The sequence below is a fragment of the Bradyrhizobium sp. CCBAU 45321 genome, from assembly GCF_028128975.1.
In the GTDB taxonomy this organism is placed as follows: domain Bacteria; phylum Pseudomonadota; class Alphaproteobacteria; order Rhizobiales; family Xanthobacteraceae; genus Bradyrhizobium; species Bradyrhizobium yuanmingense.
This window is the reverse complement of record NZ_LFKZ01000110.1, coordinates 1-45,591: the sequence shown is the minus strand read 5'-3', so window position 1 is coordinate 45,591 and position 45,591 is coordinate 1. Positions and strand designations below refer to the sequence as shown.

39 protein-coding genes are annotated in these 45,591 nt (G+C 65.7%); 19 read left to right on the top strand and 20 right to left on the bottom strand.

Translation table 11 applies throughout. From position 1 onward, the window contains the following. The coding region (locus ACM43_RS13210; RefSeq protein WP_271540493.1) for a hypothetical protein at window positions 1-629 on the bottom strand (629 nt) is incomplete at its 3' end. 285 nt (window positions 630-914) lie between these two features. Between ACM43_RS13210 and ACM43_RS13205 the strand changes: the two genes are divergently transcribed. The 4 genes from ACM43_RS13205 (at window position 915) to ACM43_RS13190 (ending at window position 4,603) form a co-directional block, all read left to right on the top strand. Beyond that, on the top strand, window positions 915-1,838 hold the full coding sequence (locus ACM43_RS13205; RefSeq protein WP_271540491.1) for an ABC transporter ATP-binding protein: 924 nt from the start codon (window positions 915-917) through the stop codon (window positions 1,836-1,838). Beyond that, a complete protein-coding gene (locus ACM43_RS13200; RefSeq protein WP_126255290.1) occupies window positions 1,835-2,596 on the top strand; it encodes an ABC transporter permease in 762 nt (253 codons plus the stop codon). Before ACM43_RS13205 ends, ACM43_RS13200 begins: the two co-directional genes overlap by 4 nt. Window positions 2,597-2,786: 190 nt before the next feature. Further along, window positions 2,787-3,569, top strand: coding sequence for a L,D-transpeptidase (locus ACM43_RS13195; protein ID WP_271540487.1), 783 nt, complete (start codon window positions 2,787-2,789; stop codon window positions 3,567-3,569). A 38-nt stretch (window positions 3,570-3,607) separates the two neighbouring features. Beyond that, window positions 3,608-4,603 carry a glycerophosphodiester phosphodiesterase gene (locus ACM43_RS13190; protein ID WP_271540485.1) on the top strand — a complete coding sequence of 332 codons (996 nt, stop codon included), beginning with the start codon at window positions 3,608-3,610 and terminating at the stop codon, window positions 4,601-4,603. 16 nt (window positions 4,604-4,619) lie between these two features. Here ACM43_RS13190 and ACM43_RS13185 read toward each other — a convergent pair whose 3' ends face one another. Further along, window positions 4,620-6,899: a fused MFS/spermidine synthase gene (locus tag ACM43_RS13185; protein ID WP_271540483.1), complete on the bottom strand. Its 2,280-nt coding sequence runs from the start codon at window positions 6,897-6,899 to the stop codon at window positions 4,620-4,622. Window positions 6,900-7,129: 230 nt separating this feature from the next. On the opposite strand from ACM43_RS13185, the gene ACM43_RS13180 reads away from it, so the two are divergent. Continuing rightward, on the top strand, window positions 7,130-8,740 hold the full coding sequence (locus tag ACM43_RS13180) for a phytoene desaturase family protein (protein WP_271540481.1): 1,611 nt from the start codon (window positions 7,130-7,132) through the stop codon (window positions 8,738-8,740). 271 nt (window positions 8,741-9,011) lie between these two features. On the opposite strand, the gene ACM43_RS13175 is transcribed toward ACM43_RS13180, so the two are convergent. Beyond that, window positions 9,012-9,167: a Flp family type IVb pilin gene (locus ACM43_RS13175; RefSeq protein ID WP_085968950.1), complete on the bottom strand. Its 156-nt coding sequence runs from the start codon at window positions 9,165-9,167 to the stop codon at window positions 9,012-9,014. A gap of 162 nt (window positions 9,168-9,329) precedes the next feature. Here ACM43_RS13175 and ACM43_RS13170 point away from each other — a divergent pair, with 162 nt between their 5' ends. Beyond that, a complete protein-coding gene (locus tag ACM43_RS13170) occupies window positions 9,330-10,217 on the top strand; it encodes a 50S ribosomal protein L11 methyltransferase (protein WP_157284762.1) in 888 nt (295 codons plus the stop codon). A 39-nt stretch (window positions 10,218-10,256) separates the two neighbouring features. Here ACM43_RS13170 and ACM43_RS13165 read toward each other — a convergent pair whose 3' ends face one another. Then, entirely contained in the window at window positions 10,257-10,436 is a 180-nt protein-coding gene (locus ACM43_RS13165; RefSeq protein WP_271540478.1) for a hypothetical protein, read from the bottom strand. Window positions 10,437-10,623: 187 nt separating this feature from the next. On the opposite strand from ACM43_RS13165, the gene ACM43_RS13160 reads away from it, so the two are divergent. Both ACM43_RS13160 and ACM43_RS13155 read left to right on the top strand, forming a co-directional pair. Then, window positions 10,624-12,453: an aminopeptidase P family protein gene (locus tag ACM43_RS13160; RefSeq protein WP_271540476.1), complete on the top strand. Its 1,830-nt coding sequence runs from the start codon at window positions 10,624-10,626 to the stop codon at window positions 12,451-12,453. Window positions 12,454-12,684: 231 nt separating this feature from the next. Next, window positions 12,685-13,959 carry a multidrug effflux MFS transporter gene (locus ACM43_RS13155; protein WP_271540474.1) on the top strand — a complete coding sequence of 425 codons (1,275 nt, stop codon included), beginning with the start codon at window positions 12,685-12,687 and terminating at the stop codon, window positions 13,957-13,959. Window positions 13,960-14,128: 169 nt separating this feature from the next. On the opposite strand, the gene ppdK is transcribed toward ACM43_RS13155, so the two are convergent. Both ppdK and ACM43_RS13145 read right to left on the bottom strand, forming a co-directional pair. After that, complete coding sequence (ppdK, locus tag ACM43_RS13150) at window positions 14,129-17,044, bottom strand: pyruvate, phosphate dikinase (RefSeq protein ID WP_271540472.1); 2,916 nt, start codon at window positions 17,042-17,044, stop codon at window positions 14,129-14,131. 96 nt (window positions 17,045-17,140) lie between these two features. Continuing rightward, window positions 17,141-17,296, bottom strand: coding sequence for a DUF3096 domain-containing protein (locus ACM43_RS13145; RefSeq protein ID WP_008562090.1), 156 nt, complete (start codon window positions 17,294-17,296; stop codon window positions 17,141-17,143). Window positions 17,297-17,521: 225 nt separating this feature from the next. Between ACM43_RS13145 and ACM43_RS13140 the strand changes: the two genes are divergently transcribed. Continuing rightward, window positions 17,522-17,875: a DUF1236 domain-containing protein gene (locus ACM43_RS13140; RefSeq protein ID WP_157284819.1), complete on the top strand. Its 354-nt coding sequence runs from the start codon at window positions 17,522-17,524 to the stop codon at window positions 17,873-17,875. 248 nt (window positions 17,876-18,123) lie between these two features. Here ACM43_RS13140 and glyS read toward each other — a convergent pair whose 3' ends face one another. The 6 genes from glyS to ACM43_RS13110 all read right to left on the bottom strand — a co-directional run bounded on the left by glyS (window position 18,124) and on the right by ACM43_RS13110 (window position 23,752). Then, window positions 18,124-20,223 (bottom strand): glycine--tRNA ligase subunit beta, encoded by a 2,100-nt coding sequence (gene glyS, locus ACM43_RS13135; RefSeq protein WP_271540470.1) that lies wholly within the window; start codon window positions 20,221-20,223, stop codon window positions 18,124-18,126. After that, window positions 20,223-21,161 carry a glycine--tRNA ligase subunit alpha gene (locus tag ACM43_RS13130; protein ID WP_157284768.1) on the bottom strand — a complete coding sequence of 313 codons (939 nt, stop codon included), beginning with the start codon at window positions 21,159-21,161 and terminating at the stop codon, window positions 20,223-20,225. Before ACM43_RS13130 ends, glyS begins: the two co-directional genes overlap by 1 nt. Before the next feature lie 185 nt (window positions 21,162-21,346). Next, entirely contained in the window at window positions 21,347-21,538 is a 192-nt protein-coding gene (locus ACM43_RS13125) for a hypothetical protein (RefSeq protein ID WP_036006375.1), read from the bottom strand. A gap of 104 nt (window positions 21,539-21,642) precedes the next feature. Then, entirely contained in the window at window positions 21,643-22,551 is a 909-nt protein-coding gene (locus ACM43_RS13120) for a S49 family peptidase (RefSeq protein ID WP_271540467.1), read from the bottom strand. 216 nt (window positions 22,552-22,767) lie between these two features. After that, window positions 22,768-23,532, bottom strand: a complete 765-nt coding sequence (locus tag ACM43_RS13115; protein WP_271540465.1) for a tRNA1(Val) (adenine(37)-N6)-methyltransferase — start codon at window positions 23,530-23,532, stop codon at window positions 22,768-22,770. Beyond that, window positions 23,525-23,752 (bottom strand): putative signal transducing protein, encoded by a 228-nt coding sequence (locus tag ACM43_RS13110; protein ID WP_008562067.1) that lies wholly within the window; start codon window positions 23,750-23,752, stop codon window positions 23,525-23,527. The genes ACM43_RS13115 and ACM43_RS13110 overlap by 8 nt, the downstream gene beginning before the upstream one ends. A gap of 133 nt (window positions 23,753-23,885) precedes the next feature. Here ACM43_RS13110 and ACM43_RS13105 point away from each other — a divergent pair, with 133 nt between their 5' ends. The 5 genes from ACM43_RS13105 to ACM43_RS13085 all read left to right on the top strand — a co-directional run bounded on the left by ACM43_RS13105 (window position 23,886) and on the right by ACM43_RS13085 (window position 28,599). After that, entirely contained in the window at window positions 23,886-24,893 is a 1,008-nt protein-coding gene (locus ACM43_RS13105) for a polyprenyl synthetase family protein (RefSeq protein ID WP_271540461.1), read from the top strand. Between the two features lie 378 nt (window positions 24,894-25,271). Continuing rightward, window positions 25,272-25,787: a winged helix-turn-helix transcriptional regulator gene (locus tag ACM43_RS13100; protein WP_271540459.1), complete on the top strand. Its 516-nt coding sequence runs from the start codon at window positions 25,272-25,274 to the stop codon at window positions 25,785-25,787. A 1-nt stretch (window position 25,788) separates the two neighbouring features. Further along, window positions 25,789-27,051, top strand: coding sequence for a beta-ketoacyl-ACP synthase II (fabF, locus tag ACM43_RS13095; protein WP_271540457.1), 1,263 nt, complete (start codon window positions 25,789-25,791; stop codon window positions 27,049-27,051). Window positions 27,052-27,095: 44 nt separating this feature from the next. After that, window positions 27,096-27,728 (top strand): LysE family translocator, encoded by a 633-nt coding sequence (locus ACM43_RS13090; RefSeq protein WP_271540455.1) that lies wholly within the window; start codon window positions 27,096-27,098, stop codon window positions 27,726-27,728. Beyond that, window positions 27,721-28,599 (top strand): alpha/beta fold hydrolase, encoded by an 879-nt coding sequence (locus tag ACM43_RS13085; protein WP_271540453.1) that lies wholly within the window; start codon window positions 27,721-27,723, stop codon window positions 28,597-28,599. The genes ACM43_RS13090 and ACM43_RS13085 overlap by 8 nt, the downstream gene beginning before the upstream one ends. Window positions 28,600-28,712: 113 nt before the next feature. On the opposite strand, the gene ACM43_RS13080 is transcribed toward ACM43_RS13085, so the two are convergent. The 3 genes from ACM43_RS13080 to ACM43_RS13070 form a co-directional block, all read right to left on the bottom strand. Further along, window positions 28,713-29,597, bottom strand: a complete 885-nt coding sequence (locus ACM43_RS13080) for a 4-(cytidine 5'-diphospho)-2-C-methyl-D-erythritol kinase (protein ID WP_271540451.1) — start codon at window positions 29,595-29,597, stop codon at window positions 28,713-28,715. A gap of 84 nt (window positions 29,598-29,681) precedes the next feature. Continuing rightward, window positions 29,682-31,478: a tetratricopeptide repeat protein gene (locus tag ACM43_RS13075; protein ID WP_157284776.1), complete on the bottom strand. Its 1,797-nt coding sequence runs from the start codon at window positions 31,476-31,478 to the stop codon at window positions 29,682-29,684. Between the two features lie 291 nt (window positions 31,479-31,769). After that, window positions 31,770-33,431, bottom strand: coding sequence for an electron transfer flavoprotein-ubiquinone oxidoreductase (locus ACM43_RS13070; protein WP_157284777.1), 1,662 nt, complete (start codon window positions 33,429-33,431; stop codon window positions 31,770-31,772). Window positions 33,432-33,566: 135 nt separating this feature from the next. Between ACM43_RS13070 and ACM43_RS13065 the strand changes: the two genes are divergently transcribed. After that, window positions 33,567-34,373 carry a uracil-DNA glycosylase gene (locus tag ACM43_RS13065; protein ID WP_271540449.1) on the top strand — a complete coding sequence of 269 codons (807 nt, stop codon included), beginning with the start codon at window positions 33,567-33,569 and terminating at the stop codon, window positions 34,371-34,373. 151 nt (window positions 34,374-34,524) lie between these two features. Here ACM43_RS13065 and ACM43_RS13060 read toward each other — a convergent pair whose 3' ends face one another. The 4 genes from ACM43_RS13060 to ACM43_RS13045 all read right to left on the bottom strand — a co-directional run bounded on the left by ACM43_RS13060 (window position 34,525) and on the right by ACM43_RS13045 (window position 38,878). Next, window positions 34,525-36,033 carry a glycosyltransferase family 39 protein gene (locus tag ACM43_RS13060; protein ID WP_271540446.1) on the bottom strand — a complete coding sequence of 503 codons (1,509 nt, stop codon included), beginning with the start codon at window positions 36,031-36,033 and terminating at the stop codon, window positions 34,525-34,527. Window positions 36,034-36,300: 267 nt separating this feature from the next. Beyond that, window positions 36,301-37,158 carry a ribonuclease HII gene (locus ACM43_RS13055; RefSeq protein ID WP_271540444.1) on the bottom strand — a complete coding sequence of 286 codons (858 nt, stop codon included), beginning with the start codon at window positions 37,156-37,158 and terminating at the stop codon, window positions 36,301-36,303. Window positions 37,159-37,234: 76 nt separating this feature from the next. Then, window positions 37,235-37,690: a VOC family protein gene (locus tag ACM43_RS13050; protein WP_271540442.1), complete on the bottom strand. Its 456-nt coding sequence runs from the start codon at window positions 37,688-37,690 to the stop codon at window positions 37,235-37,237. A gap of 24 nt (window positions 37,691-37,714) precedes the next feature. Beyond that, window positions 37,715-38,878, bottom strand: coding sequence for a PA0069 family radical SAM protein (locus tag ACM43_RS13045; protein WP_157284781.1), 1,164 nt, complete (start codon window positions 38,876-38,878; stop codon window positions 37,715-37,717). A 210-nt stretch (window positions 38,879-39,088) separates the two neighbouring features. Between ACM43_RS13045 and ACM43_RS13040 the strand changes: the two genes are divergently transcribed. Then, window positions 39,089-41,503 (top strand): phosphoketolase family protein, encoded by a 2,415-nt coding sequence (locus tag ACM43_RS13040; protein ID WP_271540439.1) that lies wholly within the window; start codon window positions 39,089-39,091, stop codon window positions 41,501-41,503. Window positions 41,504-41,505: 2 nt separating this feature from the next. Continuing rightward, a complete protein-coding gene (locus ACM43_RS13035; RefSeq protein WP_271540437.1) occupies window positions 41,506-42,678 on the top strand; it encodes an acetate/propionate family kinase in 1,173 nt (390 codons plus the stop codon). An 88-nt stretch (window positions 42,679-42,766) separates the two neighbouring features. On the opposite strand, the gene ACM43_RS13030 is transcribed toward ACM43_RS13035, so the two are convergent. Then, window positions 42,767-43,609 (bottom strand): RMD1 family protein, encoded by an 843-nt coding sequence (locus tag ACM43_RS13030; protein WP_157284784.1) that lies wholly within the window; start codon window positions 43,607-43,609, stop codon window positions 42,767-42,769. 257 nt (window positions 43,610-43,866) lie between these two features. Between ACM43_RS13030 and ACM43_RS13025 the strand changes: the two genes are divergently transcribed. Together ACM43_RS13025 and ACM43_RS13020 are read left to right on the top strand one after the other, a co-directional pair. After that, window positions 43,867-44,442, top strand: coding sequence for a glycosyl transferase (locus ACM43_RS13025; RefSeq protein ID WP_271540434.1), 576 nt, complete (start codon window positions 43,867-43,869; stop codon window positions 44,440-44,442). Between the two features lie 63 nt (window positions 44,443-44,505). Beyond that, window positions 44,506-45,465: a bifunctional helix-turn-helix transcriptional regulator/GNAT family N-acetyltransferase gene (locus tag ACM43_RS13020; protein WP_157284786.1), complete on the top strand. Its 960-nt coding sequence runs from the start codon at window positions 44,506-44,508 to the stop codon at window positions 45,463-45,465. The last annotated feature ends 126 nt before the right edge of the window (window positions 45,466-45,591 follow it).

The window sequence follows — 45,591 nt, the reverse complement described above, 5'->3', positions numbered from 1 at the left end:
ATGATCGCGGCATTGATCTCGGCGATGACACGGCGCTGGATCGCCTCGTTCTTGTCGATCGAGACGTGGCCGACTCCGGTGCCGCGGACATCGACATTGTCGAGCTTGCCGCGGAACCCGGCCGCGGCCCGCACCGGCTCGCCGGGGCCGTCACCGATATAGATGTTGATGTAGCGTTCCGCGCCGGTCGAGAGCTTGGTCTTGAACACGGAGTCGAGGCCGATCGCGAGCTTCACGGGCACGCCGAGTTGGTTGAGCTTGGCGATCATGTCGGGCAGCGCGGTCGCACCGGAGGAATGGCCGACCAGGATGATGGTCTTGAGCCGACCGGCCTTGTAGGCAGCCGCCGCTTCATCGGCGAGCGAGGACCAGGACACGAAATTGGCGACGGTCACCGGGATGCCCTGCGCCTGGAGGCGGGCGCCGATCGTGTCGAGGCCGAGCGAGAAGATGTTGAGCACGCCGCGGAGCAGATAGACATGCGTGGTCGCCGCCGCGGCCTGGCTCGGCGCGGCCTTGGCGGTGGTCGGGCTGATGGCAACAGCTGACAGCAGGAGCAGGCCCATCGCCCAAACACGGAGGGCGGACAATTGGCTGGCGCCGGCGGTGTGACGGCCGTTCGGTCTCATCGATCTTTTCCCTGGAGACAATACGCTTCGCGATTGGCCGGAATCGTAGCCACGGCGCGCTCGCAGACGCAACAAAGAGGCGCGTGAGCGCCAATCTTAGCAGCAAGCCGTGACCATCGCGCAACACTTGCCCGGAACATGCCGCTAAAGCGCCTGTTTTGAGACCATTTTTCTCCGGGGAATTGCGGAGGGACAATGGCGTTCCTATTTCAGGGCTCCGCCGACCTGTCCTCCTGGATGGTCCGGCCCCTCCCCCAGCCTTTGCTCCTCAGCCTTGCGGCCATCATGTCTTCCATCATTTCCGTCGCCAATCTGTCGAAGACCTATGGGTCCGGCTTCAAGGCACTCAAGAACGTCAATCTCGACATCAAGCGCGGCGAGATTTTTGCGCTGCTCGGCCCCAACGGCGCCGGCAAGACCACGCTGATCTCGATCATCTGCGGCATCGCCAATCCGAGCGAGGGCCGCGTCCTGGTCGGCGGCGAGGACATCCAGGCCTCCTACCGCAAGGCGCGCTCGCTGATCGGCCTCGTGCCGCAGGAATTGCACACCGACGCCTTCGAGAGCGTGTGGGCGACCGTGAGCTTCTCCCGCGGCCTGTTCGGCAAGCCGAAGAACCCCGATCACATCGAGAAGGTGCTGAAGGCCCTCTCGCTGTGGGACAAGAAGGACAACAAGATCATCACGCTCTCGGGCGGCATGAAGCGCCGCGTGATGATCGCCAAGGCATTATCGCACGAGCCGCAGATCCTGTTCCTGGACGAGCCGACCGCCGGCGTCGACGTCGAGCTGCGCAAGGGCATGTGGGAGGTGGTGCGCGGGCTTCAGCAGTCCGGCGTCACCATCATCCTCACCACGCATTACATCGAGGAAGCCGAGGAGATGGCCGACCGCATCGGCGTCATCAACAAGGGCGAGATCGTGCTGGTCGAGGACAAGACCACCTTGATGCAGAAGCTCGGCAAGAAGCGGCTGACGCTGCATTTGCAGAACAAGGTCTCGTCGTTGCCGGAAAGCCTCAGCCATTACGAGCTCGAGCTCTGCGACGGCGGCGCGACGCTGGTCTACGATTACGACACCCAGGGCGAGCGCACCGGCATCACCAGCCTGCTCGGCGACCTCCGCACCGCCGGCATCCGCTTCAACGACCTCGACACGACGCAATCGTCGCTCGAGGACATCTTCGTCGACCTCGTGAGGACGTCATGAACCACCGCGCCATCCGAGCCATCTACCTGTTCGAAATGGCGCGCACCTGGCGGACGCTGCTGCAAAGCATCGTCTCGCCCGTGGTCTCGACTTCGCTCTATTTCGTGGTATTCGGCGCCGCGATCGGCTCGCGCATCAGCGAGGTCGAGGGCGTCAGCTACGGCACCTTCATCGTGCCGGGCCTGATCATGCTCTCGGTGCTGACGCAGAGCATCGCCAACGCCTCGTTCGGCATCTACTTCCCGAAATTCACCGGCACGATCTACGAGATCCTGTCGGCGCCGATCTCCTATTTCGAGATCGTGCTCGGCTATGTCGGCGCCGCCGCCACCAAGTCGATCATCCTCGGCCTGATCATCCTGGCAACCGCCGGCTTGTTCGTGCCGCTGCACATCCAGCATCCGGTCTGGATGTTGACCTTCCTGGTGCTGACAGCGGTGACGTTCAGCCTGTTCGGCTTCATCATCGGCATCTGGGCCGACGGGTTCGAGAAGCTGCAGATGATTCCGATGCTGGTGGTGACGCCGCTCACCTTCCTCGGCGGCAGCTTCTATTCCATCGACATGCTGCCGCCGACCTGGCGCACGGTCGCGCTGCTCAACCCGGTCGTCTATCTGATCTCGGGCTTCCGCTGGAGCTTTTACGAGATCGCGGACGTCAGCGTGTCCGTCAGCATCGGCATGACGCTGGCCTTCCTGGTGATCTGCCTGGTCGTGATCTGGTGGATTTTCCGAACCGGCTACCGGCTCAAGAACTGACCACGCTGCGCTCGCGAAAATGTCAGCGCCGCCGGCCGGCGCGGCACAAAGCGGCCTTGCTTACGCCTGCCATCACGTTAACGATGGACAGGCTGGCCGCTGGAACCAACGCCGGGCTGCAGGCATAATGCACGCCGGGGGACGGAGAGCCGCGGCGCTAAGCGTGAACAGGCCGGAGGCCAGAAGTCAGATGCGTTCGTTTTTTATTGCTTTCACATCCCTGATGCTTTTGAGCGCGGGCACCGCGCAGGCCAAGGTCGAGATCACCGTCGACAAGGACAACCAGCAGATGACCGTCGCCGTCGACGGGGTCGCGCGCTACCGCTGGCCGGTGTCGACCGGCCTCCCCTCGCGCGAGACGCCGAACGGCGCCTTCCGGGCCTTCCGCATGGAAGAGGATCACTACTCCAAGGAATTCGACGACGCGCCGATGCCGCACGCGATCTTCTTCACCAAGGTCGGGCACGCCATCCACGGCACCGACTCGGTCGGCCGGCTCGGCTGGCCGGCATCCCATGGCTGCGTGCGCCTGTCGCGTCAGAATGCCTCGACGCTCTATGCGCTGGTACAGCAGCAGGGCGTGCTCAACACCACGGTGACGCTGACCGGCTCGGCACAGGTGGCGCTGGCGCGCAATCCGCGCGGCCGCAACAACACTGCGGTGGCCCGCGCCCCGCAGCCGGCCGAAGACCAATACGCGACCACCGGCGCCCCCGTGGACCTGACCCCGCCGGCGCAGCCCGCGCGGCGCTACATGCCGCAGGCCGACAATTACATCTACCCGGCCGACGGCAGCGACACCGGCGCGCGCTATCCGGCGCCGCGCTCGGCCACCCGCCCGCTCTACGACGCGCAGGTCTATCAGCAGCAGCCGCGGCCCTATTACGACCAGGGCTACGGCCAGCAGGGCTATTACTATCAGCCGCAGCCGCGGCAGGTTTATCAGCCGCGCGGCTACTACTATCAGAACTGACGCGACGACCATCAACCGCCTTGAACCGTCGAGGCACCATGCCATCACGTGCCACGACAATCCCGGTGCTGCTCTCGCTGCTCACTGCCGGACAAGCCATGGGATCTGATTTGGCCTTCGACCTCGAGGCGCATCGCGGCGGGCGGGCGCTGCTGCCGGAAAACACCCTGCCCGCCTTCGCCCATTCGCTGACGATGGGCGTGGACACGCTGGAGCTCGACGTCGGCGTCACCGCCGACGGCGAAGTGATCGTCGCGCATGAGCGCGGGCTCAATCCCGATCTCGCACGGCGGCCCGATGGCGCCTACATCGCTCCGCCCGGCACGCCGTTCGTGAAATTGCGGCTCGACGAGATCAGGACCTATGACGTCGGCCAGATTCGGCCGGACAGTGCCTATGCGAAACAATTTCCGGACCAGCGTGCCGTCCCTGGGACTCGCATTCCCACCTTGCGCGAGCTGTTCGCGCTGGTGCGCAAGTCCGGCAACAGGCAAGTGCGCTTCAACATCGAGACCAAGATCGATCCGAACCGTCCCGATGAAACGCTTGATCCGCAAGAATTCGTCGCGAAGCTGTTCGGGGTGATCGAGACCGAGGGAGTCTCCGATCGCGTCATGATCCAGTCGTTCGACTGGCGAACCTTGCGTCGCGTCCAGCAGCAGGCGCCGAACATCCCGACCGCGTACCTGACGATCCAGCGCGGCCTGGCTCCGACGGTAGCGCTCGACAAGGCGACAAACTGGACGGCGGGGTTCAACCCGGCCGATCACGCCGGCTCGCTGCCGCGCACGATCAAGGCTGCGGGCGGCGCGATCTGGTCGCCCTATTTCGGCGACGTGACCGCTCCTCTGGTTTCGGAGGCCCACGCGCTCGGACTGCGCGTCGTGGTGTGGACGGTGAACAAGCGCGAGGACATGACGCGCATGATCGAGCTCGGCGTCGACGGCATCATCTCGGACAGGCCGGATCTATTACGAGAGGTGGCCGGCGCTAAGGGAATTGCGCTGCCGGTGGGGACGCCGGTGGCGCCTTAGGCCGCGCTCGTGTCCCCTACTCCCCATTCTTCCAACGCCGATACAGCGCGCCCAGGATGTTCGAATAGTCATCGGTCCAGACTCGCACCCTGTCGTCGGCTTCGGTCTGTTCCCATTGCTTGGAGGACGCGAGCCTGCCGATGTCGGCCTCCTCGCGCGCGGAGATGACGACGTCGGTGGAGAAGATGTAGTCACCATCGCGCCCGGAATCCTCGTTGAAGACCCAGCTCTTGAGATCATTGGCGTCCGCGATACCGACGACGACGGTTTCGAGATCCAGATGCCGGTTCGAGACGTGCATCACCACGGCACCGTGCGGCGCGAGCTTGTCCTTGTAGATCTTCATCGCCTCTTCGGTCGCAAGATGGATCGGGATCGCGTCGGACGAATAGGCGTCCACGATGACGAGATCATAGGCGCCGTCGGGCTCCTTGGCGAAGGTGAGGCGCGCATCGCCGATGACAGGCTTCATGTCCGGCATGCAGCTCGAGATGTAGCGGAAATTCCTGGGATCACGCGCCGCATCGACCATGGACTGGTCGATCTCGAAAAAGGTCCAGTCCTCCCCCCGCTCGGCGGCGCAGGCGAGCGTGCCGGAGCCGACGCCGATCGCGGCGACCTTCAGCGGCGCGCCCTTACGCTCGCGGATCGCGCTGACCGCCTGACCGATGCCGCCGTCCTTGTGATAATAGGTGATCGGCTCGGGCCGGCCGGTCACAGGCGTGCCGTCATTGTTGCGGAAGCGCTCGGCGCCATGAATGGTGGTGCCGTGCATCAGCACGTGGAAATAACCGCCGGGCGTCACGACGATCTTGTGCACGCCGAAGAAGCTGCGCACGGTCGTGACGCGGCCCTCGTCCGCGGGATAAACGCGGATCAACGCCAGCGCCAGCGCGACGGTGGCAAAGATCTTCCAGCGTCCGGCATTGAGGATCAGCGCGAGCAGCGCGGCGAGCACGCCGACGGCGCCGGCGACCCAGACGCGATGATCCTCGAACCAAGTCAGGAGGCCGCCGGTCGTGTATGACGGCGCGATGAGCGCCACCGCGATCGCGGCGAGCGCCAGCCAGTACCATTTGACGATTGCGGCCAGCCGCTCATTCGCGGACGGACGGCACAGCGCGGCAAGCGCGATCAGAATCGGATATTCGGCGATCCACGAGAAGGTGAAGGGCGCAAGCAGCCCCGCGAACAAGCCACCGACCATGCCGCCGAATGACAGCGCGACATAGAATCCGGTGAGATATTTTGCGGCCGGCCGCGTCCGCGCCAGCTCGCCGTGGCAGGCCATGGCGATGACGAAGAAGCAGAGTTGATGTCCGCCGAGCGTCAGCAGCAGGTTCTGCTCGCCGCCGAAAGCCAGCAGGACGACGACGCCGGCGATCGCGACCGGCTGGAGCATCAGCATCCATTTGTGCGGCAGCAGCGGCCGCGACTGGAACACGACGACCCAGGTCAAGAGGTAAAGCGACAGCGGCAGCACCCACAAAAGCGGCGCCGCCGCGACGTCGGTCGAGATGTGCGCGGTGACGGCGATGAGCAGACCCGAGGGCACTGCGGCGAGGAAGATCCAGCGCAGCCGCGTCAAGAGGCCGGGCGCGGGTGCATTCACGTCCTCGGCCCGCGTGTCGGTCAGCGCCAGCTTCGGCGAACGCAACATCAGCACGCCGCAGGCGCCGATGAGGAGTATCAGCAGGCCATAGCCACCGGTCCAGAACCGGTTCTGCATCTGAAGCGTGAACATCGGCTCCAGCAGGAACGGATAGGACAACAGCGCAAGGAAGCTGCCGATATTGGAGGAGGCGTAGAGGAAATAGGGATCATGCCCGGCCGGGTGGCCGGTGCGGACAAACCAGGCCTGCAGCAGCGGATTGTTCGCGGCGAGCGCGAAGAACGGCAGCCCGATCGAGACCGCGAACAGGGCGAGCAGCCAGACCGCGTAGCCCGAAGCCGGCGGCTCGCCATAGGCGGAGGCGATGCCGAGCGGCAGCGTGGCGAAGGCGGCGAACAGCAGCACCAGATGTACCGCGACGGGGACGATCCGGTTCCGCGCCTGCATCAGCAGATGCGCATAGGCATAGCCGGCCAGCAGCAGCGACTGGAAGAACACCATGGCCACCGACCACACCGCCGGCGAGCCGCCGAGCCGCGGCAGCACCATCTTGGTGAACAGCGGCTGCACCGAGAACAGCAGGAGCGCGCTGACGAAGATCGCAGCGGTGTAGATCGTCAGCAGCAGCCGGTTGCGCGACGACGACGGCTGCTCCGTGGCGGCGGGTTGCACGATCGAATCCATGAATGCTCCGGCTCAAACCCCGGCGGGCGCCGGATCGCGCGCAATGGAGCACAAGGCGCCTGGACGGGCAATAAAGTGTGGCGTGATGTTGCAGCAAGGAATGCCTGATATAGAGATGTCGTTCCGGTACGATGCGCAGCATCGAACCCGGAACCTCGAGATTCTCCGGTGCGGAGCCCGCACCATAGTTCGGCTCTGCCGAGTAGCGCCGGAATGACGCCAAGGAAGTCATGACCGATACCGACGTCATCATCATCGGCGCGGGCCACAACGGCCTCACCTGCGCGACCTATCTGGCGATGGCGGGCCTGCGCGTGCGCGTGGTCGAACGGCGCAAGGTGGTCGGCGGTGCCGCGGTGACGGAGGAGTTTCACCCCGGCTTTCGCAATTCTGTCGCCGCCTACACCGTCAGCCTGCTCAATCCGCAGGTGATCCGTGACCTCAAGCTCGCTGAGCAGGGCCTGCGCATCGTCGAGCGGCGTGCGCAGAATTTTCTGCCCGCGCCGGACGGCAGCTATCTCCTCACCGGCGAGGGGCGAACGAAAGCCTCGGTGGCGCGGCTCAGCGCGCATGATGCGGAAGCGCTCGACGGCTTCGCGCGCGAGCTGGAAGACATTGCCGACGTGCTCAGGCGGTTCGTGCTGCGCGCGCCGCCGAACCTGCTCGACGGTTTTGGCACCAACGCGATCCGCGAGGCCGTGAACGCTTTGCAGAGCGCCAACATTCTCCGCGGCCTGACGCTGGAACAGAGCCGCAGCCTGCTCGATCTGTTCACGCGTTCGGCCGGCGAGATGCTGGACGAACGTTTCGAGTACGATCTGGTCAAGGCGCTGTTCGGCTTCGACGCCATCGTCGGCAACTATGCCAGCCCCTACGCCGCCGGCTCGGCCTATGTGATGCTGCATCACGCGTTCGGGGAGGTGAACGGCAAGAAGGGCGTGTGGGGCCACGCCATCGGCGGCATGGGCGCGATCACGCAGGCGATGGCGCGCGCGGCGCGCGACCGCGGCGTCGCGATCGACACGGATGCCGGTGTGCGTGAGATCATCGTCGAGCGCGACCGCGCCGTCGGAATCGTGCTGGAGAACGGCTCTGCGATCCGCGCGAAATATGTGGCGGCCAACGTCAATCCAAAGCTGCTCTACACGCGCTTGATCGCGGCCGATGCTCTGCCTGCGGACTTCCTCGCCCGCATCCGGCATTGGAAGAATGGCTCCGGCACCTTCCGGATGAATGTGGCGCTGGACCGCCTGCCCTCCTTCACGGCGCTCTCAGGCGAGGGCGATCACCTCACCTCCGGCATCATCCTGGCGCCGAGTCTGGGCTATATGGACCGTGCCTGGCTCGACGCGCGCGCCCAGGGCTGGAGCCGCGAGCCCGTGGTGGAGATGCTGATCCCCTCCACGCTCGACGACACGCTGGCCCCGCCCGGCAAGCATGTCGCGAGCCTGTTCTGTCAGCATGTCGCCCCAGGGCTTCCCGATGGAAGGTCCTGGGACGACCATCGCGAAGAGGTCGCCGATCTCATGATCGCGACGGTGGACAAATATGCCCCGGGTTTTGCGGCGAGCGTGCTCGGCCGCCAGATCCTGTCTCCGCTCGACCTCGAGCGGCAATTCGGGCTGCTCGGCGGCGACATCTTCCACGGCGCGCTGACATTGAACCAGCTGTTCTCGGCGCGGCCGATGCTGGGCCACGCCGATTATCGCGGGCCGCTGAGAGGCCTCTACCATTGCGGATCCGGCGCCCATCCAGGCGGCGGCGTCACCGGCGCGCCCGGCCATAACGCCGCGCAGGCGATCCTGCGGGATCACCGCGCCCTGTTCGGGAGCCGTGGATAGGACTGTGGATTGGTTGTGGGCAGGCTGTCGAAAGGCCTGTGAGCGGCCAGAGGAGGCCTGGGCGATACGGCCAGGAGCGATCCTGGGGAAAGCCGGTGGGAAATCGGCGGGGCGATCAGGGGAAAAGTGGTGGATAAAGTCCGGACAAGCAGGCGGATAAGCTGTGAAGTCGGGCGGCAAAAACGACCTCGCCCGCCAGGGGGAACCCCAGCGGGCGGTGATCAGGAACAGCCTTAAGAAAGTAGCCCCCGCTGGGAAATGGCGGCGGAAATTACTTCAAGGAGGTGCTAATCGAAGTGAACTTCTCGTTCATGGTGGTGCCCAGGCCGTTCACCACGGTAATGATCGCCAGGGCGATACCCGCGGCGATCAGGCCGTATTCGATCGCGGTTGCACCGGACTCATCCGACCAGAACTTCTGAATCATGCGCTTCAAGACTCGCCTCCGTTTCAATTCCAAGCTGCGTGGACTTGCTTGTACATCCGAAAATATACGGGCACACACTGCAGGCGCGTTAATGTGGGAACCTCAACTTGTCCGAAAACTGGGCACCAAAAGTTCCAAAAATTGAACTCAACGGAACCCTGAATGCAGCCTTCCCCGACCCATCGCGCCAGCTTTTCGATCGGCAGCGAAGCCGACGCCAAGCGCGTCGTCGACGTGCTCACCGAGGTCTTTTTCGACGGCGATGCGGCGGTCGCCGCGTTCGAGCGGCCTGACGGACGCTGGGACGTCACGTTGCATTTCGCCGCAGCGCCCGATCAGGCATGGCTGCGCGAACTCGTTGCAACTTCAGCAGGAAATGAGATCGCGGCGACGCTCGTCTTCGATACTGTCGAAGCCAAGGACTGGGTCAAGGCCAGCCTTGAAGATCTCGTCCCGGTGCCGGCCGGCCGCTTCGTCGTGCACGGCAGCCACGATCGCGACCGTGTGGCGCCGAACAAGCTCGCCATCGAGATCGAGGCGGCGCTCGCGTTCGGCACGGGTCACCATGGCACGACGCGCGGCTGTTTACTTCTGCTTGACCATGTCCTGAAGAGCTCCCGCCCGAGGAGCCTGCTCGATCTCGGCACAGGCACGGGCGTGCTGGCGATCGCGGCGGCGAAGGCGCTGCATCGCGCGGTGCTGGCTTCCGACATCGATCCGCCATCGGTCCGGGTGGCCGCCGAGAACGCCACGCTGAACGAAGTTGGCAACCATGTGCGGGTGATCCGCGCGACCGGCTTTGCCGCGCCGGATTTTGCGCGTGCAGGCCCGTTCGACCTGGTGCTCGCCAATATCCTTGCCAATCCGTTGCGGCAATTGGCGAGCCCGATGACGCAGCACCTTGCGCCTGGCGCCCGCGTCATCCTCTCCGGCCTCTTGACGCACCAGGCGCCCGCCGTGATCGCCGCCTACCGCGCCCGCGGCCTCGTGCCGGTGAAGCATCTGCGCATCGAGGGGTGGAGCAGTCTGCTGCTGAGGAAGGTGGGATGAACTAACTGCGTCGCGACGGCGGTGCGCTCCCTTGCCGCGCTACTCGGCCGGCTTCTCGTCGCGGCGTGACGCGCGCTTGCCCCGCAAGGCGCGTTTGGCGCGGCGCTCGGCGAAACGGTCGATCATCTGGCTGATGAGGCCGCGCGGCTTCTTCGGTACTGCCGCTGTCGGAGCGCGGCGCGCCGGCGGCGAAATCTTCTCAAAGGTGAACGCTGGCATCGTGTGTCCCCTCGCCGTTGAGATGAACCACCCGCTCGAATTTCCCTGTTATCCGGACGAAGCGCAACTGCCACATCCTTTACTCCACTCAATTCGAATGGAACTATTTCAAGCACAGTCCATGCCAGATGCGACGCAAATGCGTCTACATTGCGGACTGATCTCCATGATCCTAAAGTGATCCACCATGTTCGAAGCGCACTTCCAGACATTCGAGGAGCCGGAGGCCGGCGTCGCCTTGGCGGCACGACTGGCCGCACTTCGCGAAGAGCTTGCCCGTCGCAAGTTGACCGGCTTCGTCGTGCCACGTGCTGACCAGCAGCAGAACGAATATGTGCCGCCATCGGAAGAGCGGCTCGCCTGGCTGACCGGCTTTACCGGCTCGGCGGGACTAGCCGTGGTTCTACCGCAGGAGGCTGCGCTGTTCGTCGACGGCCGCTACACGCTGCAGGCGGCCAAGCAGGTCGATGCCAAGGCATGGGTAGTGGAATCGCTGATCGACCCGCCGCCGGAGAGCTGGGTGGCGGCGCATCTGAAAGCCGGCGACCGCCTCGGATTTGATCCGTGGCTGCACACTTTTTCGGCAGCCGAACGATTGTCCGCCGCGTGCGCCAAGACCGGGGCCGAGCTGGTCGCGATCGACAGCAATCCGATCGACGCGATCTGGCAGGACCGGCCGCAGCCGCCGCTCGCCCCCGTCGCGGTGCACAGCCTTCAGCACGCCGGTATCACTGAAGCGGAGAAGCTGACGCAGATCAAGGCCGAGATCGCCAAGCTCGGCACCGATGCCTTGGTGCTGTCGGACAGCCACGCAGTGGCCTGGACCTTCAACATCCGCGGCGCCGACGTCGCCCATACGCCGCTGCCCCTGTCCTACGCGCTGGTGCCGAAGGACGGCCGTCCCACGATCTTCATCGACCACCGCAAGCTCTCCAACCTCACACGTGACCATCTCGAGCAGTCCGCCGACGTGCGCGAACCGGACGCCATGGCGCCGACGCTGATGGCGCTGGCCAAGAGCGGTGCGGCCATTGCGCTCGACAATGCCACAGCGGCCGACGCACTCAGCCGCCTGATCAGCGGGGCCGGCGGCAAGCCGGTGCGCGGCAGCGATCCTGTTGCACTGCTGAAGGCGGTCAAGAACGCGACCGAGATCAAGGGCACCAAGACGGCTCACCTGCGCGACGCCGTGGCGCTGGCGCGCTTCCTCGCATGGATCGATCGCGAGGCGCCAAGCGGCAAGCTCACCGAAATCGACGCGGTCGAGGCGCTGGAAACCTTCCGCCGCGACACCGGCGCGCTCAGGGACGTCTCGTTCCCGACCATCTCCGGCACCGGCCCGAACGGCGCCATCGTGCATTACCGCGTCACCCGCAAGAGCAACCGGCGGATCGCGCCCGGCGATCTCCTGCTGATCGATTCCGGCGCGCAATATGAAGACGGCACCACCGACGTCACGCGCACCATGGCGATAGGCGAGCCGACGGATGAGATGCGCGACCGCTTCACCCGCGTGCTGCGCGGCCACATCGCGATCGCGCGCGCCGTCTTTCCGGACGGCACCACGGGCGCGCAACTCGACACGCTGGCGCGGCAATATCTCTGGGCCGTCGGGCTCGATTTCGAGCACGGCACCGGCCACGGCGTCGGCAGCTATCTCTCGGTGCACGAAGGTCCGGCGCGAATTTCGAAGCTCGGCACCACGCCGCTGAAGCGCGGCATGATCCTGTCCAACGAGCCCGGCTATTACAAGACCGATGGCTTCGGCATCCGCATCGAGAATCTCGAGCTGGTCGTCGCCGCCGACATCAAGGGTGCCGAGAAGCCGATGAACGCGTTCGAGACGCTGACCTTGGCACCGATCGACCGCCGCCTGATCGATGCCGCGATGCTGAGCCGCGACGAACTCGATTGGCTGAACGCGTATCATTCGCGCGTCCGCGCCGAGGTGCGGCCGGCGCTGGACGAGGCGACGAAGACCTGGCTCGATCAGGCCACGGCGGAGCTGAGGCTCTAATTCCGTCATAAGACTGCCTGCGTAGGGGGGCAAAGCATCCGCTGCCGCTCGAAGAGCGGAGGCGGATGCGTGCCCACCATCCATTTCCGCGTGACGGCAGCAATGGTGGGCACGCCGCGCAAAGAGCGCGTCTTTGCCCACCCTAGAGGCCCAGCGCCTTGACGCCTCGCGCATAGCCGTATGCCGAAATGAGCGTATTCGCTCGCAACGCGATGCGGCTAGTGTCCGGCGATGCACGGCATCATCAGCAAGCCGCCCGAAGCGGCCGGCAACCTCGCGACGTCGCGCCTGGTGTTGCTGCTGCTGGTGGTGATGACCGGGGTCGCGCCGATCTCGCTCTACATCCTGGTTCCGGCGCTGCCGGTGCTGGCGACGGATTTCGGCAGCGACATCTCGATCGCGCAGATGACGGTGTCGCTCTACATGGTTGGCATCGCGCTGTCGCAGCTGATCATGGGCCCGCTATCGGACCGGTTCGGGCGGCGCCCGGTGCTGCTCGGAGGACTTGCACTGATGGTGGCGGCCAGCGTCGCCTGCATTTTCGCCGAGACCCTGCCGCAGCTGATTGCCGCACGTTTCTTCCAGGCGCTCGGCGGCGCATCCGGCATGGTGATCAGCCGGGCCATCATCCGCGACATCTACGAGCGCGACCGCGTCGCCTCGATGATCAGCCTCGTGGTCGCGGCGCTGATGGTCGGGCAGATGGTCTCGCCGCTCACCGGCGGCCTGATCGAGACCGCGTTCGGCTGGCGCGCGATCTTCTACGCCATCACCATCGCCGCCATCGTCGTTGCCGTCGGGATCGCCTTGGCGCTGCCTGAGACCCGCCGCAGCCGCGCCGCCGGCAGCGGCTTCCGCGGCGATATCGGCATGCTCATCCGCAACCGCGCCTTCGTCGGCTATGTGATGTGCCAGGTGCTGGCGTCCCAGATCATTTTCACCTTCGCCGGCGGCGGACCCTACATCGTGGTGACGCAGATGGGCCGCAGCAGCGCCGAATACGGCGCCTGGTTCGCGACGACGGGCTTTGCGTTTCTGGTCGGCAACCTGCTCTGCGTGCGCTTTGCGCCGCGCCACTCACTGGAGAAGCTGATCTGGTTCGGGCTCGCCCTGCAGCTCTGCGGCAGCCTTGCGAACCTAATCTGGAGCTTCGTCGGCTGGAACGAGGCGCCCGCCTGGCTGTTCGGCACCCATATGATCGTGATGGCCGGCAATGCCTTCGTGATGGCGAATTCCGCCGCCGGCGCCATCAGCATCCGTCCCGAAGCGGCCGGCACCGCCTCGGGCGCGATGGGTTTCCTGCAGCAAGGCATTGGCGCGCTGATGTCGCAGTTCGGCGCCTATCTCGGCGGCCACTCCGCATCGACGCTGCCGCTGACCTCAGCGGTCCTCGCGATCTCGACCCTTTGCGCCTGCGTGATGATGTTCGTCGTGCCCCGCCGCGAGGAGGTAGCGAGCGCGGCGCTGATCGGGCAGGCCGAGGAGGACGAGACGGGGATGATGTGAGGGGCGCCGAGTAGAGTCCCTCTGCGGAACGATTCTGGATTGCTTCCGCCTTCGCCGAGGCTTCGGCGGACAAGTCGCTACGCTCGCAATGACGACGCGGAGAGAGCAGTGCCAAAAATGAGAGGCGGGGCTGGGCCCCGCCTCTCTCAATTCAAGTCTGTGTTTCGGCTTACGCCTGACTCGCGATCGCCTTGCCTAGCGCGGCCTGCGCCGCTGCAAGCCGCGCGATCGGCACGCGGTAGGGCGAGCAGGAGACGTAGTCGAGACCGATATGGTGACAGAAGGCGACGGAGGCAGGATCGCCGCCATGCTCGCCGCAGATGCCGACCTTGAGCGACGCGCGGGTCTTGCGGCCGCGGGCGACGCCGATCTTGACCAGCTCGCCGACGCCTTCCTGATCGAGCGAGATGAAGGGATCGACCGTGAGGATGCCCTTCGCCACATAGGGACCGAGGAAGCTCGCCGCGTCGTCGCGGCTGATGCCGTAGGTCGTCTGCGTCAGGTCGTTGGTGCCGAACGAGAAGAACTCGGCCGACTGCGCGATCTCGCCCGCGAGCAGGCAGGCGCGCGGCAGCTCGATCATGGTGCCGACCTGATAGGCCAGCTTGGTGTTGGTCTCGCGCATCACGGCCTGCGCGGTGGCATCGATCCGTGCCTTGACCAGGTCGAGCTCGGCCTTGGTCGCGATCAGCGGCACCATCACCTCGAGGCCGACGGCCTTGCCGGTGCGCTTCTGCGCCTCGACCGCCGCCTCGAAGATCGCGCGGGCCTGCATCTCGGCGATCTCGGGATAGGCGATGGCGATGCGGCAGCCGCGGAAGCCGAGCATCGGGTTGAACTCCGAGAGCTCGCGGGCGCGATCGGCGAGGCGCCGTGGGTCGGTGTTCATGGCGCGCGCCACTTCCTCGACCTCGGCATGGGTGTGCGGCAGGAATTCATGAAGGGGAGGATCCAGAAGCCGGATCGTGACGGGCAGGCCCTTCATGATCTCGAACAGCTCGACGAAGTCGGCGCGCTGCATCGGCAGCAGTTTTGCCAGCGCGGCGCGGCGCGACTGCTCGTCCTCGGAGAGGATCATCTCGCGCACCGTGCGGATGCGCGTCTCCTCGAAGAACATATGCTCGGTGCGGCAGAGGCCGATGCCTTCCGCGCCGAACTTGATCGCCGTGCGCGCGTCGTCCGGCGTGTCGCCGTTGACGCGGACGCCGATCTTGCGGACCTGGTCGGCCCAGTTCATCAGCGTGCCGAACTCGCCGGACAGCTCCGGCTCGATCATCGGCATGCGGCCGGCGAGCACCTGGCCGAGCGAGCCGTCGATGGTGATGACGTCACCGGTCTTGAAGGTGCGCGAGCCGATGCTCATGGTGCCGCGGCCGTAATCGACGCGGATGGTGCCGCAGCCGGAGACGCAGGGCTTGCCCATGCCGCGCGCGACCACCGCCGCGTGCGAGGTCATGCCGCCGCGCGTGGTCAGGATGCCTTCGGCGGCGTGCATGCCGTGGATGTCTTCCGGGCTGGTCTCGATGCGGACCAAAATCACCTTGCGTCCGTCGCCCTGAAGCTTGGCCGCCTCGTCCGAGGAGAACACGATCTCGCCCGAGGCCGCGCCCGGCGATGCCGGCAGGCCGGTCGCGATCACGTCGCGCTTGGCGTTGGGATCGATGGTCGGATGCAGGAGCTGGTCGAGCGAGGCCGGATCGATCCGCGTCACCGCTTCCTTCTTCGAGATCAGGCCCTCATTGGCGAGCTCGACCGCGATGCGCAGCGCCGCCTTGGCAGTGCGCTTGCCGCCGCGGGTCTGGAGCATCCAGAGCTTACCCTGCTCGACGGTGAACTCCATGTCCTGCATGTCGCGGTAGTGCTTCTCGAGCAGCGTGTAGATCCGCGTCAGCTCCTTGAAGGCTTCCGGCATCGCCGCTTCCATCGACGCCTTGTCGGAGCCCGACTCCTTGCGCGCCTCCTCGGTGATGTCCTGCGGCGTGCGGATGCCCGCGACCACGTCCTCGCCCTGCGCGTTGATCAGGAACTCGCCGTAGAGCTTGCTCTCGCCGGTCGAGGGGTTGCGGGTGAAGGCAACGCCCGTGGCCGAGGTCTCGCCCATGTTGCCGAACACCATGGCCTGCACGTTGACCGCGGTGCCCCAGGATTCCGGAATGTCGTGCAGCTTGCGGTAGGTCACCGCGCGCGCGTTCATCCAGGATGAGAACACCGCGCCGATCGCGCCCCAGAGTTGGTCGTGCGGATCCTGCGGGAATTCCTTGCCGGTCTCGCGTGCGACCGCGTCCTTGTACTTGCCGACCAGTTCGACCCAATCCTCGGCCGACAGATCGGTGTCGAGCGTGTAGCCCTGACTGTCCTTGAAGGTGTCGAGGATCTCCTCGAAATGATGATGCTCGAAGCCGAGCACCACGTCGGAATACATCGTGATGAAGCGGCGATAGCTGTCATAGGCGAAACGGCGGTCGCCCGACAGCTCGGCCAGCGCTTCCACGGTCTGGTCGTTGAGGCCGAGATTGAGCACGGTGTCCATCATGCCCGGCATCGAGGCGCGCGCGCCGGAGCGCACCGAGACGAGCAGCGGGTTCCTGGTGTCGCCGAACACCTTGCCGGTCAACTTGCCGACATAGTCGAGCGCCTTCTCAACCTGCGGCTTCAGTTCCTTCGGGTAGGTCTTGTCGTGCTCGTAGAAATAGGTGCAGACCGAGGTCGGGATGGTGAAACCCGGAGGCACCGGCAGGCCGAGATTGGCCATCTCGGCGAGGTTGGCGCCCTTGCCGCCGAGCAGGTCGCGCATTTCCGTCCGGCCCTCGGCCTTGCCGTCACCGAACGTGTAGACCCATTTGCCGGCCTTGGCCGCTGCCGGCGCCGCCTTGGCAGGCACAACCTTCTTCGGCGTAGGCTTCGCGGCAACCTTCGGCGAAGCCGCCTTGGTCATTGCCTTTGCCACCGGCTTTGCAGTGGGTTTGGCGACCGGCTTCGGCGCGCTCTTGGCCAGCGCCTTGCGGGCCGCCGGCGCGGCCTTCGCCTTGGCGGAGGGCTTTGATTTCGCTGCAGTTTTAGAAGGCTTCGAGGCGGCTTTGGCCATAGCTTGCACACAACCTGCGAGAGGAATGGGAAATCGCGGGCCTTACACCACTTTGGGCGGGCCCGCGCAAGACGGACAGTTCCGAAAAGTGAACGCCTAGAAGCGGAGCCACTTCAGGAGCCCGAGCCCGATCGCGCCGTTGACGATGAGGAAGATCGCGACGATGAGGTTGAGGAGCCGCGGCATGATCAGGATGAGCACGCCCGCAATCAACGACAGGATCGGCGAAATGTGGGCGACGGTGATGTGCATGAACTATCTTTCTGTGGAGGTGAGGCGAATCGCGCGCGGATCATAACCGGCCAAGTTCCGGGAGTAGAGATGCGCAAGAATGGCTACGAGTTCCCCACCTCACGAAAACTGCCCGAAATTGCCGCGAATGCGGCAGACCTTTTGCCGGAACATTGGCTTTCGGCATGCATTGGCAACCGGTCGCGCCATTGGCGCGTCAGAAGATTCAAGTCGAAGGAGTTGTCCATGCGGAACAGGATTCTTGCTCTCGCAGCGCTCGCCGTCGCGATCGGCGCGCCCCTTGCGGCGCAGGCGCAAAGCAGCGTCACAGTCGGACGCGCGCCCGCCGTGGTCGACGGTGCTCCGACCATTGCCGTCGAACAGCGGCCCGCCTTCCGCGAATATGTCGTTGAACAACGTGTTCCGCCCTTCCGCATTCCGGATCGCGTGGTGGTCGGTGCCACCTTACCCGAAGTCGGCGTCACCTATTATGACGTGCCGCAACGTTTCGGCGCCACGACCTATCGCTACACCGTCGTGAACGGCGAAACCGTGCTGGTCGAGCCGCGGTCGCGTCGCATTGTCGAGGTGCTGGACTAAACACGCTGCCGCTCCATTCGATGTCCGGCGCGTCACATCAGGCTGGCGCGAGCAGTGTTAAATCGGACATCAGGCCCCGCCCGGTCCTCCCCCCGCCGGGCGGGGCATTTTTGCGCTCTGTCATTCTGGGCGCGCGAAGCGCGAGCCCGGAATCCATCGGGCCGCAGCGCGTGAGGGGGAATAGATTCCGGGCTCGCGCCAAGGGGCGCGCCCCGGAATGACGGTGGCGCTTGTAGCGCGGCCGCGCCTCAATCCTGGATCTTCGAGAAATCCGCGACCGCGCGCGTGGCGCTGCGGATTTCGTTCAGGAGCTTCAGGCGGTTCTCGCGCACCTTGGCATCGTCGTCGTTGACGCGCACCTTGTCGAAGAACGCATCCACCGGCGGGCGCAGCTTCGCCATCGCGCTCATGGCGGCAGCGAAGTCCTCCCTGGCCACGGCGGCGCCGGCTTCCGCCTTGACCTCGCCGATCGCCTTTGCGAGCGCTTTTTCCTCAGCGAGGCTGTAGAGCGCGGCATCGGGCACGCCGTCGAAGCTGCGCTTGTCCTTCTTCTCCTCGATCGCCAGGATGTTGCTGGCGCGCTTGGTGCCGGCGAGCAGGTTCTTGCCGTCGTCAGTGTCGAGGAATTTCCCGAGCGCCTCGACGCGGCGGACAATCATCAGGAGATCGTCCTGCCCGCCGAGCGCGAACACGGCGTCGACGAGATCGTGCCGTGCGCCCTGCTCGCGAAGCTGGACTTTCAGGCGATCGGCAAAGAAGGCCAGTAGATCGCTCGGGAGCTGCGAGGCATCGGTCGGCTTCACCGACAAGCCGGCGAGCGCGGATCCCGCCACCTTCATGAGCGACAGACGCAGCGCGTTCTCGGCAATCAATCGGATCACACCGAGCGCTGCGCGACGCAACGCATACGGATCCTTGCTGCCGGTCGGCTTCTCGTCGATCGCCCAGAACCCAACCAGGGTATCGATCTTGTCCGCGAGCGCCACGGCAACGCTGACCGGATCGGTCGGAACGCGATCAGCAGGCCCTTGCGGCTTGTAGTGCTCCTCGCTAGCCGCGGCGACGGAGGCGTCCTCGCCCTGCGCCAGCGCATAGTACTTCCCCATCAGGCCCTGCACTTCAGGGAATTCGCCGACGACTTCCGTCAGCAGATCCGCCTTGGCGAGCTGCGCCGCGCGCGTCGCCTTGGCGACATCGGCGCCGACCAGCGGCGCGATCTCCGCAGCAAGCCGCTCGATGCGCTTGATGCGCTCCGCCTGCGTGCCGAGCTTCTCATGGAACACGATCTGCTCGAACTTCGGCAGCCGGTCCTCGAGCTTGGTCTTGAGGTCCGTCTCGTAGAAGAACTTCGCATCCGATAGCCGCGCCCGGATGACGCGCTCGTTGCCGGCGATGATGGTTTTGCCACCGTCGGTCGCCTCGATATTGGCGACCAGGATGAACTTGCTCGCGAGCTTGCCCGTCTTGGGGTCGCGCACCACAAAGCACTTCTGGTTGTTGCGGATGGTGGCGCGGATGACTTCGTCGGGAGTCTTCAAGAACTCCGGCTCGAACGAGCCCATCAGCACGACCGGCCATTCGACCAGGCCGGCGACCTCATCGAGCAGGTTCTGGTCCTCGACCAGCTCAAAACCTTGCGCGAACGCGAGCTGCTTGGCGTCGGTGAGAATGGCGTCCTTGCGGCGCTCGGCGTCGAGCACCACTTTCGCGGCAAGAAGCTTGGCCTCGTAGTCCTCGAAGCGGCGCACGGAGATCGGCGCCGGCGCGAGGAAGCGGTGGCCATAAGTGGTCTGGCCGCTCTCGATGCCGTCGACCTCGAACTTGATGACATCGGGCTCTTCGGTCTCGGGGCCGAAGGTCGCGGTGATCGCGTGCAGCGGACGCACCCAGTTCAGCGAGCCGGGCTTGCCGGAACGCGCGCCCCAGCGCATCGATTTCGGCCACGGGAAGGCGCGAATGATGACAGGCAGGATCTCGGCGAGCACGTCGATCGCGTCGCGGCCGGGCTTCTCGATCAAGCCGATGTAGAAATCACCCTTGGGGTCGCGCTGGATTTTTGCTTCGTCCAGCGACTTCAATCCTGTCGCTTTCAGGAAGCCCTGCACGGCCGCATCGGGCGCGCCGACCTTGGGTCCGCGCCGCTCGGTCTTCAAGTCAGGCTGGCGCGCAGGGATGCCGTGCACGGTGAGCGCAAGGCGGCGCGGCGTCGCGAAGGCCTTTGCGCCCTCATAGACCAGGCCTTCGGCAACCAGCTTGTCGGTGACCATGCGGCGCAGATCGTCCGCCGCCTTCGCCTGCATGCGCGCGGGAATCTCTTCGGAAAACAGTTCAAGCAAAAGATCGGGCATCAGGCCGCTCCGCCCGCTTCAGTGTGGATCCAGGCCTCGCCACAAGCTTTTGCCAGCTCGCGCACGCGCAGAATGTAGCTCTGCCGTTCGGTCACGGAGATCACGCCGCGGGCATCGAGCAGGTTGAAGACGTGGCTCGCCTTGATGCACTGGTCATAGGCCGGCAGTGCCATCAGGTGCTGTTTCCGGTTGCCGCCGTCGCGCCAGCCGGCATCGAGATATTTTCTGCAGGCAGCTTCCGCCATCTTGAACTGTTCGAACAGCATCGCGGTGTCGGCATATTCGAAATTGTGCCGCGAATATTCCTGCTCGGCCTGCAGGAACACGTCGCCATAGGTGACCTTGGCATCGCCCTCGCGGCCGTTGAAGTTGAGGTCGTAGACGCGGTCGACGCCCTGCACATACATCGCGAGGCGCTCGAGCCCGTAGGTGAGCTCGCCCGCGACCGGCGCGCATTCGAAGCCGGCGACCTGCTGAAAATAAGTGAACTGGCTGACTTCCATGCCGTCGCACCAGCACTCCCAACCGAGGCCCCAGGCGCCCAGCGTCGGGCTCTCCCAATCGTCCTCGACGAAGCGGATGTCGTGCACGGCGGAATCGATGCCGATCGCGGCGAGCGACTTCAGGTACAGCTCCTGAAGGTTCGGCGGCGACGGCTTCATGATCACCTGGAACTGGTAATAATGCTGCATCCGGTTCGGGTTCTCGCCGTAACGGCCGTCCTTGGGCCGGCGCGAGGGCTGCACATAGGCCGCATTCCACGGCTTTGGCCCGAGCGCGCGCAGCGTGGTCGCCGGATGGAAGGTGCCCGCGCCCATTTCCATGTCGTAGGGCTGCAGGATCACGCAGCCCTGCTCGGCCCAGAACCGCTGGAGCGCGAGGATGAAGCCCTGGAACGAGCGTTCCGGGCGCATATGGGCGGGCAATGAGGCGTCCATCGTCAGATCGGGCTCTCGCGGGGGGTTTTGAATCGCGCGGGACCGTATCGACGGCGGGGATGGGAATCAAGGCGAAGGGGGCCGGATTCGGGCGTCATTCCGGGGCGCCCGCAGGCCGTGGTTCGGATGGATTCCGGGTTCTCGCTTCGCGAGCCCCGGAATGACGAACGCGTGGAGGTGTGCCCTTAACCCGGCCGGTAAGCTCCGGTCACGGGGTCACGCTTCAGCGTCTGGATATCCCCCATGCGGGCGGCCTCGGTGACGCGCGACAGGCGCATCTCCTCAAGCTCCTGGTTGATTCGGATGGCGGTCTTGTAGGCCCAGCGGACCACGGCAAGCCCGCCCAGGACGCCCGCGAAAGCGACGAACGGCGGCATCGGTCGATCCTCGTCTCATGCTCAGCCCCCACACGCATTGTCGCGCAGATGGACCTGCGCCGCAATTGGTGCCGCCCGGACGAAATGGCGCGGGAGCGCGAGACCTAGAACCCGAATTTCGCCCAAATCGCCCGCGTCTCGACTGCCGAGATCAGCTCGTCCGGCAGCCCGGCCATCGATTCCAGAGCCGAAAGCTGCCCCGCGCCGGGCGATTTCCGGCCCAAAAGGCCGGAGAGCAGCCCGGTCGGCTGCGCGATCACGGGGGTGAGAACCTTCTCGCCATAGCGGGAACGAAGAGTTGAGCGGAGATCGCCGATGCTGTCGGCGAGCCCCAGCGCGATCGCGCTGTCCCCCGCCCAGTATTCGCCCGTGAACAGCGTATCGTCGGCTCCCTTCAGCCGGCCGCCGCGGCTTTCCTTGACCAGCGCGATGAAGATCTGGTGGATCTCGCGCTGGATCGCCTTCAGCCTCATGACATCGTCAGGGTTTTCCGGAAGGAACGGGTCGAGCATCGCCTTGTGCTCGCCCGAGGTGTAGAGGCGCCGCTCGATGCCGAGCCGCCTGATCGCCTCCTGAAAACCGAAACTGCCGCCGACCACGCCGATCGAGCCGAGGATCGAGGAGGGATCGCAGATGATCTCGTTGCCCGCGCAGGCGATCATGTAACCGCCGGAGGCCGCGACGTCCTCGACGAACACGAGCACCGGCAGCTTCTTCTCCGCGGCGAGCTGCTTGATGCGCAAGTAGATCTGGCGCGACTGCACCGGCGAGCCGCCGGGCGAGTTGATCACCAGCGCCACGGCCTTGGCGTGCCGATAGGAAAACGCGCGCTCGAGCACCCGCGAGACGCCGGCAAGCGTCAGGCCCGGACGCAGCGGCGTCACCGCACCGATCACACCGGACAGTCGCACCACAGGCACGACCGCCGTGCCGGGACGAAAGCGCGCCGGCAGGTATTGCATGAGCTTGTCGGCCAGGCCGGAACTCTCACGATCGTTCAATTGTTCGGCCATGGCCTTACCTCTGATTAACCATTTCTTATCACGCGAGTGTCATTGAAAGTGCCAGGAACGTGTTTTGCAGAATTCGCGTTGGGAAGCTGCAATACGCAGCGGAAGGAAACGCCATGAAGATCTATCTGCTGTTGCTGCTGATCGGTGCGCTTTTCACGGCGCTTCACTTTACGTCGCCGCAAGAGCAGCAGACGGAATCGCTTCCGCAATAAGCCGTCACGGCCTCGCCAGCGGCAACGCCGCCCTCCCCTCCAGAATATCCTTCACCTCTTTCTTCGGCACGTTTGACTCCTCGTTGAGCATGAGGCCCGGCAGCAATTGCGACGGTGCCCGGCCGCCTTTGACTGCGCGCACCAGCACCCGGATGGCAGGCTTTCCCGCTTCGCCATGAACCGGCAGGATCGCGAGGCTGCCGAAGCCGCGTGACAGCGCTGCCATGACATCGCCAATTCCGTCCGCGCGCCAGATCAAGGTCAGCACGCCGCTCGATCGGAGAATGCGCCGGGCTGCATGCACCCACGCATGCAGCGTCTCCTCCCTCGCCACATGCGCGGTGTGGCGCGCCTGATCCGGCGAGCCGCGATGGCGTGCGGGATCGTTGAAGGGCGGGTTCATCAATACGGCGTCGGAACTGTCGGGCAGAAGTCCGTTCGCTGCAAACGCCTGCGCGTCGGCGGTGACGTCGAGCACGATGACCTCGGCGGGAATCGTGTTCGCTGCGGCGTTCGCCCGCGCGAGCTCTGCCAGTTCCGGATCGATCTCGACGAGGCTCAGCCTGATCCCCACGACGCGCCGCGCCAGCGCAAGGCCCGCCGTGCCGACGCCGGCGCCAAGCTCGACCACGCGGTCACCCGCCCTAGCGTCGGTCGCTGCTGCCAGCAGGACGGCGTCGTGCCCGGCGCGGTGACCTGACCGCTTCTGCATCAAGCGCAACTGCCCGCCGAGAAACGCGTCCTCGGTAATATCCGCGGCCTCAATCATCGCCGCGCAGTTCGTGGCTGAGGCCTGCCTCGGTGAGGAGCGCCCTGGCTTCCTCGGCGTCGTCCTCATGAACCAGGATCCGCCGCGGCAGAATGCCGAGAGACCCCTCGATGATGCTCATGTTCTGGTCCAGCACCAGATGATGGATGTTGGCGCCGTCGAGCAGCGCGCCAATCGCCGACACCAGCACCATATCGTTGGTCCGAACCAGTTCACGCAAAACGGAGGTCTCCTGCCTGAAAGTGGCTAACGCGGCAAATGTCAATGGTTCCGCGGCCCTTGCCGCATCCGCCGCCAGTTTCTATTGTATTTCCATCAGAATAGCCCTTCCGGGGCAAATATTGGAGACCGGCGTGGCCGTCATCGTACCTTTCGAAACCCCCGGCGCGTCGATCGAAGAGCTGGTTGCCCTTGTCGCTCCCGATATGGAGCGCGTCAATGCCACGATCCTGTCGCGGACCGGCTCCGACGTGACCATGATCCCTGAAGTGGCCAACCACTTGATCTCCTCGGGCGGCAAGCGCCTGCGCCCGATGCTGACGCTCGCCATGGCCAACCTCGCCGGCTACAGCGGCGACGGCCACATCAAGTTAGCTGCAAGCGTCGAGTTCATGCACACCGCCACCCTGCTCCACGACGACGTGGTCGACGAGAGCGAGATGCGCCGTGGCAAGCTGTCGGCGCGCATGCTCTGGGGCAACGAGGCAAGCGTGCTGGTCGGCGACTTCCTGCTCGGCCAGGCCTTCCGCATGATGGTCGAGGTCGGCTCGCTGCGCGCGCTCGACATCCTCTCCGCGGCGGCCGCCACCATCGCCGAGGGCGAGGTGATGCAGCTCGCCGCCGCCAAGAACACCGCGACCACCGAGGACGAATATCTCGCCGTGATCCGCGGCAAGACCGCCGAATTGTTCGCCGCCGCCTGCGAGGTCGGCCCCGTGATCGCGAACCGCCCGAAGGCGGAGCAGACCGCCTGCCGCTCGGTCGGCATGAATCTCGGCATCGCCTTCCAGCTCGTCGACGACGTGCTCGACTATGGCGGCAAGAGCGCCAAGCTCGGCAAGAACACCGGCGACGATTTCCGCGAAGGCAAGATCACGCTGCCCGTCGTGCTCGCCTTCCGCCGCGGCAACGACACCGAGCGCGCCTTCTGGATCCGCGCGCTCGAGCGCGGCGAGATCGGCGATTCCGATCTCGATCACGCCATCGGCCTCATGAACAAGCACCGCGCGCTGGAGGACACGCTGATCCGTGCCCAGCACTACGGCGCCATGGCCGTGGATGCGCTGGCGCTGTTCCCGCCCTCGCCGATGAAGAGCGCGCTGGAGCAGGTCGTGGCGTTCTGCTTGGCAAGATCGCATTAGGCGACTGACGCTCACGCTTTGCGCGCTCCCTCCACCCGTCATTGCGAGCATAGCGAAGCAATCCAGAATCCCGCCGCGGAAACAGTCTGGATTGCTTCGCTGCGCTCGCAATGACGGAGTACGCCGCGACGGCACCGCTCGCTCTTGTGTCCCGGACGCGCTGCAGCGTGAAACGCTGCTGCGCAGAGCCGGGATCCATGCGACATCCGCAATCATGGTCAATATGGGCCCCGGCTCTGCAGCGCACCGCTAGGAGGCGCTGCGTCCGGGGCACGAGAGCGCGCTTCATCTCACCAGCAGAACCCAGCCTCACTCGCTCCACATGCCTCCCTATGCAGTCACTTGCATTTTGCAAGTTACTGGCCTACCTTGCCCGCCATGCAGCCCAAATCCCCTTCGATCCTGGAATGCCCGGTCGGCCGCGCGGTGGAGACGGTCGGCGAATGGTGGAGCATCCTGATTCTGCGCGATGCATTTCAGGGTGCGACGAAGTTCGACGAGTTCTCGCAAGGCCTCGGCATTGCGCCCAACATCCTGTCGCGGCGGCTCTCGCATCTCACCGAAAGCGGCATGTTCGTGCGTCGCCGCTATCAGGAGCGCCCGCCGCGCTACGAATATGTGCTGACGGACAAGGCGCGGGATTTCTTCCCCGTGATCGCTACGCTGCTCGCCTGGGGCAACAAGCATCTGGCGCCAAAAGGCGAATCCATCCTGCTGGCGAGCCGCGACGATGTCCGCCCGCTCGAGCCGCTCTTGGTCGATGCCGCCGATAAGCGCCCGATCACGCTCGCCAATGCGGTCGTCGTCGCAGGTCCCCGCGCCAGCCGCGGCATGCGCGCACGGCTTGCTTCGCTCAAGGCCATGAACCCGGCCGTCGCGCCGGCTGGAGACTGACATGCGTCGTATCGTGGTGACGGGAATGGGCGCGGTGTCGCCGCTTGGCTGCGGCGTCGAATTGACGTGGCGGCGGCTGCTCGCCGGGCAAAGCGGGCTGCGCCCGTTGCCGGAATGGGCAGAGGCGCTGCCCGCGCGCATCGCAGGTCTCGTGCCCGACAAGACCGATGATGCCGAAGGCGGTTTCGATCCGGCGCAGGCTGCCGCACCCAAGGATCAGCGCAAGATGGACCGCTTCATCCTGTTCGCGCTGCTCGCGACGGCAGAAGCCGTCGCGAAAGCCAAATGGACACCGCAGGACGCTGGCGCGCTCGAGCGCACCGCGACGATCATCGCCTCCGGCGTCGGCGGCTTTCCCGCCATGGCGGAGGCGGTGCGCGTCACCGAGCAGCGCGGCGCGCGCCGGCTGTCGCCGTTCACGATCCCCTCGTTCCTCGCCAATCTCGCCGCCGGCCACGTCTCGATCAAATACGGCTACAAGGGCGCGCTGGGCACGCCCGTCACGGCCTGCGCGGCGGGCGTGCAGGCGATCGGCGATGCCGCGCGCATGATCCGGTCAGGCGAAGCGGACGTTGCGATCTGCGGCGGCGCGGAGGCCTGCATCGACATCGTCAGCCTCGGCGGCTTTGCGGCCGCTCGCGCGCTATCGAGCGGCTTCAACGACGAGCCAGCGCTCGCCTCGCGTCCGTTCGATCGCAACCGCGACGGTTTCGTCATGGGCGAAGGCGCCGGCATCCTGGTGATCGAGGCGCTGGAGCATGCGCAGGCGCGCGGCGCGACGCCGATCGCCGAGATCGTAGGCTACGGCACGACCGCGGACGCCTATCACATGACCTCGGGGCCGCCCGATGGCGATGGTGCCCGCCGCGCCATGGAGATCGCGCTTCGGCAGGCCAAGCTTGCGCCCGCGGATGTGCAGCACCTGAACGCGCACGCGACCTCGACACCGGCCGGCGACGAGAGCGAGCTCGGCGCCATCGGCGCGCTGTTCGGCCGCAACCGCGGCATTGCCGTGAGCGCGACCAAATCGGCCACGGGTCACCTGCTCGGCGCCGCCGGCGGGCTGGAAGCCATCTTCACCGTGCTCGCATTGCGCGACCAGATCGCGCCGCCCACGCTCAATCTCGAAAACCCCGATGCGAGCGCTGAAGGCATCGATATTGTCGCAGGCAGCGCGCGGCCGATGCCGATGCAGCATGCCATCTCCAACGGGTTCGGCTTCGGCGGGGTCAATGCCAGCGTGATCTTGCGCCGGCTGGGCTGAACAAGAGGCCTTGCAATCGCCGCCCGCTCCGCTACGAAAACGGCATGATCGAAACCAATTTCTGGCTGTTCCTGGCCGCAGCTCTCCTCATTGCCGCCGTTCCCGGCCCTGGCATTTTTTACGTCGCCGCGCGAACCTTGTCGGAGGGGCGTACCAGCGGCTTTGCCTCGACCGCGGGCACGGCGCTGGGCGGACTGGTTCATGTGGTCGCGGGCAGCCTCGGCATCTCCGCCATCATCCTGGCCAGCGCGGAGCTGTTTGCCGCCGTGAAATTCGTCGGCGCGCTCTATCTGGTCTGGCTGGGCATCAAGACCTTTCGCAGCGCCGGCAGCAACCTGTCGCTTGGGAGCGAGCCGATCGGCGACGAGCGCGCGTTCCGCGACGGCGTGCTGGTCGAAGCGCTCAATCCGAAGACCGCGGCATTCTTCCTCGCCTTCATTCCTCAGTTTCTCGATCCGTCGGACTCGAACCCGACGCTGCAATTCATCCTGCTGGGTGCGATCTCGGTGGCGCTGAACACGCTCGCCGATGTCGTGGTAGTCCTGATGGCCTCGGCGACGCGCGCGCAACTAACCGGACGGCCACTTCTGATGCGTCGCCTCACGCAGGGCTCCGGCGTCTTCATCGCCGGCCTCGGCCTCTCGCTCGCTTTGGCGCGGCGGCCGGCAAATGGCTAGCGCCCCGCAAAGCCGCTTCTATGAATCGCACGGCCTGCGGCTGCACTACGCCGACTGGGGCAACGAGGGTGCACCCGCCGCCATCCTGGTGCATGGCGGTCGCGATCATTGCCGCAGCTGGGATCACATCGCGCGTTCGCTGCAACCGCATTTTCGCGTCGTCGCGCCCGACCTGCGTGGTCACGGCGATTCCGACTGGACGAGAGGCGGCAGCTACGCGCTGACAGAATACGTGTACGATCTCGCGCAGCTGGTTCGCACCGTCGCAGCGCCTCAGGTCACCCTGATCGGCCATTCGATGGGCGGCATGGTGAGCCTGATCTTTTCGGGCGCATTCCCCGAACAGGTCACGAGGCTCGTCGTCCTCGACGGCGTGACCATGCTGCCCGATACACCGAAGCCGCCGGCGCATGAGCGCATCGGCAGATGGGTCGGCCAGCTCGACAGACTGCACGACCGCACCCCGCGCCGCTATGCGACGCTCGAGGACGCCGCCGCGCAGATGATGCTTCACAACAAGCGCCTTGCCCGCGACCTCGCGCTGCATCTCGCCAGGCACGGCGCACGGCGGAACGAAGACGGCAGCTACAGCTGGAAATTCGATCCCTATCAGCGCGCCTCCGCGCCACATCGGCTCTGGCCCGACGATCACATCGAGCTGTGGTCGCGGATCACGTGCCCGACGCTGCTGCTCAATGCCGGCGAAAGCTTTCTAGCGGGCGCTCGGTCCGCCGGCCTGGAGCGATACTTCCAGAACGCGCGCGTCAAGACCATCGCTGGAGCGGGACACTGGCTGCAGCACGACAAGCCGCAGGAGGTGTTGGGTGAGATCCGGACGTTTCTGGGATTGACCGGGGAAAGCGGCGAGTAGCTGACTGCCGTAGGGTGGGCAAAGCGAAGCGTGCCCACCGCTTTCACCGCGCAACGGGAATGATCGTGGGCACAGCGCTATCGCGCCTTTGCCCACACTACGGCAGCGGTACCCTAGCTCAACGTGCCCGCATGCACCCACCAGGCGGGGTGATCGCGGCGGATCTTTTCGGCCGCGGCATGCGCCTCCGCGGGCGCGCCGTAGATCGCAAAGCACGTCGCGCCCGAGCCGGACATGCGGGCGAGCTTGACGCCGGCGGAATCGCGCAAGGCGTCCAGCACCTCGCCGATCACAGGCTCGATCCGCAGCGCGGGCGCTTCGAGATCGTTGGCGACGGTCTCGAGAACCTCGACCCAATCGGAAATCGAGGCGCCCTCCTCCGGCCAAGCCGGCGCGCGGATGACGTCGGTGACGCCGACCAGGAGCTCGCCGTTGCGCAGGCCCAGCGCCTGGAACACGTCCTTGGTGGCGACCGGCACGCGCGGATTGACCATGACGCAAGGCATGCTCGGCAGCGCGAGCGGCAGCAGCTGCTCGCCGACGCCGGTCATGTCGCAGGCGCGCGAGAGGAGGCACACCGGCACGTCGGCGCCGGTTGCGAGCGCGACCTTCTGAATGCGGGGATCATCGAGCGACAAATCGTTGAGACGCGCCAGGAGCCGCAGCGCGGCCGCGGCATCCGCCGAGCCGCCGCCGATGCCGGCTGCAACGGGGAGCACCTTGTCGAGCGCGAAGGCGCCCAGCTGCAGGCCAGGGATCGCCTCGGCAAGCAGCTTGGCGGCCTTGAGCACGAGATTGTCGGCGGTGTCGCCGCAGGCGGCAGCCAGCGGCCCAGTCGTGGTGAGCTTCAGCTCCCCGCCCGGCTCCAAGGTGAGCCGGTCGGCGCAGTCGGCAAACGCGACCACGCTTTCGAGATCATGATAACCGTCGGCACGACGGCCGACGACGCGAAGGCTCAAATTGACCTTCGCCCGTCCCTCTTCAATCCACGCCGACATTGGCGATCAGCCCCCAAGACTCACTTGTTTGCGCATGATCCGATCGGAAAACCGCTCCACACTTTTCCGGATCATGCGCCTAGCTTAGCCGCCCTTGCCGTCGTCCTTCTTCTTCTCGGCCTGCGCCGCAGAAGAGTTCGAATTGTCGTCGGGGAGGCCATTGGCGATCTTGGCCTCGATCTTCGGCAGCTCTTCCGGCTCGGGCTTGAGATCGCGCGCATGCGACCACTGGAATTTTGCCTCGAGCGTTCGGCCGACGCGCCAATAGGCGTCGCCGAGGTGGTCGTTGATGGTGGGATCCTCGGGCTTGAGATCGATCGCGCGTTCGAGGTTCTTCACCGCCTCCTCGAAATTGCCGATGCGGTAATAGGCCCAGCCGAGGGAATCGACGATGTAGCCGTCGTCGGGACGCTGCTCGACGGCCCGCTTGATCATCTTCATGCCTTCGTCGAGATTCACGCCCTGGTCGATCCAGGAATAGCCGAGATAGTTGAGGACGTGCGGCTGATCGGGCTGCAGCTCCAGCGCCTTCTTCATGTCGGCCTCGGCCTTGGCCCATTGCTTGGAGCGCTCCTGGCAGATGCCGCGATAATAGTACCAGACGCTATTGGCCTTGTCGTTGCCGGGCGGCAGCACCTCGATGCCGCGCGAATAGGTCGCGCCGCAATCGCCGAACCGCTTGCGGCCGCGCTCGATGTTGCCGAGCGCCATGATGGCTTCGAGGTCCTTGGGATCCTCCGAGGTGACGCCCTTGAGGATCTTGATCGCCTCGTCGGTGCGGTCGGCGGAATCGAGATCGATGGCGAGCTGAATCTGCGCGTTGCGCTTGAGCGGCGAGTTGGCGGGCACGCGCTCGTAGACCTTGATCGCCATCTTCGGCCGCTTGACCGATTCGTAGAGATCGGCGAGCGACAGCAGCGCCAGCGGATGGCTCGGCTGCAGGTAGAGCGAGAGCTGGAGATAGACCAGCGCCAGATCCTCGCCGCCGCGGCGGGTCAGCGTCGCGCCGATGCCGTAGAGCGCTTCGGCGGCGCCGGCCTGCGCGGAATCGACCAGCGGCGGCATCTTCTTGCCGGCCTTGGTCTCGCGCAGGCCTTCCTGGATCAGCGGATGGCGTGCCAGCTTCTTGTCGAAGGCCTGGTAGACATTGGTGGCCGCGGCGGAATCCTTGTTGCGCGACAGCCAGCGCGCATAGGCCTCGGTCACGCGCAGCATGGAATCGTCGAGCTTGTAGGCGCGCTCGAAGCGCGTGCCGGCGTCCTTGTCCTTGCCGGAGAGCTCCAGGATCATGCCGGTGTGGAGATCCTTGAACAGCGGATACCATTCCGGACCTGTCAGCTTGTCGATGGTGGCGACACCACCCTTGGCATCGCCCGCACCATAGGCGGCCCAGCCCGACAGCAGCGTGGCGACGAGATCGGTGATCGGACCACGGATCGACTGATTGATGTTGGTCTGCGCCGCGACGTACTTCTTCAGCTTGAGATCGTGCACGCCGACGACGAGACGGGCGACGCGGTTGGTCTTGTCGATGGTGAGGATGCGCTCGGCGAGCTTGACCGCCTCCTCGATGTCGCCGTCGGCGACCGACGAGATGAAGGCACGGTCGAGCAGCTCGTTGTTCTTGGGATCGGTGCGGAGCGCCGAACGGTAGAATGCGGCGGCCGAGGCCGCGTCGCGCTCGACGCTGGCATGGCGGGCGGCGAGATAGCTGCCGGCACCGGTGAGCGACTTCAGATCGTTTCGCGTCGGAAACTGCGCCGCCGTGTTCTCCGGATGATCCGGCGTCTGCGCCAGGACCGCGCCGGGGACCGTCGCGATCGCGGTGCCCATGAGGGCGATGGCGGCAGCAGTCCAGCGGTTGAAACGATTTGAAAACATCAGGGCTCGCCTTGAGTTGGTGGTGCCTGGGTTTGCAGCAGAAGGCCGTATCGCAAGCGAACGCAGCCGGTGACATCCGGGCCCGGAACCGTCAGGCCGACAATGCCGCTTTTGGCGCTTCGCCGCAAGGATTCGGACCCGGGAAGATCCCCTCCGCACGCCCAAACCGGCCCATTGAAACCGCGCCAGGGCCCCAAGACGCCGCCACTATGGCCTTATCGTGGCCGCGGCGGGTCGCCGCAGCCTCGTCCTCACGGGAACGTGCGTCTGGTCACCCGTGCTATGCGCCCCTCACATCGCCTCGTAGTTCGGGCCGCCGCCGCCCTCCGGGGGAACCCAGGTGATGTTGCCGTTGGGATCCTTCACGTCGCAGGTCTTGCAGTGGACGCAGTTCTGGGCGTTGATCTGGAAGCGCGGGCCGGAGCCCTCCTCGATCCATTCATAGACGCCAGCCGGGCAATAGCGGTTCGAGGGGCCGGCATAGACGTCGTGCTCGGAGCTCTTCTGGAGGTTCATGTCGGTGACCTTCAGATGGATCGGCTGGTCCTCCTCGTGATTGGTGTTGGACAAAAACACCGAGGACAGCTTGTCGAACGTGATCTTGCCGTCGGGCTTCGGGTAGTTCCTGGGCGCGTGGCTCTTGGCCGAATCGAGCGTGGCGCGGTCGGGCTTGACGTGCGACTGCGTGCCAAACAGTGAGGCGCCGAACAGCGTATTGCACCACATGTCGAAGCCGCCCAGCGCGACGCCGAGCACGGTGCCGAACTTCGACCACAATGGCTTGACGTTGCGGACCAGGAATAGGTCCTTACCGACCGATGAGGAGCGCCAGGCGTTCTCGTATTCGACGAGCTCGTCATTGGCGCGGTCGGCGGCGAGCGCGGCCGCAACATGTTCGGCAGCCAGCATGCCGGTGCCCATCGCATTGTGCACGCCCTTGATGCGCGGCACGTTGACGAAGCCGGCCGCGCAGCCGATCAGCGCGCCGCCGGGGAAGCTCAGCTTCGGCACCGACTGATAGCCGCCCTCGGTGATCGCGCGCGCGCCGTAGGCGAGCCGCTTGGCGCCTTCGAAGGTGCCGCGGATCGAGGGATGGGTCTTGAAGCGCTGGAATTCGTCGAACGGGGACAGATAGGGATCGTCGTAGTTGAGATGCACGACAAAGCCGACGGCGACGAGATTGTCGTCGTAGTGATAAAGGAACGAGCCGCCACCGGTCTTGAGGTCAAGCGGCCAGCCGAATGAATGCTGGATCAAGCCCTTCTGGTGCTTGGCGGGATCGATCTGCCAGACCTCCTTGAGGCCGATGCCGAACTTCGGCGGCTCGCTCTTGGCGTCGAGCGCGAACTTGTTGATGAGCTGCTTGGTCAGGCTGCCTCGGGCGCCTTCGGCGAACAGCGTGTACTTGCCGAGCAATTCCATGCCGCGCGTGAAGGAATCCTTCGGCTTGCCGTCGCGGCCGATGCCCATGTCGCCGGTGGCAATGCCCTTGACCTTACCCTCCTCGTCATAGAGCACCTCGGCCGCCGCAAAGCCCGGATAGATCTCGACGCCAAGCGCCTCGGCCTTGCGCGCCAGCCAGCGGCAGACATTGCCGAGCGAGCCGATGTAGCAGTGATGATTGTCCATCAGCGGCGGCATCATGAAATTCGGCAGCTTGATCGCGCCGCCGCCGGTCATCCAGTAGAAGCGGTCGTCCTTGACCTGCGTCTTCAGCGGGCAGTCGGCATCCTCGCGCCAGTCCGGGATCAGCTTGTCGAGGCCCGCGGGATCGATCACGGCGCCCGAGAGGATGTGCGCACCAACCTCGGAGCCCTTCTCCACCACAACGACGTTGAGCTCGGCGTTGAGCTGCTTGAGCCGGATCGCGGCCGACAGACCCGACGGGCCGGCGCCGACGATGACGACGTCGAATTCCATGGATTCGCGCGGGGGAAGTTCTTCGGTGCTCATTTGATCTCAGCCCTTGAGACGGTCCTTGGTCGTTTGCGCCCTCTTGTTTCCGATTTTTCCGGGTAGGACAACCTCGGAATCGCGTTCCGCCGGGATGCAAGGCCGTCCAAGGTGATATAAAAGTCAGACTTTCCCATGATCCCCGAACCCGCACCCACCGTCCGAGAGCTGCTCGCCTTCTATCTGGAGGCCGGTGTCGACTGCGCGCTTGCGGAGGAACCGATAGACCGCCTCGCGGAAATCGATGCGCCGCCACCCAGCCCGCGCGCGGCCCCGCCAGCCGAAGCGCCGCGGCCGGTCGCCGCGCCCGCGGTCATGCGCGGCGAAGCCGCGCCTGCACCGGACGTCGCCATCGCCTCGGCACGCGAAGCCGCACGCACCGCGCCGACCCTGGAGGCGCTGCGCGAGCTGATGCAGAATTTCGAGGGCTGCGCGTTGAAGCACACCGCTACGCGGCTGGTGTTTGCCGACGGCAACCCGCAGGCGCGCATCATGTTCGTCGGCGAGGCGCCGGGCCGCGACGAGGACATCGAGGGACTGCCTTTCGTCGGGCGCAGCGGCAAGCTGCTCGATCTGATGATCGGAGCCATCGGCCTCAACCGCACCACCGCCTACATCGCCAACGTCATTCCCTGGCGGCCGCCCGGCAACCGCACGCCGACGCCGCAGGAGACGCAAATCTGCCTGCCCTTCATCCAGCGCCAGATCGAGTTGGTGAACCCCGACGTGCTGGTGACGCTTGGCAATCCTTCGACACAGACGCTGCTGTCGACGCGCGAAGGCATCATGCGCACGCGTGGGCGCTGGTTCGACTACGACACCGGCCAGCGGGTGATCCGCGCGCTGCCGACGTTTCACCCGGCCTACCTCTTACGCTCGCCGGCCTACAAGCGGCTGGCCTGGCAGGATCTGCGGGCGATCGCGAAGGTGCTGGCGGGTTAGCGAGCTCTCGTGTCCCGGACGCGGTGCGGCACCCAGTGACGCTCCGCAGAGCCGGGACCCAGAAACGCAAGATAGTACGATGCGGCGAGATGGGCCCCGGCTCTGCGGCGCACCGCCGAAGAGGCGCTGCGCCGCGTCCGGGGCACGAGACCTACGTCCCCTTCGGCCGCACGATGGCCCAGCCGATTCGCAACAGCTGCTGCCGGCCGGTCACCAGCCATTCAAAGGCGCGCGGCACTTCCGGCACGATGCCGGGAAAGCGCTTGACGATCTCGGGCGGCGGCGTGCCGGCGGTATCGGAGGCGCGCCAGACCACGACGCCGCCGGTCTCGCTGAACTTGGTCTGGCTCATCCACGGCGTCCGCGCGGGGGCGGCGTCGATGAACAGGTGCGGCCGGCCGGAATGAAGCGCGATCAGGCTGGCGAGCTGGGTCTCGCCGGCGACGGCGCGCAGGCGATGGTTGGTGCGGCGGGCGAAGCTCTCGTCGAAGAAGTCCGAGATCGCGCGCGCCGGCATCGAGGTCGCAATTTCGCTAGTGCCCGTCCAAGGCAGGAACAGGACGGCGAGCACCACGCCGGCGGCGGGCGCGGCGACGGCGGCGGCCCAGACCACGCGCAGCATGCGCGCGCGGCGCATCGCGATGAGATCGCCGGCCGCGACGACCACGGCAAGCCCCGACATGATCAGCACGACACCGGGGCCGCCGACGACGGATTCGAGCCCGAGCAGACCGGAGATCAGCACCGCGCCGAGCGGCAGAGCGAACGCGAAGAAATAGACGAAGTTGCGCGCGAGCGGCTCGACCGGCGGGCGGTAGATGATCGGTGGCTCCTCGCCCTTGCCGGCGAACATTCCGGTGTTGAGCAAGGTCAGCGCCGGGATCGCAGCCGCCCCGAGCGCGAGCCCGCCGAGCAGCCAGACCGCATGTAGCGCACGGTCTTTGAGCTCGGCGACTGGCGGCAAGGCCGGCAGTGTTAGCGTCTCGGCACGCATCAGAAAGACCGCATAGGGCAGCGCCAGCACGGCGACGACGATCAGCGCGAACAGCGGATCGAGTCCGCGCAGCGTCCGGCGGCCGCCGGCGGTCGAAACCGCGAAGACGACGATCAGCAGCAGCAGGTAGATCGCGGCGGGGGTCGTCAGCAGCAGGAGGCCGGCTTCGATCGACCAGGCGAACCAGGCATTGCCGCGGCGCTGGCCAATGATCTGCCAGGAGTGCAGCAGTAACAGCGCCCAGAGCGGCCGCGCCAGGATCAGCGGACCGAAGTCCAGCGCGGACGAGGAGAAGGCCAGCACCGTCATGGTGAGCAGCACGGCAAGCACGGCCTGCTGCGAGCCGACCACGGCACGGGAGAGATGATAGAGCGCGATGAAGGTCGCGATCTCGCAGAGCTGGGCGAGCACATAGACGCCGAGCATGTGGCCGCCGGCGGCGCGATAGGCGATGTCGGCAAGCCAGACCGCAAGCGGCGGGCCGAGATCGGTGCCGACCTGGTATTCCCTGCCGAAGGCCAGAAGGGTCGCGAGAGTGCCGGGCGGGCTGCGGTAGAACACCAGCGCCACTAACAGCCACATCGCGGCCTGCAGCAGCACCGCAATCCAAACGATCAGCCGCGGCCGGGCGCGAATGAGCTCGATGACCAGGGAGGTAAACCGCATGCAACGTCCGAAGGTGCAGCCAACCCGTCCAGCCGGCCCCATTTGCTCGCGTCTGTTTTGATAAAGGGCGCTGTGCGTCGTGGCAACTTCGGTCTGCTCCCTCTCCCCGTTCTTACGGGGAGAGGGCCGGGGTGAGGGGCTGCATCCGCGAGCACGGCAACAGTTGGACTCGCGGAGAGTCCCCCTCACCCGGAATGCATCTGCGATGCATTCCGGCCTCTCCCCGCAGGCGGGGAGAGGCGAAGGGGCGCTGCCGAAAGAGAAATCCTAGAGGCCGGCGGAAGCGTCGATCTCGACGCTCGCCTCCACCTGCACCTCGACCTCGGTCACCGAGAACAGGTCCTGCACCGGCTCGACGGTCCAGGGCATGTGCTTGGCGCGGGCGGCGGCGACGGGGGCGAAGAAGCTGCGGTGGTGGATGGAGGGGCCGAGGCGATCGAGCGCGTCGAGATGCTCTGGCACGGCATAGCCCTTGTGCTGCTCGAAGCCGTAGCCCGGGCAGTCCTGCGCCAGCGCGCACATCAGCCGGTCCCGGGTGACCTTGGCGACGATGGAGGCCGCGGCGATCGACAGCACGATACCGTCGCCGCCGATCACCGCCTCGCAGTCGCATGCGGTGTCGAGCCGGTCGCGGCCGTCGACGAAGACGTGCCTGGGCGCCTCTGGAAGGGCCACCACGGCGCGCTTCAACGCCCACAGCGAGGCGCGCAGGATGTTGTCGCGGTCGATTCGCGCCGGCGAGGCGACGGCGACCGAGACCTGCGCGGTGGCGCAGATCTTGTCGAACAGCTTTTCGCGCTCCTCGGCGGTCAGGCGCTTGGAATCGTCGATGCCGCGGGGAATCCGGTCGGGATCGAGAATCACCGCGGCGGCCACCACGGGACCTGCGAGCGGGCCGCGGCCCGCCTCGTCGCAGCCCGCGACCGGCCAGACGCCGCGCTTGATCAGCGCGCGCTCGCGGCGGAAGCTCGGGGGAGCAACGGCGATGATGCCCTTCTTGCCCGCAGGAACCTTCGCCGCATCGGCCGCAGAGATCTTTGCCGCCTTGGCGGGCACAGCCTTCTGCGCGGCCTTCTTCTTTGGCGCGGCTTTGGCTGGGGTCTTGGCGGAGGGGTCCCGAATCATGGCTGGGATCGTGCGCACGCAGCTTCGCCGACGCAACCGGGAACCCAGGATATTCCCGTTATTCAGGCCGCCCGCCCTACTCCGCCAGATGCACCCGCCGGTCCTCGCCCACCTTGATACCGGGCGCGACCACGACTTCCCAGACATGTGCATCGGGATCGGCAAAATAGCCGCAATAGCCGCCGTAATCGGTCGCGTGCGCCGCCTTGAGCAAGGTGGCCCCCTTCTCCACGGCGAAGGCCAGCACCTCGTCGACCTCCTCGCGGGTCGCGCAATTCCAGGCGAGCGTCATGCCGCGAAAGGTCGTGGGCCTCGGCTGGTCCTCCAAGGACGCGTCCGCGGCGAGCCGATCCCAGTGATAAAGCGCGAGCACCGGACCGCCGGTGTCGTAGAACGCAACCGCCTCGCCGGTCTCCTTCAGCCGGCGCGAGAAACCGAGCGCTTCGTAGAAGGCGATGCTGGCGCGGATGTCGTTCACACCGAGCGTGATGACGGTCAGCCGCGGCACCGGCACGGCGAGTTCCTTAAGCATGCGACACCTCTTGCACGTGTCCGCTCAAAACAGGCTGAGCTGATCGCCGTTCCGCTTCGGCCGCGCAAAGTGATCAATGGTCAGCTTTGAGCGCCGCTTGTTGAGGCCGAGCCGCTCGCAGGCGATCTCGAAACGGCGGCCGATGGTCCAGGCCATCGGTCCGGTGCCCTTCATCCGCTCGCCCCATTTGGCGTCGTAATCGCGCCCGCCGCGCATGTCGCGGATCAGGGTAAAGACGTGGCGATAGCGGTCCGGATAGTTCGCCATCAGCCATTCGCGGAAGAGATCGCGCACCTCCAGCGGCAGCCGCAACAGCACATAGGCGGCTTCCTTGACGCCGGCATGGGCGGCGGCGTCGAGGATGCGCTCGATCTCGGAATCGTTCAGCGCGGGGATCACGGGCGCGACCATCACCGTGGTGGGAATGCCGGCCTCCGAGAGCTGCTTCAGCGCCTCCAGCCGCTTCGGCGGCGTCGAGGCCCGCGGCTCCATGGTGCGCGCCAGCTTCGGATCGAGCGAGGTGACCGAGATCGCGACCTTGGCGAGGTTGCGCTTGGCCATCCGCTGGAGAATGTCGATGTCGCGCAGCACCAGCGCCGATTTGGTGACGATGCCGACGGGATGCGAGGTGCGCTCCAGCACTTCCAAAATGCCGCGCATGATTTTGCGCTCGCGCTCGATCGGCTGGTAGGGATCGGTGTTGGTGCCGATTGCGATCATTCGCGGCTCGTAGCCGGGAGCCGCAAGCTCCTTCTCGAGCAGCGAAGGCGCCTCGGGCTTCACGAACAGTTTTGACTCGAAGTCGAGCCCCGGCGACAGGCCGAGATAGGCATGGGTCGGCCGCGCGAAGCAATAGACGCAGCCGTGCTCGCAGCCGCGATACGGATTGATCGAGCGGTCGAAACCGATGTCGGGGGAATCGTTGCGGGTGATCACCTTGCGTGAGGTGTCGACCGCCACCGTCGTCTTGAACGGCGGCAGCTCGTCCAGGCTCTGCCAGCCGTCATCGAAAGCGACGCGCGCTTCTGCCTCGTAGCGGCCGCTGGCATTGGATTGTGCGCCCCGCCCTCGCCTTCGCGCGCGGTCGATGGCGACGCCAAGCTCGGGGAAATCTGAAGGCGCACCCGCCGGCTCGGAGGGCGCCGTGACCGGCGGGTGCTTGAGAGCATGAGAGGATGCTGGACTCATGCATCCAAGATAGCAGGTCATAGGAACAAATCAAGAACACAAACCAAAAGCGGGAAAACAACCCCATGCACAGTAGAGCTGCCCAAACTTCGCGCGCCCGCCTTTGACCTCACGCAACACGGCCGTCACGACCATCCCGTTTCATGGCGGGCGGATCGATCGCCCCGGAACCGGGTTGGTGACGATCGCGAAGTGAAGGTCGGCAGGAACATGACAATCCACCAAAAAACGGCCGAAGCGAGCAGCGACCTCGATCTGCTCGATCGCTATTGGCGCGCCGCCAACTACCTCTCGGTCGGGCAGATCTACCTGCTCGACAATCCGCTGCTGCGCGAGAAGCTGCGGCCCGAGCACATCAAGCCGCGTCTGCTGGGTCATTGGGGCACGACGCCGGGCCTGAACTTCATCTACGCCCATCTCAACCGCGTCATCCGGGCGCTCGATGTCAACGTGATTTATGTCTGCGGTCCCGGCCATGGCGGTCCGGGCATGGTCGCCAACACTTATCTCGAAGGCAGCTACAGCGAGATCTATCCCGATATTGCGCGCGACACGGACGGATTGCGCAAGCTGTTTCGGCAGTTCTCCTTCCCCGGCGGCATCCCGAGCCACGCCGCGCCGGAAACGCCGGGCTCCATCCACGAAGGCGGCGAGCTCGGCTATGCGCTGGTGCACGCCTATGGCGCCGCATTCGACAACCCGGATTTGATCGTCGCCTGCGTGGTCGGCGACGGCGAGGCCGAGACCGGGCCGCTCGCTGCGTCCTGGCACTCCAACAAGTTCCTGAACCCCGCCCATGACGGCGCGGTGCTGCCGATCCTGCATCTCAACGGCTACAAGATCGCGGGCCCCACCGTGCTCGGACGGATGCAGGACGCCGAGATCCGGGACCTCTTCCGCGGGTTCGGCCACGAGCCGCTGTTCGTCACGGGCGACGATCCCAAATTGATGCACCAGGCCATGGCCGATGCGCTGGACGTCGCATTCGCCAGCATCCGCTCGATCCAGCAACATGCCCGCGACGGTCGCACAAGCGTCGAGCGGCCGCGCTGGCCGATGATCGTGCTGCGCAGCCCGAAGGGCTGGACCGGCCCGAAGGAGGTCGACGGCAAGAAGGTCGAGGGTTTTTGGCGCGCGCATCAGGTGCCAGTCGCAGGCTGCCGCGAGAACCCGGCGCATCTCAAGGTGCTCGAAGACTGGATGCGCAGCTACGAGCCGGAAAAGCTGTTCGATGGCAACGGCGCCCTCGTTGCCGAGCTTCAGGCGCTCGCGCCCGACGGCGTCAGGCGCATGGGCGCCAATCCGCATGCCAATGGCGGCGTGCTGAAGAAGGAGCTGAAGCTGCCCGACTTCCGCAGCTTCGCGATCGAGGTGCCGCAGCCCGGCGAGGTCGTGGCGGAAGCCACGCGCGAGCTCGGCAAATTCCTGCGCGACGTCATTCGCCTGAATGCGAAGGCGCGCAATTTCCGCATCATGGGCCCGGACGAGACGGCATCGAACCGGCTCGACGCCGTGTTCGAGGTCACCGAACGCGTCTGGATGGAGCCGACCGAACCTTACGACGTGCACCTCGCCCAGGACGGCCGCGTGATGGAGGTGCTGAGCGAGCATCTCTGCCAGGGCTGGCTGGAGGGCTACCTGCTCACGGGACGGCACGGCTTCTTCTCCTGCTACGAGGCCTTCACCCACATCGTGGATTCCATGTTCAACCAGCACGCCAAATGGCTGAAGGTGACGCGGGAGCTGCCGTGGCGACGTCCGATCGCCTCGCTCAATTATCTGCTGACCTCGCATGTCTGGCGCCAGGACCATAACGGCTTCAGCCATCAGGACCCCGGTTTCGTCGATCTCGTCGCCAACAAGAAGGCCGACATCGTCCGCATCTACTTCCCGCCGGACGCCAACACGCTGCTGTGGATCGCCGACCACTGCCTGCGCACCTATAACCGCATCAACGTGATCGTCGCCGGCAAGCAGCCGGCGCCGCAATGGCTGTCGATGCAGGACGCGGCGACGCATTGCGATGCCGGCATCGGCATCTGGACCTGGGCGGGAACGGAGGATGGAAAGGGCGAGCCCGACGTGGTGATGGCCTGCGCCGGCGACGTGCCGACGCTGGAGACGCTCGCTGCCGTCGACCTCCTGCGCAAGACGCTGCCGGACTTGAAGATCCGCGTCGTCAACGTCGTCGACCTCATGACGCTGCAGCCGAGGGAGCAGCATCCGCACGGCCTGTCCGACCGCGACTTCGACAGCCTGTTCACGCGCGACAAGCCTGTGATCTTTGCCTATCACGGCTATCCCTATCTCATTCACCGGCTGACCTATAGCCGCACCAACCATGCCGGAATGCATGTGCGCGGCTTTGCCGAGGAGGGCACCACGACGACGCCCTTCGACATGGTCGTGCTCAACGAACTCGACCGCTATCACCTTGCGATCGAGGCGATCGAACGCGTGCCGGGACTGGCGACCAAGGCTGCGCAGGTGAAGCAGCAATTCCGCGACAGACTGATCGAACACTCCCGCTATGTCCGTGAGCATGGTGAGGACATGCCTGAGATTCGTGACTGGGTCTGGCAGAACAGCGCCGGCGGCAACACGCCGGCCGAGGCCGGCGACTAGCGATGCCGGACACGGTCCTCGTCCTCAACGCGGGATCGTCGAGCATCAAGTTCGGCCTGTTCGATGTCGCGGCGGCCGAGCCCGCCCTGCTCTGCAAGGGCCTGCTGGACGAGCACGAGGCCAAACCCCGGCTGGTGGTGAAAGGCCCTGCAGGCGAAGACCTGTTCGAGACAAGCAAGCAGGCGCCGCAGGCAGCCGGCGACCATCTGTTCGCGGACGTGCTCGCCTTCATCGAGGACCGGTTCGGTGGACGCAGCCTGCGGGCCGTCGGCCATCGCATCGTGCACGGCGGGGCGGATTATTCAGGCCCGGTGGTCCTGATGGACGACATCATTGCGAAACTGGAGGCCTTGACGCCGCTGGCGCCGCTGCACCAGCCGCGCTGCCTCGCGCCGGTGCGAACGCTGGCGGCGATCCGGCCCGAGCTGACGCAGATCGCGTGTTTCGACACCGCCTTCCACCACGGCCTCGCGCCGCCCGCGAGCCGCTTCGCCATTCCCAGGCGATTCGAGGCGCGTGGCGTCAGGCGCTACGGCTTTCACGGCCTCTCGTTCGAATATGTCGCGGGACGCCTGGCCGAGATCGCGCCGGAGCTCGTGGCCAAGCGCACTGTCATCGCGCATCTCGGCAATGGCGCCAGCCTCTGCGCCTTGCGCGATAGCCGCAGCATCGACACCACGATGGGGCTGACGCCGCTCGACGGCCTCGTCATGGGCACGCGCTGCGGTGCGATCGATCCGGGCGTGCTGCTCTATCTGCAACAGTACGAGAACATGTCGGCCCGGGAGGTCCAGCACCTGCTCTATCACGAGTCAGGCCTGCTTGGCGTTTCCGGCATCTCCGCGGACATGCGTACACTGCTGGCGAGTAGCGAGGCTGCGGCGCGCGAGGCGGTCGATCTCTTCACCTTTCGTGCGGCGCAGCAGGTCGCGATGATGGCGGCCACGCTCGGCGGCCTGGATTGTCTGATCTTCACCGGCGGCATCGGCGAACATGCCAGGGAGATCCGCGGCGCCATCGGCCAGCGTCTCGCCTGGATGGGCGTGCGCATCGACGCCGCAAGCAACGATGCCGCGCGCGAGCGCATCAACGGCAACGACAGCACCGTCGCGGTCTTCGTTATTCCCACCAACGAAGAGATGATGATCGCGCGCCATTGCGCGGCGCTGATCTAGGGGGTTATGCCATTGCGGAAACACCCTCTCCGCAGGCGGAGAGGGTGTGCACTTACGTTGTAGCAATCAAACCTGAACTCATCGTGCTTTAGTGACCGCGGCCGGTCAGGAGCTGAAAAGTCCCCATCGCGATCTCGATCACGATCAGCACCACGATCGCGATCTCCAGGCGCAGCGAGCGCTGGGTGTCGATGATGTCGGTCAGCGCGTTGGCGGTCTCCGATACCGCGGTGAGCTTGCGCTCGAGCGTGTCGAGGCGCTCCTTCAGCTCGTACTCGTCCTCGAGACGGGAATACAGCCGATCGAGCTCGGGCTTCTCCCAGAGCACGTCGGGCTTCTCGGCGACCGCGACGCGGCCGGCAACGCGCTGCTGTACCAGCAGCGCGTTGCCGATCAATTGCAGAATGCCCGTGCGCCGACGCGGGGTGCGGCCGTGTTCGGCGAGCTCCCGTGCAAACGGCTCGATGACGTCGAACACCGCGGCGACGCGGCGCTCGTCGCGCGCCAGCGACGTGCTCTTTGCGAGCGCATCGGCAACCAGCAGCAGCCGGTCGTCGGAGAACTTGGCGAGGCAGATCGGCCCGCCCGGCTGGATCGTCTCGCCCGCTTCCTCGTTGCAGAGCTGCGCCTGCGCGATCTCCTCCTCGTACGGGCTGAGCTCTCCGGTCACGCGTGATTTCAGGCTGTCGACGAGAACCTTCTCCTCCGACGGCAACAGCCCGATCAGCACGACCACGCCATAGCGAAAGATCACGGCAAGGCCGGCATGAACGCGGAAGGCGGCCGGCGTCGAGGACACCAGCGTGCCGATCTCCAAGTTGGAAGCATTGATGCGGTCGCCCAGCATCAGCGCCCGGATCCGCAAGGTCGGTGCGGCCTCCTGCTTCGGCGATTTTGGCGCCGTGCCAACGGCGAGATGATCGGCGTTCATGCAAGGTCTCTCCCGGGCAGCGAAAGGTCGCTACGAAGCATCGGGGATAATACCGTCAGGATCGGCTTGTGCCGAAACATTCGGCAATATTATCAGCCCGCGCCTGGCACATCTGGCCGCGATGAACTCGCGGCAGTTTACCATCGCACGCCGAAGCCCCTTCCGAAAGTTGCACTCGGCAGCGCGACGGGTTTATGACAACATCATGCAACGCAACGCTACGCTTCTCCCGAAGTGCGGAAACTGAAGCCTCAATCATGCTGAGCGTCATCATTCCGACCGAAGGTGTCGAGCAGACGGCGGTCGCAACCCTGGCCGCGCTGGTGCCCGGCGCCGCAGCCGGCGTGATCCGGGAAGTGCTTCTGGTCGACGGCACGCGCAACGGCGTCATCGAGCGTGTTGCCGACGTCGCGGGCTGCCGTTTCATCGGCTTCGATGGGCATTCGCAAGGCGCTGCGCTCGCTGCCGGCGCGCGCCAGGCCCGATCGCCCTGGCTGATGTTCCTGCCTGCGGGCGCGGTGCTGGAAACCGGCTGGATCGAGGAAACCACCCAGTTCATCCAGGCCGTCGCCACCAGCGGCCGGGATCGTGCGGCGGTGTTCCGCTATGCCCGTTCGCCCTACGCAAATACCGCAGTGCGCGACGTCCTCTGGGCGGTGGCGCGCAGGCTCGTCGGTCCGCTCGGCGATCAAGGACTGCTGATCGCGCGTGATCATTACGAGCGGATCGGCGGATATCCGCCTCACGCCCGGCATTCCGAGGCGCGGCTGCTCCGGCGGCTCGGCCGGTCGTCCCGGACCATGCTGCGCAGCCGGATCGTGATGGTCGGCTGAAGCGCCGAGATACTTGCCAACGTCAATCAATTAATTGACAATGGCAAATATCGAGGTGATCCCATGCTATCAAAAGCTTCGCCGTCAAGCGCCGTGGCCGAACAGGCTGCCGACGACCACGTCGCGGCGGTTCGCGCCTTCAACCGCTTCTACACCCGCAAGCTCGGTGTGCTCGACCAGCACCTCGGCAAGAGCCCGTTCTCGCTCAGCGAGGCGCGGGTGCTCTACGAGCTCGCCCATCGCGACGACCTTGCCGCAAAAGAGATCGGACACGAGCTCGGTCTCGATCCAGGCTATCTCAGCCGCATCGTCCAGAGCTTCGACGAGAAGGGGCTGATCACGCGAAAGCCGCTGCCCGCGGACCGCAGGCAGTACCAGCTCAGCCTGACCGCCAAAGGCCGGCAGGCTTTCGCCAAGCTGAACCTGAGCTCGCAAAACGAGGTCGCCGCGATGCTGGCTCAGCTTTCGCCCGGCGATGCGACGCGGCTCACGCAGGCGATGGCGACCATCGAGGCCGTGCTGGAGCAACGCCGAAGCTCGCCCGCTTCTTTCATGCTGCGCAGCCATCGCGTCGGCGATATGGGTTGGGTCGTCTCCCGCCAGGCTGCCGCCTACGCCGCGGACTACAATTGGGACATCAGCTACGAGGCGCTGGTCGCCGAGATCTGCGCACAGTTCATCAGGAATTACGACGCCGCGCGCGAGCACTGCTGGATCGCCGAGGCCGGCGGCGAGCCGGTCGGCTCGGTGTTCCTGGTCAAGGCCACGGACGAGATCGCCAAACTCCGCCTGTTGCAGGTTGAGAAGAAAGCACGGGGCCTCGGCGTCGGCCGCGCCCTCGTCGAGCAATGCATCCAGGGCGCCCGCGAGCGCGGCTACAGCAAGATGACGCTGTGGACGCAGAGCATTTTGGTGGCCGCGCGGGGGATTTATCAAAGCGCGGGATTCAAGCTGGTGAAGGAAGAGAAGCATCGCAGCTTCGGTGCCGACCTGGTCGGCGAGACGTGGGAGCTGGATCTGTAACCGTCTTAATTGGCAACGCGCGCGCCGCGGCGTCTTACCCTCCCCTGGAGGCAGGGCTATCGCATGTGGCCTAGGAGTTCGAAGAAGAAGGTATCGTTCCAGCCGGCGCGCTTGAGCTTGAGGCGC

Excerpts from the sequence above, each read along its gene's own strand:
- ACM43_RS13125 (WP_036006375.1), bottom strand. The coding sequence starts at position 21,538 with ATGCCGCCGTTCGTCGCTTTCGCGGGCGTCCTGGGCGGGCTTGCCGTG.
- ACM43_RS13115 (WP_271540465.1), bottom strand. The coding sequence starts at position 23,532 with ATGATTGAGGCCGCGGATATTACCGAGGACGCGTTTCTCGGCGGGCAG.
- ACM43_RS13055 (WP_271540444.1), bottom strand. The coding sequence starts at position 37,158 with ATGATTCGGGACCCCTCCGCCAAGACCCCAGCCAAAGCCGCGCCAAAG.
- ACM43_RS13040 (WP_271540439.1), top strand. The coding sequence starts at position 39,089 with ATGACAATCCACCAAAAAACGGCCGAAGCGAGCAGCGACCTCGATCTG.
- ACM43_RS13045 (WP_157284781.1), bottom strand. The coding sequence starts at position 38,878 with ATGAGTCCAGCATCCTCTCATGCTCTCAAGCACCCGCCGGTCACGGCG.
- glyS (WP_271540470.1), bottom strand. The coding sequence starts at position 20,223 with ATGCCCGATCTTTTGCTTGAACTGTTTTCCGAAGAGATTCCCGCGCGC.
- ACM43_RS13020 (WP_157284786.1), top strand. The coding sequence starts at position 44,506 with ATGCTATCAAAAGCTTCGCCGTCAAGCGCCGTGGCCGAACAGGCTGCC.
- ACM43_RS13100 (WP_271540459.1), top strand. The coding sequence starts at position 25,272 with ATGCAGCCCAAATCCCCTTCGATCCTGGAATGCCCGGTCGGCCGCGCG.
- ACM43_RS13205 (WP_271540491.1), top strand. The coding sequence starts at position 915 with ATGTCTTCCATCATTTCCGTCGCCAATCTGTCGAAGACCTATGGGTCC.
- ACM43_RS13085 (WP_271540453.1), top strand. The coding sequence starts at position 27,721 with ATGGCTAGCGCCCCGCAAAGCCGCTTCTATGAATCGCACGGCCTGCGG.
- ACM43_RS13025 (WP_271540434.1), top strand. The coding sequence starts at position 43,867 with ATGCTGAGCGTCATCATTCCGACCGAAGGTGTCGAGCAGACGGCGGTC.
- fabF (WP_271540457.1), top strand. The coding sequence starts at position 25,789 with ATGCGTCGTATCGTGGTGACGGGAATGGGCGCGGTGTCGCCGCTTGGC.
- ACM43_RS13145 (WP_008562090.1), bottom strand. The coding sequence starts at position 17,296 with ATGCACATCACCGTCGCCCACATTTCGCCGATCCTGTCGTTGATTGCG.
- ACM43_RS13165 (WP_271540478.1), bottom strand. The coding sequence starts at position 10,436 with ATGCCAGCGTTCACCTTTGAGAAGATTTCGCCGCCGGCGCGCCGCGCT.
- ACM43_RS13180 (WP_271540481.1), top strand. The coding sequence starts at position 7,130 with ATGACCGATACCGACGTCATCATCATCGGCGCGGGCCACAACGGCCTC.
- ACM43_RS13120 (WP_271540467.1), bottom strand. The coding sequence starts at position 22,551 with ATGGCCGAACAATTGAACGATCGTGAGAGTTCCGGCCTGGCCGACAAG.
- ACM43_RS13140 (WP_157284819.1), top strand. The coding sequence starts at position 17,522 with ATGCGGAACAGGATTCTTGCTCTCGCAGCGCTCGCCGTCGCGATCGGC.
- ACM43_RS13035 (WP_271540437.1), top strand. The coding sequence starts at position 41,506 with ATGCCGGACACGGTCCTCGTCCTCAACGCGGGATCGTCGAGCATCAAG.
- ACM43_RS13130 (WP_157284768.1), bottom strand. The coding sequence starts at position 21,161 with ATGGACGCCTCATTGCCCGCCCATATGCGCCCGGAACGCTCGTTCCAG.
- ACM43_RS13160 (WP_271540476.1), top strand. The coding sequence starts at position 10,624 with ATGTTCGAAGCGCACTTCCAGACATTCGAGGAGCCGGAGGCCGGCGTC.
- ACM43_RS13200 (WP_126255290.1), top strand. The coding sequence starts at position 1,835 with ATGAACCACCGCGCCATCCGAGCCATCTACCTGTTCGAAATGGCGCGC.
- ppdK (WP_271540472.1), bottom strand. The coding sequence starts at position 17,044 with ATGGCCAAAGCCGCCTCGAAGCCTTCTAAAACTGCAGCGAAATCAAAG.
- ACM43_RS13170 (WP_157284762.1), top strand. The coding sequence starts at position 9,330 with ATGCAGCCTTCCCCGACCCATCGCGCCAGCTTTTCGATCGGCAGCGAA.
- ACM43_RS13070 (WP_157284777.1), bottom strand. The coding sequence starts at position 33,431 with ATGAGCACCGAAGAACTTCCCCCGCGCGAATCCATGGAATTCGACGTC.
- ACM43_RS13075 (WP_157284776.1), bottom strand. The coding sequence starts at position 31,478 with ATGTTTTCAAATCGTTTCAACCGCTGGACTGCTGCCGCCATCGCCCTC.
- ACM43_RS13175 (WP_085968950.1), bottom strand. The coding sequence starts at position 9,167 with ATGATTCAGAAGTTCTGGTCGGATGAGTCCGGTGCAACCGCGATCGAA.
- ACM43_RS13030 (WP_157284784.1), bottom strand. The coding sequence starts at position 43,609 with ATGAACGCCGATCATCTCGCCGTTGGCACGGCGCCAAAATCGCCGAAG.
- ACM43_RS13155 (WP_271540474.1), top strand. The coding sequence starts at position 12,685 with ATGCACGGCATCATCAGCAAGCCGCCCGAAGCGGCCGGCAACCTCGCG.
- ACM43_RS13190 (WP_271540485.1), top strand. The coding sequence starts at position 3,608 with ATGCCATCACGTGCCACGACAATCCCGGTGCTGCTCTCGCTGCTCACT.
- ACM43_RS13065 (WP_271540449.1), top strand. The coding sequence starts at position 33,567 with ATGATCCCCGAACCCGCACCCACCGTCCGAGAGCTGCTCGCCTTCTAT.
- ACM43_RS13060 (WP_271540446.1), bottom strand. The coding sequence starts at position 36,033 with ATGCGGTTTACCTCCCTGGTCATCGAGCTCATTCGCGCCCGGCCGCGG.
- ACM43_RS13090 (WP_271540455.1), top strand. The coding sequence starts at position 27,096 with ATGATCGAAACCAATTTCTGGCTGTTCCTGGCCGCAGCTCTCCTCATT.
- ACM43_RS13050 (WP_271540442.1), bottom strand. The coding sequence starts at position 37,690 with ATGCTTAAGGAACTCGCCGTGCCGGTGCCGCGGCTGACCGTCATCACG.
- ACM43_RS13080 (WP_271540451.1), bottom strand. The coding sequence starts at position 29,597 with ATGTCGGCGTGGATTGAAGAGGGACGGGCGAAGGTCAATTTGAGCCTT.
- ACM43_RS13195 (WP_271540487.1), top strand. The coding sequence starts at position 2,787 with ATGCGTTCGTTTTTTATTGCTTTCACATCCCTGATGCTTTTGAGCGCG.
- ACM43_RS13185 (WP_271540483.1), bottom strand. The coding sequence starts at position 6,899 with ATGGATTCGATCGTGCAACCCGCCGCCACGGAGCAGCCGTCGTCGTCG.